This window comes from Enterococcus sp. 12C11_DIV0727, from assembly GCF_002148425.2.
Lineage (GTDB): Bacteria > Bacillota > Bacilli > Lactobacillales > Enterococcaceae > Enterococcus_L > Enterococcus_L lemimoniae.
Genome location: NZ_CP147248.1, coordinates 1335583 through 1393253 on the forward strand (window position 1 = coordinate 1335583; position 57671 = coordinate 1393253).

General features: G+C 35.7%; 58 protein-coding genes, 1 pseudogene and 1 other annotated feature (2 of these 60 only partly in view). Of the genes and pseudogenes, 11 read left to right on the plus strand and 48 right to left on the minus strand.

From position 1 onward, the window contains the following. The 4 genes in view from A5866_RS06380 to A5866_RS06395 are tightly spaced (at most 19 nt apart) and all read right to left on the minus strand, a layout consistent with a single transcriptional unit that may run on beyond the window. On the minus strand, nt 1-1040 hold the 5' portion of the coding sequence (locus tag A5866_RS06380; protein ID WP_086278790.1) for a glycoside hydrolase family 1 protein. 385 nt of this gene lie to the left of the window's left edge; only the first 1040 of its 1425 coding nucleotides appear in the window; the start codon lies at nt 1038-1040; the stop codon falls past the left edge of the window. An 18-nt stretch (nt 1041-1058) separates the two neighbouring features. Continuing rightward, nucleotides 1059-1403, minus strand: coding sequence for a PTS lactose/cellobiose transporter subunit IIA (locus A5866_RS06385; RefSeq protein WP_086278789.1), 345 nt, complete (start codon nt 1401-1403; stop codon nt 1059-1061). Nucleotides 1404-1406: 3 nt separating this feature from the next. Then, on the minus strand, nt 1407-2660 hold the full coding sequence (locus tag A5866_RS06390; RefSeq protein WP_086278788.1) for a PTS sugar transporter subunit IIC: 1254 nt from the start codon (nt 2658-2660) through the stop codon (nt 1407-1409). A gap of 19 nt (nt 2661-2679) precedes the next feature. Beyond that, entirely contained in the window at nt 2680-3003 is a 324-nt protein-coding gene (locus tag A5866_RS06395) for a PTS sugar transporter subunit IIB (RefSeq protein WP_086444046.1), read from the minus strand. A 596-nt stretch (nt 3004-3599) separates the two neighbouring features. On the opposite strand from A5866_RS06395, the gene A5866_RS06400 reads away from it, so the two are divergent. After that, nucleotides 3600-5498: a BglG family transcription antiterminator gene (locus A5866_RS06400; protein WP_086444045.1), complete on the plus strand. Its 1899-nt coding sequence runs from the start codon at nt 3600-3602 to the stop codon at nt 5496-5498. A 90-nt stretch (nt 5499-5588) separates the two neighbouring features. Here A5866_RS06400 and A5866_RS06405 read toward each other — a convergent pair whose 3' ends face one another. The 5 genes from A5866_RS06405 to rplK all read right to left on the minus strand — a co-directional run bounded on the left by A5866_RS06405 (nt 5589) and on the right by rplK (nt 8605). Next, nucleotides 5589-5831: a GlsB/YeaQ/YmgE family stress response membrane protein gene (locus A5866_RS06405; RefSeq protein ID WP_176271410.1), complete on the minus strand. Its 243-nt coding sequence runs from the start codon at nt 5829-5831 to the stop codon at nt 5589-5591. 299 nt (nt 5832-6130) lie between these two features. Next, a complete protein-coding gene (rplL, locus tag A5866_RS06410) occupies nt 6131-6496 on the minus strand; it encodes a 50S ribosomal protein L7/L12 (RefSeq protein WP_086278784.1) in 366 nt (121 codons plus the stop codon). Nucleotides 6497-6556: 60 nt separating this feature from the next. Beyond that, nucleotides 6557-7057 carry a 50S ribosomal protein L10 gene (gene rplJ / locus A5866_RS06415; protein WP_086278783.1) on the minus strand — a complete coding sequence of 167 codons (501 nt, stop codon included), beginning with the start codon at nt 7055-7057 and terminating at the stop codon, nt 6557-6559. 128 nt (nt 7058-7185) lie between these two features. Then, nucleotides 7186-7313 (minus strand) — a sequence feature (ribosomal protein L10 leader region). Nucleotides 7314-7381: 68 nt separating this feature from the next. After that, nucleotides 7382-8071, minus strand: a complete 690-nt coding sequence (gene rplA / locus A5866_RS06420) for a 50S ribosomal protein L1 (RefSeq protein ID WP_086278782.1) — start codon at nt 8069-8071, stop codon at nt 7382-7384. Nucleotides 8072-8182: 111 nt separating this feature from the next. Then, the gene (gene rplK, locus A5866_RS06425; protein WP_010765779.1) at nt 8183-8605 is read right to left on the minus strand and encodes a 50S ribosomal protein L11; all 423 of its coding nucleotides are present in this window, start codon (nt 8603-8605) and stop codon (nt 8183-8185) included. 302 nt (nt 8606-8907) lie between these two features. On the opposite strand from rplK, the gene sdaAB reads away from it, so the two are divergent. After that, nucleotides 8908-9576 (plus strand): L-serine ammonia-lyase, iron-sulfur-dependent subunit beta, encoded by a 669-nt coding sequence (sdaAB, locus tag A5866_RS06430; RefSeq protein ID WP_086444044.1) that lies wholly within the window; start codon nt 8908-8910, stop codon nt 9574-9576. Between the two features lie 25 nt (nt 9577-9601). Beyond that, nucleotides 9602-10489 (plus strand): L-serine ammonia-lyase, iron-sulfur-dependent, subunit alpha, encoded by an 888-nt coding sequence (sdaAA, locus tag A5866_RS06435; RefSeq protein ID WP_086444043.1) that lies wholly within the window; start codon nt 9602-9604, stop codon nt 10487-10489. Nucleotides 10490-10537: 48 nt separating this feature from the next. Here the strand turns inward: sdaAA and A5866_RS06440 are convergent, their stop codons facing one another. The 11 genes from A5866_RS06440 to rpmG all read right to left on the minus strand — a co-directional run bounded on the left by A5866_RS06440 (nt 10538) and on the right by rpmG (nt 19080). Then, entirely contained in the window at nt 10538-10984 is a 447-nt protein-coding gene (locus A5866_RS06440; protein WP_086444042.1) for a carboxymuconolactone decarboxylase family protein, read from the minus strand. A gap of 73 nt (nt 10985-11057) precedes the next feature. Continuing rightward, complete coding sequence (locus tag A5866_RS06445) at nt 11058-11918, minus strand: sigma-70 family RNA polymerase sigma factor (RefSeq protein WP_086278778.1); 861 nt, start codon at nt 11916-11918, stop codon at nt 11058-11060. A gap of 149 nt (nt 11919-12067) precedes the next feature. Beyond that, nucleotides 12068-12967 (minus strand): ribokinase, encoded by a 900-nt coding sequence (gene rbsK / locus A5866_RS06450; protein ID WP_086278777.1) that lies wholly within the window; start codon nt 12965-12967, stop codon nt 12068-12070. 16 nt (nt 12968-12983) lie between these two features. Beyond that, nucleotides 12984-13451 carry a GNAT family N-acetyltransferase gene (locus A5866_RS06455; protein WP_086444041.1) on the minus strand — a complete coding sequence of 156 codons (468 nt, stop codon included), beginning with the start codon at nt 13449-13451 and terminating at the stop codon, nt 12984-12986. A gap of 45 nt (nt 13452-13496) precedes the next feature. After that, nucleotides 13497-14870, minus strand: a complete 1374-nt coding sequence (dcuC, locus tag A5866_RS06460; RefSeq protein WP_086444040.1) for a C4-dicarboxylate transporter DcuC — start codon at nt 14868-14870, stop codon at nt 13497-13499. A gap of 15 nt (nt 14871-14885) precedes the next feature. Then, nucleotides 14886-15806, minus strand: a complete 921-nt coding sequence (gene rihC / locus A5866_RS06465) for a ribonucleoside hydrolase RihC (RefSeq protein ID WP_086444039.1) — start codon at nt 15804-15806, stop codon at nt 14886-14888. A 144-nt stretch (nt 15807-15950) separates the two neighbouring features. Further along, on the minus strand, nt 15951-16967 hold the full coding sequence (locus A5866_RS06470) for a LacI family DNA-binding transcriptional regulator (protein ID WP_086278773.1): 1017 nt from the start codon (nt 16965-16967) through the stop codon (nt 15951-15953). 76 nt (nt 16968-17043) lie between these two features. After that, the gene (locus A5866_RS06475; RefSeq protein WP_086444038.1) at nt 17044-17910 is read right to left on the minus strand and encodes an alpha/beta fold hydrolase; all 867 of its coding nucleotides are present in this window, start codon (nt 17908-17910) and stop codon (nt 17044-17046) included. Nucleotides 17911-18022: 112 nt separating this feature from the next. Continuing rightward, nucleotides 18023-18565 carry a transcription termination/antitermination protein NusG gene (gene nusG / locus A5866_RS06480; protein WP_010773265.1) on the minus strand — a complete coding sequence of 181 codons (543 nt, stop codon included), beginning with the start codon at nt 18563-18565 and terminating at the stop codon, nt 18023-18025. Between the two features lie 174 nt (nt 18566-18739). Then, nucleotides 18740-18910: a preprotein translocase subunit SecE gene (gene secE, locus A5866_RS06485; RefSeq protein WP_086278771.1), complete on the minus strand. Its 171-nt coding sequence runs from the start codon at nt 18908-18910 to the stop codon at nt 18740-18742. Nucleotides 18911-18927: 17 nt separating this feature from the next. Next, complete coding sequence (gene rpmG / locus A5866_RS06490; RefSeq protein ID WP_010760564.1) at nt 18928-19080, minus strand: 50S ribosomal protein L33; 153 nt, start codon at nt 19078-19080, stop codon at nt 18928-18930. A gap of 148 nt (nt 19081-19228) precedes the next feature. Between rpmG and cbpA the strand changes: the two genes are divergently transcribed. Then, a complete protein-coding gene (cbpA, locus tag A5866_RS06495; RefSeq protein ID WP_086278770.1) occupies nt 19229-19873 on the plus strand; it encodes a cyclic di-AMP binding protein CbpA in 645 nt (214 codons plus the stop codon). Between the two features lie 42 nt (nt 19874-19915). On the opposite strand, the gene murB is transcribed toward cbpA, so the two are convergent. The 4 genes from murB to A5866_RS06515 form a co-directional block, all read right to left on the minus strand. After that, on the minus strand, nt 19916-20815 hold the full coding sequence (gene murB, locus A5866_RS06500) for a UDP-N-acetylmuramate dehydrogenase (RefSeq protein ID WP_086444037.1): 900 nt from the start codon (nt 20813-20815) through the stop codon (nt 19916-19918). 71 nt (nt 20816-20886) lie between these two features. Beyond that, a complete protein-coding gene (locus A5866_RS06505; RefSeq protein WP_086444036.1) occupies nt 20887-21801 on the minus strand; it encodes a Gfo/Idh/MocA family protein in 915 nt (304 codons plus the stop codon). A 46-nt stretch (nt 21802-21847) separates the two neighbouring features. Beyond that, nucleotides 21848-22156: a hypothetical protein gene (locus tag A5866_RS06510; protein ID WP_254907530.1), complete on the minus strand. Its 309-nt coding sequence runs from the start codon at nt 22154-22156 to the stop codon at nt 21848-21850. 143 nt (nt 22157-22299) lie between these two features. Continuing rightward, nucleotides 22300-23049, minus strand: coding sequence for a hypothetical protein (locus A5866_RS06515; protein ID WP_254907529.1), 750 nt, complete (start codon nt 23047-23049; stop codon nt 22300-22302). A 128-nt stretch (nt 23050-23177) separates the two neighbouring features. On the opposite strand from A5866_RS06515, the pseudogene A5866_RS06520 reads away from it, so the two are divergent. Then, a pseudogene (locus A5866_RS06520) lies at nt 23178-23539 on the plus strand (IS5/IS1182 family transposase); the annotation flags it as partial. Nucleotides 23540-24050: 511 nt separating this feature from the next. Here A5866_RS06520 and A5866_RS06525 read toward each other — a convergent pair. The 5 genes from A5866_RS06525 to A5866_RS06545 form a co-directional block, all read right to left on the minus strand. Beyond that, the gene (locus A5866_RS06525) at nt 24051-24344 is read right to left on the minus strand and encodes a barstar family protein (RefSeq protein ID WP_086444035.1); all 294 of its coding nucleotides are present in this window, start codon (nt 24342-24344) and stop codon (nt 24051-24053) included. Between the two features lie 21 nt (nt 24345-24365). Continuing rightward, nucleotides 24366-25481, minus strand: a complete 1116-nt coding sequence (locus A5866_RS06530; protein WP_217871541.1) for a ribonuclease domain-containing protein — start codon at nt 25479-25481, stop codon at nt 24366-24368. Between the two features lie 99 nt (nt 25482-25580). Further along, on the minus strand, nt 25581-25877 hold the full coding sequence (locus A5866_RS06535) for a T7SS effector LXG polymorphic toxin (protein WP_086444034.1): 297 nt from the start codon (nt 25875-25877) through the stop codon (nt 25581-25583). Continuing rightward, nucleotides 25855-26220 carry a hypothetical protein gene (locus A5866_RS06540; RefSeq protein ID WP_086444033.1) on the minus strand — a complete coding sequence of 122 codons (366 nt, stop codon included), beginning with the start codon at nt 26218-26220 and terminating at the stop codon, nt 25855-25857. The genes A5866_RS06535 and A5866_RS06540 overlap by 23 nt, the downstream gene beginning before the upstream one ends. 49 nt (nt 26221-26269) lie before the next feature. Beyond that, nucleotides 26270-26542 (minus strand): TIGR04197 family type VII secretion effector, encoded by a 273-nt coding sequence (locus A5866_RS06545; RefSeq protein ID WP_176332541.1) that lies wholly within the window; start codon nt 26540-26542, stop codon nt 26270-26272. 1131 nt (nt 26543-27673) lie between these two features. Between A5866_RS06545 and A5866_RS06550 the strand changes: the two genes are divergently transcribed. From A5866_RS06550 to A5866_RS06565, 4 genes are all read left to right on the plus strand, one after another. After that, the gene (locus A5866_RS06550) at nt 27674-27967 is read left to right on the plus strand and encodes a hypothetical protein (RefSeq protein ID WP_086444031.1); all 294 of its coding nucleotides are present in this window, start codon (nt 27674-27676) and stop codon (nt 27965-27967) included. A 133-nt stretch (nt 27968-28100) separates the two neighbouring features. After that, a complete protein-coding gene (locus A5866_RS06555) occupies nt 28101-29222 on the plus strand; it encodes a hypothetical protein (RefSeq protein ID WP_339099755.1) in 1122 nt (373 codons plus the stop codon). A gap of 71 nt (nt 29223-29293) precedes the next feature. Continuing rightward, entirely contained in the window at nt 29294-30052 is a 759-nt protein-coding gene (locus tag A5866_RS06560) for an exodeoxyribonuclease III (RefSeq protein ID WP_086444030.1), read from the plus strand. A 126-nt stretch (nt 30053-30178) separates the two neighbouring features. Then, nucleotides 30179-30712, plus strand: a complete 534-nt coding sequence (locus A5866_RS06565; protein ID WP_086278765.1) for a 3'-5' exonuclease — start codon at nt 30179-30181, stop codon at nt 30710-30712. A gap of 45 nt (nt 30713-30757) precedes the next feature. Here the strand turns inward: A5866_RS06565 and A5866_RS06570 are convergent, their stop codons facing one another. Together A5866_RS06570 and ahpC are read right to left on the minus strand one after the other, a co-directional pair. After that, nucleotides 30758-32440 carry an FAD-dependent oxidoreductase gene (locus A5866_RS06570; RefSeq protein WP_086444029.1) on the minus strand — a complete coding sequence of 561 codons (1683 nt, stop codon included), beginning with the start codon at nt 32438-32440 and terminating at the stop codon, nt 30758-30760. Between the two features lie 97 nt (nt 32441-32537). After that, nucleotides 32538-33101, minus strand: a complete 564-nt coding sequence (gene ahpC / locus A5866_RS06575; RefSeq protein WP_010773275.1) for an alkyl hydroperoxide reductase subunit C — start codon at nt 33099-33101, stop codon at nt 32538-32540. 384 nt (nt 33102-33485) lie between these two features. Here ahpC and A5866_RS06580 point away from each other — a divergent pair, with 384 nt between their 5' ends. Further along, entirely contained in the window at nt 33486-34178 is a 693-nt protein-coding gene (locus A5866_RS06580) for an aspartate/glutamate racemase family protein (RefSeq protein WP_086444028.1), read from the plus strand. A gap of 104 nt (nt 34179-34282) precedes the next feature. Here A5866_RS06580 and A5866_RS06585 read toward each other — a convergent pair whose 3' ends face one another. From A5866_RS06585 to A5866_RS06665, 17 genes are all read right to left on the minus strand, one after another. Continuing rightward, a complete protein-coding gene (locus A5866_RS06585; protein WP_086444027.1) occupies nt 34283-35128 on the minus strand; it encodes an alpha/beta hydrolase in 846 nt (281 codons plus the stop codon). An 83-nt stretch (nt 35129-35211) separates the two neighbouring features. After that, on the minus strand, nt 35212-35838 hold the full coding sequence (locus A5866_RS06590; RefSeq protein WP_086444026.1) for an endonuclease III domain-containing protein: 627 nt from the start codon (nt 35836-35838) through the stop codon (nt 35212-35214). Nucleotides 35839-36310: 472 nt separating this feature from the next. Beyond that, nucleotides 36311-36991: an O-methyltransferase gene (locus A5866_RS06595; RefSeq protein ID WP_086278760.1), complete on the minus strand. Its 681-nt coding sequence runs from the start codon at nt 36989-36991 to the stop codon at nt 36311-36313. A gap of 210 nt (nt 36992-37201) precedes the next feature. Beyond that, nucleotides 37202-38080, minus strand: coding sequence for a phytoene/squalene synthase family protein (locus tag A5866_RS06600; RefSeq protein WP_086444025.1), 879 nt, complete (start codon nt 38078-38080; stop codon nt 37202-37204). Next, the gene (locus A5866_RS06605) at nt 38061-39557 is read right to left on the minus strand and encodes a phytoene desaturase family protein (protein WP_086444024.1); all 1497 of its coding nucleotides are present in this window, start codon (nt 39555-39557) and stop codon (nt 38061-38063) included. Before A5866_RS06605 ends, A5866_RS06600 begins: the two co-directional genes overlap by 20 nt. 202 nt (nt 39558-39759) lie before the next feature. Continuing rightward, the gene (locus tag A5866_RS06610) at nt 39760-40764 is read right to left on the minus strand and encodes a lipoate--protein ligase (protein WP_086444023.1); all 1005 of its coding nucleotides are present in this window, start codon (nt 40762-40764) and stop codon (nt 39760-39762) included. Between the two features lie 13 nt (nt 40765-40777). Beyond that, nucleotides 40778-41518, minus strand: coding sequence for an MBL fold metallo-hydrolase (locus A5866_RS06615; RefSeq protein WP_086445504.1), 741 nt, complete (start codon nt 41516-41518; stop codon nt 40778-40780). A gap of 128 nt (nt 41519-41646) precedes the next feature. Continuing rightward, on the minus strand, nt 41647-42444 hold the full coding sequence (locus tag A5866_RS06620) for a DUF975 family protein (protein WP_086444022.1): 798 nt from the start codon (nt 42442-42444) through the stop codon (nt 41647-41649). A 19-nt stretch (nt 42445-42463) separates the two neighbouring features. Continuing rightward, nucleotides 42464-43546, minus strand: coding sequence for a M42 family metallopeptidase (locus A5866_RS06625; RefSeq protein WP_086444021.1), 1083 nt, complete (start codon nt 43544-43546; stop codon nt 42464-42466). A gap of 621 nt (nt 43547-44167) precedes the next feature. After that, nucleotides 44168-48502 carry a SpaA isopeptide-forming pilin-related protein gene (locus A5866_RS06630; RefSeq protein ID WP_086444020.1) on the minus strand — a complete coding sequence of 1445 codons (4335 nt, stop codon included), beginning with the start codon at nt 48500-48502 and terminating at the stop codon, nt 44168-44170. Between the two features lie 165 nt (nt 48503-48667). Continuing rightward, on the minus strand, nt 48668-49936 hold the full coding sequence (dltD, locus tag A5866_RS06635) for a D-alanyl-lipoteichoic acid biosynthesis protein DltD (RefSeq protein ID WP_176332537.1): 1269 nt from the start codon (nt 49934-49936) through the stop codon (nt 48668-48670). Then, a complete protein-coding gene (gene dltC / locus A5866_RS06640; RefSeq protein WP_086278753.1) occupies nt 49936-50172 on the minus strand; it encodes a D-alanine--poly(phosphoribitol) ligase subunit DltC in 237 nt (78 codons plus the stop codon). Before dltC ends, dltD begins: the two co-directional genes overlap by 1 nt. 69 nt (nt 50173-50241) lie before the next feature. After that, nucleotides 50242-51447, minus strand: a complete 1206-nt coding sequence (gene dltB / locus A5866_RS06645) for a D-alanyl-lipoteichoic acid biosynthesis protein DltB (protein ID WP_086278752.1) — start codon at nt 51445-51447, stop codon at nt 50242-50244. Further along, nucleotides 51444-52958, minus strand: coding sequence for a D-alanine--poly(phosphoribitol) ligase subunit DltA (gene dltA / locus A5866_RS06650; protein ID WP_086444019.1), 1515 nt, complete (start codon nt 52956-52958; stop codon nt 51444-51446). The genes dltB and dltA overlap by 4 nt, the downstream gene beginning before the upstream one ends. 14 nt (nt 52959-52972) lie before the next feature. Further along, a complete protein-coding gene (locus A5866_RS06655; protein WP_086278750.1) occupies nt 52973-53122 on the minus strand; it encodes a teichoic acid D-Ala incorporation-associated protein DltX in 150 nt (49 codons plus the stop codon). A 264-nt stretch (nt 53123-53386) separates the two neighbouring features. Then, nucleotides 53387-55474 carry an ABC transporter permease gene (locus tag A5866_RS06660; protein WP_086444018.1) on the minus strand — a complete coding sequence of 696 codons (2088 nt, stop codon included), beginning with the start codon at nt 55472-55474 and terminating at the stop codon, nt 53387-53389. After that, nucleotides 55464-56231, minus strand: a complete 768-nt coding sequence (locus tag A5866_RS06665) for an ABC transporter ATP-binding protein (RefSeq protein WP_086278747.1) — start codon at nt 56229-56231, stop codon at nt 55464-55466. The genes A5866_RS06660 and A5866_RS06665 overlap by 11 nt, the downstream gene beginning before the upstream one ends. Before the next feature lie 310 nt (nt 56232-56541). On the opposite strand from A5866_RS06665, the gene nrdD reads away from it, so the two are divergent. Then, nucleotides 56542-57671, plus strand: the 5' portion of a protein-coding gene (gene nrdD, locus A5866_RS06670; protein WP_086444017.1) for an anaerobic ribonucleoside-triphosphate reductase. Its footprint extends 1063 nt past the window's final position; only the first 1130 of its 2193 coding nucleotides appear in the window; it begins with the start codon at nt 56542-56544; the stop codon falls past the right edge of the window.

Consider the following 57671-nt stretch of genomic DNA (forward strand, 5'->3'; position numbering starts at 1 on the left):
CACCCCCAAGGATTTGCAGGAAGTGATTTATTTCGATAAGGCTCATCGTGTTTAGCATCGCAAATTTGAGTATAGTAATAAGAAAATGATAGATAATCGGCTGTATTTTTTAAAATTGTTTCATCTTCTTCAGCAAATTCAAGCTTAATGCCATGTTCTTCAAAATAACGAAACGCATAACCTGGATAATATCCTCGTAGTAATACATCGGCAAAGAAATACTGCATTTGGTTGATTTTCAAGGTTGCTAGCACATCTTCTGGATTACAAGTAGCCGCATATTCTGGCCCGCCACAAAGCATCATTCCAACTTGATAATTTTCATCGACCTGATGAGCGTATTCAGTAGCCAAAGCTGTTGCTACTATCATATGATGAACGCCCTGATATTTCGCTTGCTGCAGATTTTCCACTTGATCCTCTGCGATACCTAAATGGTTGAACGATTCATGACCGATCAAATTGATTTGATTGATGACAATCCAATATTTTACTTTGCCTTGATAGCGGTCAAAAATAACTTTACAATAGCGAACAAAGAAATCAACTACTTCTCTTGAATACCAACCTTGATAATTCAATGTAAGGTTCAGTGGCATTTCATAATGAGAAAGAGTGATCATCGGTTCCATCCCATTAGCAATAATTTCATCAATCAATTTATCATAAAAAAGTAGCCCTGCTTCATTTGGTTCCAGTTCATCACCATTTGGGAAAATCCGTGACCAATCGATTGATGTTCTAAATAACTTTAGCCCCATCTCTCCTAGTAACTTTAAATCTGCTGGATACGTTTCTTTAAAATTGATCCCCCATCTTTTCGGGAAAATCCCTGTTTTACTATGAAGAGCTTCTTCAATATAGGTTGTAGAAATCTCAGCATTCGATCTTTTTTCTAGTGGTAGATCCGCTCTAAATTCATTGATATCCGCAACGCTTGTGCCTTTGCCTTCATATTCATAAGCGCCTTCACATTGATTAGCTGCAACAGCTCCGCCCCATAAAAAATCTTTTGGAAATCCAGTTGGTACCTGATACATAGCTTTGGCCTCTTTTCTTTATTTTTTTTCAAGTAATGATAAGCGTTCATCAATTTGTTTCGCTATTTTAATCAAGTGATTAGCCATGTTGATTTCACTATAAATCGTCATTAAAGTATCCTGAGCATGTGTAAACAATAGTGAATGCTCATGTACATTGACTTCTTCACTCATTTCACTTTGAATTGCCTCTGTCTGAACTTTATGTGCCGCTGTTATATTGGTTTTAGCAACTTTCATTTCTTCAGCTGCTGTTTCAAAATCGTTTTTCTCAGTTGCAATAAGGGCATTTTTACAATTAACTCTAGCATCTCCAGCAAATAAAATAATTTTCATGGCTTGTTGTGACAATAAATCGTCCATCTATTAAGCCTCCTTCAACGTTTGATTTTCTGCTTTGGTTTCTTGATCATCGTATGCTTTGAAAAATGGATACCAAATAACCGTAGATATCGCAAAAATGACCAGCATTAAAATAATTCCAGTGATTGTCCCGGTCGTAAACCACGTAGCAAATGGAAATGGACAATACCATAATTCAAATTGAACTTTAGGAATTGGCGCAAAGGGAATGACTTTTGTAAAAATATAAATCACTATTGGCAAAACAATTCCCTGTAGCCACATTGGAATCATCAATAACGGATTCCACGCAACTGCTCCAAAAATCACGGGTTCATTAATATTAAAAATTGATGGCACAATACAAGCTTTCCCTAATGCACTGATTTTCTTAGAGCGAGCCCGCATCATCATTAGCACCAGCGGCATCGTACAACCAATCCCTCCAATCCATAGATAAGCTGAGTATAAAGTACTGCTTGTCACCAAATTTAAGGTTTCAACAGAAGCCGTACCATTTTGAACAAGGGCAATATTTTCTGCAATCGCTTTTAGTAAAACGGGCTGTACCACAGGCGTTAGTACCCAAGTAGAAATCCCCATAGAATAAAGGAAGCAAATCAAGAACATCATTCCCACAAAACCTCCAGGTGATTCCATAAAACTAGATAGCGGCATGAAAATACTTAAAACAATATTATATAAATCCACTTTCATGATCAACACAACGACCCAGCCAAAAAGAATAATAATGCCGATCGGTAACATTGAATCAAACCAAGCTCTAACAAAATCTGGAATCACAGATTCTTCTTTAAAGAACGTAAATTTCCCTAAAGTTACTAAAACAAATCCAGCAATCAAGCCCGCAACAATTGCCACAAACATCCCGCCAGCACCTAGTGCATCATGTCCAAAACCGACCACACCATCTTTTTCGATTTGTGGTGAAATAATCATCAAGAACAGCACTAAACCGCTCATTCCAGCTACAATTCTTTGTTTGCGCAATCTTTTTTTCTCCATTAAGTTAAAAGGGATCAAGAAAGCCACAAACAATGAAATTTTGCCCATCGTCCAGCCAAAAGGCACCCAAAAACTTGGTAGAGCTGGAAAATATTCATTCAAAATAGCCAACATTGAAAAAATCGACCCTAAGAAAATAAAAGGCAACGTCTGCATGATTGAATCTTTAATACTGACAATCCAAGGATTATTGTTTACTTTGTTCATTTTAGGTGAGAAACTATTTTCCAACCAAAAGATCAACTTATTCATATTTACGTCTCCTTTTTCTTCACTGTTCGTCTTCTTTTAACGAACTTAGCAAGTGTTCAACTGCAGCATCCCCATCTAGCGTTGCATAGTATTCTTTTTTCATCAAAATCACTTTAACTGGAAATCCGTGAATAATCTCATCAATTTCATCAATGATATATTCAAGATGCGGTCCAACCATCAAAGCATCGATCTCCTCAATATAATTCTCGATCTCCGATTCACTTCTTGCAACAATACTCATGTCTAAATTTTTTACTTTGGCCGCCTTGCGCATATTGGCTGCCATAAACCCACTACTGGCACCTGACCCACAGACTAATAATACGTTTAAATCACTCATGTTTTCTCCTCCTAATTTAAAAGCATAGCGGGCTCGTCCAGTCTCGACTGAAAAATAGGAAAATCTGTTTGTGACGCTTTTTGTCACAGGCAGATTTTCTCTTTTTTCCGAGACCTTCAATCCTTAGAGCTTTAGCTCTTAGGAATTGATGAGATCGAAGTAGAGCGTAGTGACTAGCCCGCATAGCTAGATAACATATGGTAACAACGTTCCACTTCACTTCAACTTGTACTTTTCAACATTTTAATAACAGAAGGACGCAACGTTCCTTTCAGTCACCTTGTACCAAGTCTTTTCGTGCGACGAGTAATCGCAGGAGCATTCAACATCAACTCAGTTCTTCGTTGTGTTTCTTGGCATGTTTCAAAGTAAAAGCGTAGCAGGCTCGTTCAACTCCGACTGGAAAAAAGAAGCTACCGCTTTTTTCGAATAAAGCAAAATCAGCTTGTTACTATATTCTTATCATCTATGATTTACACTTCTCTATCAAATATGATTTTTTCCTCGTCTTCTCAGTTTAGCGGAAACAACTGTACTTGATTTGTTATTTAAAAGCACGAATAATAGAGGATATAAAAAAGAGAGGAGCAGACATTGTGTCCTTAAACAAGAAAGAAACGGCCCTAGTAAAGCTATTAATCCAACATCACAATTGGTTATCTGCAACTTATCTAGCAGAAGCGTTATCTACATCAACACGAACGATTCGCAATTATGTATCGCGAATCAATCAAAGTGCGAAGCTTGAAATGATCCAATCTTCTAGGCAAGGTTATAAAATCGATAATACACTTAGAATCGAAGATTTTATTTCTCGAACTGAGCAAGATCTAAATACGCCTATTGAGCGTATAAATTACTTGATGAACCTATTGATCAAGCATAAAAATGTCGATTACTTTGATGTAGCAGAAATATTATTTGTCAGCATTCCAACTATTGAAAAAGATACCCTCCGCTTACGTAAAAAAATGTCTAAATATCATTTGAAAATCATCAAACATGGGCATTTTCTAAGTATGGAAGGTGATGAATCAAACTTTAGAAAACTGGCTGGCGATATGTTACAAGATGAAGCTTTACAAAACTTTCAATCTTTGGACCATATTCAGACAATCTTTCCAGAGATTTCTATTGAGACGATCCAAAAAATCGTGATCGACCGCTTAAGTAGCCAGCACCTTTATATTAATGGTTATGCAATCAACAGTTTATTACTACACATTGCCATCGCTATCAATCGTCAGCTCCATCATCAACGCTTTGAGACAGATCTTATTCCTGAACTATTTACGAAGGATCAACTTGAATATTTACTTGCTACTCAGATTGGAAAAGATCTCGATCAAGCTTTTGCTGTCGAAATGGACCTTTATGAAATCAACAATCTAACTCTCTTATTAATGACTAAAATCTCTCCAGCTAACGACGCCTTTTTGAAAAATTACATGGAAACTTCAGTTTATACATTTATTTCAACTATGATGGAAACCGTTGCAGAAAAATATTTTATTACACATATCTCAGATGAATTAGTTTTGAACTTAGCGATCCACGTTTCCAACTTGATCTCACGAGCAAAAAACGGAAAACAAGTTCGGAATCCATTATCTGAAGAAATCAAACAATCTTATGCTTTCATTTATGAAGTAGCTGTTTTTATAGCTAAACAAATTCAAAAACATATCAATATTCCAATTTCAGATGATGAAATCACGTTTATTGCGCTTCATATTGGTTCTTATTTTGAGGAAAAATTCGAGACTGAGAATAAATTAAGTTGTGTGATTTATACACCGGAATACTATGATATGCACCAACGTTTGATTTATAAAATTAGTGATACATTCAAATCTAGTTTAAATATTTTAGGAACTTTTTATCGATTGGACACTGAAAGTTTAGCAAAAATAAAGCAAGCAGATTTAACTCTAGCAACTATTGAATTGAAGGAGCTGACGCATGTCGTCCAAATTTCACCATTTTTCTCAGGAAAAGATACTGAAAAAATCCAACAATCCATCCAAATAGTGAAACAGGAGAAATTACTGAACGCATTAAAAGAAAGCATTCAAACTTACTTAACACCTGAACGATTTCAACGAAATATTTATTTAAAAAATCCTACTGAATATATTGATTATTTGGGTACTCAATTGGTTGAACATAACTTTATAGATACTCACTTTATTGAATTAATCAATGAGCGCGAAAAAATGTCAGCCACTTCATTCAATAATTCAGTAGCTTTACCTCATGCGATTGAAATGAGTGCAAATAAAACGGGGATCTCGATTATTTTAAACGATCAACCTGTCAAATGGGGAACCCACTACGTGCAAGTCATCATCATGATCGTTATGAATCAGAATGATATGAAAAAATTTAGGCAATTATTTGATTTTATGATTGATACATTTTCAAATCAGAAAAAATTGGAAAACCTTTTAAAGGTTGAAGATTATGAAGAGTTTATTGATGAATTGTTCAATTAATTATTATTTAAATAGGCCCCTTAAAGAATTTAGTAAATAAGAAAACCGCCAGGAGAATTTGATCTCATAGCGGTTTTCTACTTGTGCAGCTTACTTTTTACCTACAAAAAAGGAAACGACTGCAACTAAAATTACAGCACCGATAATTGATGGAAATAATGCCATACCGGCAACTTGTGGTCCCCAACTTCCTAGAAGTGATTGACCGATTGATGAACCGACAAGACCCGCAATAATATTGAAAATCCAGCCCATCGATTTACCTTTACTTGTGATTGCCCCGGCAATTGCACCGATAACACCACCTACGATTAAAACCCATAACCAATGCATAATGTGCCCCCCTTATTTTTAAAAGTGTAGCGACCTTGCGAAACTAGATAACATCTAGGGCAACGAACACGTACTTTTAAATAGAATAACTATAAAAATGATTACTTTGTTATGTTAACAGATTATCGACTTTCTTGCGAAAGAAATGCATTTTACATTTGCTTTATATCATTTTTTTATCACTTTATCTTCATTCCTTCTATTCTTTTCTTCACTACTATACTTTTTTATATTATTTTATAATACAAAAAAAGCTAGAATCCAAATGGATTCTAGCTTGAAATTTAATCTTAAAAAGATTATTTTACTGTTACTGAAGCGCCAACTTCTTCTAAAGCAGCTTTTAAAGCTTCTGCTTCATCTTTAGAAACGCCTTCTTTAACTGGTGCAGGAGCGCCATCAACTACAGCTTTAGCTTCTTTCAAGCCAAGACCAGTTGCTTCACGAACTGCTTTGATAACTTTAACTTTTTGATCTCCAGCTGCAGTTAATTCTACAGTGAATTCAGTTTGTTCTTCGCCAGCTGCTGCTGCAGGGCCTGCAGCTGCTACAGGAGCTGCTGCAGATACGTCAAATTTTTCTTCAATAGCTTTTACTAAGTCGTTTAATTCTAAAATAGTTGCGCCTTCTAATTCTGCAACAATGTTTTCAATGTTCAATGCCATTATGGTTTCCTCCGTTTTAATAATTCATTATTTTTAGTTTAATTTATTGCTAAGCTGCAATTATGCAACTTCTTCTTCTTTTTCTGCCACTGCTTTGACAGCGTAAGCCACTTGTCTGACTGGCGCTTGTAATACAGATAATAGCATAGAAAGTAGTCCATCGCGACTTGGAAGTTTTGCTAAAGATGTCATTTCTTCTACTGAAGATACTTTACCTTCAATAATGCCACCTTTGATTTCCAATGCTTTGGCAGTACTTGCAAATTCGTCGATGATTTTAGCAGGTGCTACTACATCGTCGTTACTGAAAGCGACTGCTGTAGGGCCTGTAAATACTTCGTCCATACCTTCTAATCCAGCTTTTTTAGCTGCACGTGAAAGAATAGAGTTTTTGATAACTTTCATTTCAACATTTGCATCACGCAATTGTTTACGTAAGTTTGTCACTTCTTCTACAGTTAAACCACGGTAGTCAACAATGACTACAGAAGCTGCTGCTTGGAACTTAGCTGTTGCTTCTTCGACTAAGGTTTCTTTTTTAGCGATTGCTGCTTCACTCATTTATTTTCACCTCCTGATGATTGATGGGTAGAGCTTGGGTTATCATAAGTTAGTTAGAAGCTTCTAAAGAAACTTCGCTCACTTTGTTCGCCAAGTATTGTTTTACATCGTCTTTTTTTCAAAAAGTCGTGTAAAACAACAAAACTCCATGCCACCGTTGACATAGAGGGACGTAATTGTATGTATCAACAATTGTCCTCGGTAGGAAATTAAGACTTGCGTCACCTACTGTCTTCGGTACAGTTAATTATTAACCTCACTCACTTTACCATACGGAAAGTGAGTGAGTCAAGAATAAATTTAAAATTCATTCAACTTTTCTAATTAGAAAGAAGCTTGGTCAACGTGGATTCCAGGTCCAAATGTTGTTGTTACTGAAATGTTTTTAATATATTGACCTTTTGCTGCTGATGGTTTAGCTTTCAACAATACATCGTTGATTGTATTGAAGTTTTCTAGTAATTTTTCATTATCAAATGAAACTTTACCGATTGGTACGTGGATGTTTCCAGCTTTGTCAACACGGTAAGTTACTTTACCAGCTTTTACTTCGTTAACAGCTTTTGTTACGTCCATTGTTACAGTACCAGTTTTAGGGTTAGGCATAAGACCTTTAGGACCTAAGACACGACCTAATTTACCAACTTCAGCCATCATGTCTGGAGTTGCTACAACTACGTCAAAGCCAAACCAGCCACCTTGGATTTTTTGAACCATGTCAGCATCGCCTACGTAATCAGCGCCAGCAGCTTCCGCTTCTTTCGCTTTTTCGCCTTTAGCGAAAACTAAAACGCTTTGTGTTTTACCAGTTCCGTTAGGTAATACTACTGCACCACGGATTTGTTGGTCTGCTTTTTTAGGGTCTACATTTAAACGGTAAGCAACTTCAACAGTTGCGTCAAATTTTGCAATATTTGTTTCTTTAGCCAAAGCGATTGCTTCTGCTACAGGGTAAACTTTTGTTGCTTCAACTTTTTTTAATGCATCTTGCATTTTTTTGCTTTTTTTAGCCATTTTGTTTCCTCCTTGATTGTGGTTATAACGGTCGAACCTCCCACGTAATTCATATCTTTGAATATGAAATAAACTGAGAAGCTACTTCTTTGGGTTCTATTAGAATAAAAATTATCCTACAGTGATTCCCATGCTTCTTGCAGTTCCTTCAACCATGCGCATAGCCGCTTCAACGTCTGCTGCGTTTAGGTCTGCCATTTTAAGTTCAGCGATTTCTTTCACTTGATCTTTAGTAACGTTCGCTACTTTTGTTTTGTTTGGCTCACCAGAACCTTTTTCGATTTTTGCAGCTTTTTTCAATAATACTGCAGCTGGTGGTGTTTTTGTAATAAATGTAAATGAACGATCTTCATATACAGAGATTACAACTGGAATGATCAAACCAGCTTGATCAGCTGTACGAGCGTTGAATTCTTTAGTGAATCCCATAATGTTGATACCCGCTTGACCTAGTGCTGGACCTACTGGTGGAGCTGGTGTTGCTTTACCTGCAGGAATTTGCAATTTAACTAATTTTTCTACTTTTTTTGCCACGAGACATACCTCCTTGAGTCCGTGATGTGGTTAATTGGAGATGAAGATTTCTCCTCCCACGTTATTCTTTGACGAATCAAAGAAAACCTGTATGCAAAAATGCACACTTAAATAGTATACTCTGCTTCTGATTAAATTTCAATACCCTTTCACTCTTTTTATCCTTTGTTTTTGCAATTGAAATGAGAAGAAGATAAGTTTTTCTCGCATTTTTATTACGCTTCTAGTTTCTTCGCCATAATTATGATAGACTTTCGTTAGAAAAATCCCGATTTTAAATCAAAGGACAGGTGAAATAAACAATGGAAAATTTACGTTATAGAAGTGTTTTTGACATTATCGGTCCCGTTATGATTGGACCAAGTAGTTCTCATACTGCTGGAGCTGCCCGAATTGGTAAGATTGTCCGTAGCATTTTTGGTGAACAACCAGAAACAGTAGATATTTATTTGTATGAATCATTTGCAAAAACCTATCGAGGTCACGGTACAGACATCGCCTTAGTTGGTGGTCTTCTCGATATGGAGCCTGATGATGAGCGCCTTGCTGATTCCTTAAAAATCGCCCATGAACGGGATATGGAAGTTTTATTTGTGCCTCTTAAAGAAAAGGCTGAGCATCCAAATTCAGTCAAATTGCTGGTTTCTAAGGGAGATCGAAAACTTTCTGTCACTGGAATCTCAATTGGTGGCGGAAATATTCAAATTTCGGAGCTAAACGGTTTTAAGCTTTCATTGACGATGGGAACCCCAACCTTTATTATCGTGCATCAAGATGTCCCAGGAATGATCGCCAAGGTCACTAATCTGCTCTCTGATACAGATATCAATATTGGTACTATGACTGTGACCCGTGAATCAAAAGGGGAAAAAGCCATCATGATCATCGAGATCGATCATGCGGATATTGGTGATATCACGATGAAGTTAGTACAGATCCCTCATATTTATAGTGTAAATTATTTTGATTAATTTAAATTAAAGGAGCAAACTAGTTATGTTTCTATCTATAAAAGAATTAGTGCAACAAGCGGAAAATTTTTCATCAGTTGCTGAATTGATGATCACAACTGAGATTGAAAATCATGGTCATAGCCGAGAACGAATCATTGAAACCATGGAACGAAATCTGGCTGTTATGAAGCAATCGATCGAAGAAGGTGTGGATGGCGTAACTTCGGTCACGGGTATTACTGGTGGCGATGCCGTGCGTATGAATGACTATATTCAAGCAGGAAACTTTTTAAGCGGTGAAACAATTTTAACGGCGGTCAGAAATGCCGTTGCAGTCAATGAAGTCAATGCAAACATGGGCTTGATCTGTGCAACACCCACTGCTGGAAGTGCTGGAGTCGTCCCTGGTGTGTTGATGGCAGCAATTGAAAAGCTACAGCTGACGCATGAACAGCAATTAGATTTCTTGTTTACAGCCGGCGCTTTTGGTCTGGTCATTGCAAATAATTCCTCAATCAGTGGGGCTGAAGGCGGCTGCCAAGCCGAAGTAGGTTCAGCTAGTGCTATGGCAAGTGCTGCTTTAGTTTGTGCAGCTGGTGGTACTGCTGGGCAAGCAGCTCAAGCAATTGCGATTACTTTAAAAAATATGATGGGGTTGATTTGTGATCCTGTAGCAGGACTTGTTGAAGTTCCCTGTGTAAAACGAAATGCATTAGGATCATCGCAAGCTTTTATTTCAGCAGACATGGCATTGGCTGGTATCCGTAGTGTGATACCACCAGATGAAGTTGTCGCTGCAATGTATCAAGTTGGTCGTCAAATGCCACAGATTTTTAAAGAAACAGCTGAAGGTGGCTTAGCCGTAACACCCACTGCTCAACGATTAGCAAAAGAAATCTTGGATAATCAAACTGAGAATACAACAAAATAATAAGAAAAACAGCCGCTAAAACGTCAGCATTTTAGCAGCTGTTCTTTTTTAATCCATTTTTGGTTGTAATAATGTAGTGATGCCAATTCGATTATACAGATTGATCGTCCCAATCAATACCAACAATTCTCCAATTTCTTTTTCATTGTAATATTGTTGTAGCTCTTGATAGGTCTTATCACTTACACCACCTTGATGGATCAGCGTGATTTCCTTCGTAAAAGCTAGAACTGCACGTTCTTCTGCTGTATAAAAAACGGCTTCTTCCCAGGCCACTAATCCAATGACTCTTTGTAATGTCTCCCCTTTTGCTAAGGCATCTTTTGAATGCATATCAATACAAAAGACACAGCCGTTTAATTGAGAAGCATAGATTTTAATCAGTTCCTGTAAGCTTTCACTGATACTGCCAGTTTTTCCAATTTGATCTAGTTCAGCAATTTTTTGATAAGCTGCACTATTTTCTTTTGGTAATAAAAATCTTGTTTTGCTCATTTTATGATCCCCTTTGATCTATATTTGTTGTTACACTTATAAGACCAATCAGCAGTATAAAACGTGACAGCATTTATAAAATATTTTTCAACTTATCAGGATTGTTAATAATAAAAATATGCTGGATCTTCGTTTTTTCTTGGTTTAGTCCTAAAAATAAGATACTTTTCAATTGGTTTTGCTCTTTAATAAAGAGACAAGGTTGTTGATAAATCTCACCGATAACACGTTCATCACCAAAAAAATCGTGTGGCATAACACCTTTTAAAAAAGTAAGGATCCGAGTTGCTTTGATCAAAGTTCTTAGTGGTGCACGACGTTTTTGCCCACCATCAATCGACATTTTCGCTTCAGTGGTTAAATAACCCAACAACGGTGCTAAATCCCCACTTTCGATACTGAAGTTGAACAGATCAATAAATTTTTGGTTTTCAGCTTGGCTGGTATTGTCCACAGAAATATCGTTATCCTTAACTGCATTCTTAGCTCGACTTAATAGCTTGCGACTATTTTCATCTGTAATATCCAACAATTCTCCAATTTCCTTATGAGAATAGGTAAACACTTCTTTCATCAGAAAAACCACACGTTCTTGCGGAGTCAATTGTTCTAAAATAACTAATAAAGCGTAGGTGATTTTTTCTTTGCCAATCAAAGGATCTTCTGAATATTCTATTTCTGGTTCCGGAATCCATGGTCCGTAATAATCCACACGCTGAACTTGGGCAGAATTCAGGTAATTGATTGAGCGATTAACAACTAGCTTGGATAAAAAAGCTTTAGGATTTTTTATCAACGTAAAATCCTGTTCCAACCACTTCAACTGAACTTCTTGTAAAATATCTTCTGCTTCTTCTTTCGAGTGACAGATTTGATAAGCAATTGAATAGAGTAAAATGTTGAATTTTTCAAAAATCAAAATAGCTTCATCCATTATTAGGCTTCCTCATTTCAAGTAATCATTGTTTTGTTCATACAACTAGTACCTTATTATAGTTGGTATTATGATTCAATACAATGTTGAACGAAATGCTAAAAAACCATCTCCTTCAGTAGTGAAAGAAATGGTAGTTTTAGTTGTTCTTAAAATGCTTCAATTTCAGCTAATGTCGGCATTCCAGTTTGGGCGCCCAATTTAGTGATTGAGAGAGTGGCACCTTTGCCAGAGAGTTTAATTGCCTCTGGAATTGCCATACCTTTGGCTAGACAGGCAGCTAAAATCCCATTAAAAGTATCCCCAGCCCCCGTTGTATCCACAATCGCAACTTTTTCTGCTGGAATAGTCACAACGTTACTCTCAGTTGTATAGGAAATTCCAGCACCGCCACGAGTGACAATCAGTTGTGTATGATTCGCTTGTGACCAGTTCAACATTTCCTGTTCAAATTGATTAGCATGCGCGATCGAATGTCCTAATAAACCTTCAAATTCTGTTTCATTTGGCGTAATAATATCCACAAACGGTAGCATTTCAACAACTTTTTCATTATACGGAGCAGGATTTAAAATCGTGATTGCTCCTTTGTCTTTGGCATACTTCAAACCATTTTGCACAGTCGTTATTGGAATTTCCAACTGTGTTAAAAGGACATCTTGCTCATTTACTTTTTTGTTTAATTCATTCGTGACATCAGTCAAAAGCATATTAGCACCTGGCAAAACAACAATTGCATTGTCTTCTTTTAACTTGAAAATCGATGCTACGCCTGTAAATATGTTTTTTTCAACCGTTACTGCATTCACATCGATGTGCTCTTTTTCTAAGTGCTTGTACACCTTTGAACCAAATGTATCGTCACCGATTTTCCCAATCAAGGAAACCTCAGCTCCTACTCTGGAAGCTGCAACTGCTTGATTAGCGCCTTTGCCACCAACATAATAATCAATGGTCTCTCCTAGCAGTGTTTCTCCAACCTTTGGTAACCGATCTGTTTCCATGACCATATCCATATTGATACTGCCTAAAACTATAACTTTTTTCATCGCGGACTCTCCTTACTTATATTTTCTTCAAATACTTATAGAAAGAACCCAGATGCTCTCTTTCAACTTCAGTGTATGCTGAAATTTTTTCAAAACCATGCTTTCTAAAAAAAGGCTGCATGTTGAGATTGGAGTGATTTGTACTTGAATAAATATGTTTCCCATTTTTTTCTTTTATACTATTTATTATATCATTCAGTAAGTTTGATGCATAACCATTAGATAAATAGTTAGGATCGGTGGCAATACGTCTTAAAATATAGGTATCTTGATCCAAAATATCTACGGTAGCCACCGCCACTATCTGACCATCATCAACTAGTTTATACAAACATTGCGCAGCGATATCCTGTTGAACGATTTGTTCATTAGGATAATCGTTCGTCCACTGGTAAACCTCTGTTTGATGCATATATTGTTTTGCCGCTTCATACAAATCATTGATTTCTAGATAGTCGATTGCTTCAGCTAACATTATTTTCATTTAGACTCATCTCCGAAAAAGGCAGTTCAGCTCCTACAATTCACATTAATACGGTAGTAACAGAATCGATAATACAATCACAGAAATGATGCCGATAATGGTAGGCACACTAGTCCTTTTTAAAATACGAACTGGACTTACTCCAACAGTTGAAGCGACGATCATCACAACTGCTGCTACCGGTGAAATTGTTCTTGCTAAGTTTGCAATCATTTGCATTGGTAAAGAAATCAAAATTCCGTCAATTCCCGCTTTAGCTGCAATATCAGGAATCAATTCGATTACTGCATAAAACATCGCTAAACCGCCACCGCTTAAAATACCAAACAACGTAGTGGCACCGCTAAAGATCAATGTTGTGACCAAGCCAGCGGAAGCTGATGATTCCACCGATGCCATCAAATTGTCAATAATTCCTAAAGACTGCACAGCAGTTGTAAATAATGAACCACCAACCACTAACATAACAACTTGACTAAACCCTTGTCCCATCCCTTTAAACATTTCCGCAGCAGAATCTTGAATGCTCTTATAAGAACGATGTCTAATCGTTTCAAACGCAACGGCAATGAAAAACGAAATGAATGTCAAAACAAAAATATCCATTTGAATCCCTTTAACAAACATACTTGTGATTCCAACGACTAAAATTAAAATCAGTGGTAGTAATGGTAACAACGCATAAATTTTCGGTGTATCAGACTCTTCTTGTTCAGCTAGTCCATCATTTTCGATTGCAACAAAAGCTGAAGCTCCCTCTTTTTTATCACAATATTTTTGCCAGAAATAATGAGCAACAGCCATAATCAATAACGTAGGAATTGAAATTTTTGCATTCCAAGCAACGTAGGTCAATAAATCATAATCCAGTGTTTGTGCTGCAATCACATTATCTGCTCCAAGTGGTGTCGGCATGATTGTTGCTGTCATTGCGATTACACCTGCAGCAGTCAATGAGGAAATCCCCATACTAGCTAACATTGGATACAATATCGCCATCAAAATAATCGCTAAACTAGATGCGCTTGGTACTACTAAGGACATTAAATTACCAACTAAAAATACAAGAGGAACAAACAACGCTTTTGATTTGATTTTTTGTAGCGGCTTCACTAAAATATTGACCGCCACTTGATTGGCTCCGATCACGTTCATATAACCAGAGTAACCAAATAAAATCATGATCACGATTCCGGCTGAGCTAACTTGAGCAATGATCGTATCTTTAAATTTTAAAAAGATATCAAAGAAGGCTAAACCAGTTCCTTCACCCGCTGGATACAATGGATGACCTAATAAAACAGCAAACAATAACAAAATCAATGCTCCACTGATTAAACTCAAAGCAGGATGATAGTTTTTGATAATCAAATAGGCAACAAGAGCTAAAACAACTAATACTAATAGTGACTCAATCATAGTATGTCTCCCTTTTTAATTTATTTTTTCTAAATTTGAAACAACCCATTTTTGAAATGCTGGAATGTCAATATCTAAACAGACTGTTGCATTTGTTGTATCATGATATTTCATTTTCAAGTCGGCAACTGTAGCACCAGCGGCTGGACCTTCTAAAGCGATTTCAACAAAGGTTTCTTGAACAGTAAATAAGGTAGGATCAGTTAAATAGGCAATGGCGCAAACGTCGTGCATTTTTAATCCTGTCTGTAAACTCCCACCGCGATAATGCTGGAACAGTGAGTAAAACATATTGCCAACTTTGCCAAATTCTTTGATTTTTTCAGTTTCATTTTTTGTTAACACTGCTGTACTTGTAACGTCTAGACCAACCATCACGATCGGGATATCTGATTGAAAAACGATTTGAGCAGCATGGGGATCTACGTATGTGTTAAATTCTGCACTTGTATTGGTATTTCCTCTAGATAATGAACCGCCCATCATAACGATTTCTTTGATACTTTGTTTCGTTTCTGGATACATACTTAGTAGTAATGCGATATTGGTTAAAGCTGCGATAGGAACCAACGTGATCGGTTCTGCACTAGAAAGAATGCATTCTCTCATGGCCTCTACTGCATGGATATCAAGCGCATTTACTGTAGCTTGTGGGAAATCATAGCCATCCATCCCACTTTCACCATGAATTTCAGCAGAATCTTCAAGTTGAATCAACAAGGGTTTATCACACCCTTTAGCAACAGGCACTTGTTTTCCAAAAAATGTTACTAATTTCAATGTGTTCTCAGTTGTTTTGTGTACGTTTACATTTCCAGCAACGGTTGTAAGCAACTTAACGTCTAATTCTGGGTGATTAAGAGCGATTGATAACGCTACTGCGTCGTCTATTCCTGGGTCTGTGTCAATAATGATTGGTCGTTTTTCTTTCACCATAAAGCCTTCCTCCTTCTTAGGTTAAGCGCATTACCAAATTGGTATAAAAAAATACCTTTTCAATAATCAAAAAAGCATTTTCTAGATTAATCGCTTAACCTATCTGTCTATTATGATAGCGTTTTATTTTTGGTTAGTCAACTACTATTTTATTTTTTTAACACTTTCACCTTTAAATAGGCTTGGTTTCAAAATAATCGTCTCAGTTCTTTTCTTGTGTTTTGTCAGCCGCTCTTTCAATAGAGTAACTGCTTGTTCTGTTAACGCAAAGATATTTTGCTCTACTGTTGCTAAGGAAAGGCCTAAAATATCTGCCATTTCTAAGCGGTCATAGCCAATGATCGAAAGATCTTCTGGGATTGCTTTACCACTGACTAAGGCTTGCTTCAATACACCAAAGGCAACCATATCATTAGCTGTAAGCACAGCCGTCACATCTGACAATAAAAACAGTTCTTGGGCTTTTTCCATACCATATTTAAAGCGATAGCCTGTTTCAATAATATACTCTTCCCTCACTTCTAAACCATAACTTTGGAGTGCTTCTCGATAGCCTTCAATACGATCAAGTGTACTGGGAACTTTAAAATCTCCTGTCATAAAGGCAATATTTTGATGACCATTTTCAAGAAGATATTCCGTTGCAAGCTTACCGCCTGCTAGGCTGTCAAAATAAACTTGATTGATCCCAGTGAAAGAGACATGCCTATCTACTAAAATAAATGGCGCATCGATCTCTTTCAAGAATCGTTCTTGTTCCTCTTTGGATGAAAAAGACTCATTTGATAAAGCAATGATCAATCCGTCAACGCCGCGATTTAACAACATTTGTATCAAATTTTTTTCTACGGCAAAATCATCATTTGAATTGACGATAATCGTTAAATAACCCAATGCTCTAAATTGTTCTTCTAATTGTTTACATAGCTTAGAAAAGAACGGATTTTCAATATCTGGAATAACAACGCCTATGGTTTGAGAAGCATTTTTTGCTAGACTTTGCGCAGCTATATTCGGAACATAGTTCAATTCCTTAGCAATTGTTTTGATTTCTTGTTTCTTTTTTTCAGAAATTCTAGAAGGCTTATCATTTAAAACTAAAGAAACCGCAGCTTCAGATACATTCGCCATTTTTGCAATATCTTTCATTCTAACTTTCATGACTCTCTCCTTTTCAATCCAGCCAAGGTAAAAGCAGATTCCGTTAAGAGCCGCTTTTATCTGACCGTTCTATTTCTTAGTTCCACAAAAAATCTGTAACAAGCTGATCAACTTCTGTATTTTCATGTAATTGGCTGTGCTGCGCTGATTTTCCGTAAAAAATCTTCTCTTCTACTTGATTGCCATGTGCCTTGAACAATGAAACAACACTTAAAGCATCTGCTACCGGAACAGCTTCATCACTTAAACTACCATCTTGCACATCTCCTGCGATGATCAATACGTCCATTGCAACGGGTACTTTATCGATGCCACTGACATAATCAGCGTATCTTTCACTTTGGATTGCCGGCCCATTCGTGATGACTGCTTCAAGTGTCTCTCCATTTGATAATTCCACAAAGTTATTAAATGGCGCTGCTATCCCAACAAATTTATTGATTTTAGGTAGACTCGGGTCATCACCATAAGTCGATAAAAATCGTAAAGAACTGGCTCCTCCCATAGAATGTCCCACAAGATTGACTTGCGTTACCTTATAAGTCTCCCGAAGATAGCTTAAACAATTTTTGATCCACTCAGCCTGATTCCATTCATTATTTTTATTGTCTTCAAACAGAACTTGAATGCTGGGATTATCTTTTTTACCCGTTAGTTTCCCTTTTGCTTGAATGGAACCTTTAGCACTAACAGTCAAGACCAGCTCCTTTTTCGTACGATCATTCTTTTCTATCCGTTTGATCATACGGCCAAAGGAATTATTACCACCGCTATATCCATGAATAAATAATGTTGGAACAGCTGTTTTTTGAAGGGTTTCACTTGTTGTTGAATTTTTATGATCTTGTTGATTTTCATTTTGAGCTGCTTTTTTATCAGTACAGCCAACAAACACTAGCAAGAGACAGACAATTACGAATAAATAATGCTGCTTTTTCTTCATTTTACCACCTTTTCAAGCTTCGCTATAGTATAAGAGAGCAGGTCAAAACTAGTGTTTAGTTTTGCTCCACTCTCTATCTGCCAAAACAAACATGTCTTAGCGTTCTATTTTTTTAGATTGAATCTACTTGCTCAAAGTCTAATTCTGTACTTGTTTCACGACCGAACATATCGATATTCACTTTTAATTTTTGACGTTCTTCATCAACCTCAGTTACTTCACCTTCAAGACCAGAAAAGGCCCCTTCGATGATGCGGACTGTATCACCTAGTGCAACATCCAAATCAGATTGACGTGTGCTCATACCAATCGAACGCAAGATATGATTGATTTCTTCTTGTAATAAAGGAGCTGGTTTACTTCCGGCACCATGTGAGCCGACAAACCCAGTAACACCTGGTGTATTACGGACTACATACCAAGAATCATCTGTCATCGTCATTTCTACCAAAACATAACCTGGGAAAGTTTTATGAACGATCTCTTTTGATTTACCATTTTTGACTTCTGTTTCAGTTTCTTCTGGAACGACGACGCGGAAAATAAAATCTCCCATGCCCATGCTTTGTGCACGTGATTCAATGTTTGCTTTTACTTTGTTTTCATAGCCAGAGTACGTATGTAATACATACCAATTCTTTTCAAATGATTCCATTTCTGATTCGGCTCCTTTGGTTTATTAGTTGGTTGAAATAATACTTCAAGAGTAACAAGTTGAATCTTGCCACTCATTTGATTTTTTTCATGTGAAAATAAAAAAACCTCAGTTCCCCGAAGTTTTTCCTCACTTGTAATTATAGCACTATCTGTACTTAAATACTAGTTTGAATTACTTAAGAATCCAACCAAATGCTGTTTGGATCACTGTATCCATTACAAAGAATAATGCAGCAAAAATGATTGATGTTTCGATAACAACCAACGTATCCTTGCGTAATTGTTTTTTAGATGGCCAAGTCACTTGCTTCATCTCATCTTTAACACTACGTAAAAATTTCATTTGAACTCCTCCTATATCTATTTCGTCTCTTTATGTAACGTGTATTTTTGACAGTATTTACAGAATTTTTTGATTTCTAACCGTTCTCCACGTTTTCCTTCACTGACGGCTTTAGAATAGTTTCTGGAGCCACAATCTGAACAAGCAAGTGCTGATTTTTTTGTTGCCATTGTTCAACCTCCTCTATTCACAAATTTACTCAACAACAGTATCATTCTTTCAGTAAAATGTCAATGGATACTCAATAAACTATGGTTTTCTTACAAATTATGTTATCATTACTTTGTTAGATGAATTTAACCTACGGGAGGTCAAACTATGTTATTAAAATCCGTTGTTATAAAAAAGAAAAATCTTACAACAGTCAATGAATCTTGTACTTTGGAAGAAGCATTAACCATCCTTGAAGATTCAGGTTATCGTTGTGTGCCGATCTTAGATGAATCGGAAAAGATTTTTAGAGGAAATATCTATAAAATGCACATCTACCGCCATAAAGCAAACGGTGGAGATATGACTTTACCAGTGACTTATTTATTAAAAAATGCAACTAAATTTATTTTTGTCAACACATCCTTTTTCAAAGTTTTCTTTACAATCAAAGAATTACCTTACATTGCTGTGTTAGATGAAAACAACTATTTTTATGGCATTTTAACGCACAGTACGTTATTGAATATTCTCGCTCAATCTTGGAATATTGAACGTGGTAGTTACGTTTTAACAATCGCTACAACAGGTAAACAAGGCGATCTAGCTGCCATGACGAAAATCATTGCAAAGCATAGCAGTATTGCCAGCTGTATTACTCTGGATATCGGTGAAGACGAGTTTATCCGCCGTACCTTGATTACTTTACCTGCAGAAACGTCTGAAGAGACCTGTGCAGTAATTGTTGAGAATTTAGAGCGTAAGAATCTTAAGGTCGTTGAGATCGAAGATTTGCAAGCAAGTGCTGAATAATAATAAAAAGAAGCCTTTTAATGAAAGGCTTCTTTTTTATTATCATTCTTCACCAATAATTCGGACTTCTGTTTCCAAGACAACATCAAATTTTTCTTTGATCACTTGTTGGATATGCGCAATCAATTCTACATAATCAGTCGCTGTAGCGTGATCGATATTCACGATAAAGCCAGCGTGCTTTTCTGAAATTTGAGCACCGCCCCACTTCAATCCTTGTAGCCCAGCATCCTGAATTAATTTTCCAGTAAAATGTCCTTCCGGACGTTTAAAGACGCTACCACAAGAAGGGTACTCTAATGGTTGTTTCGACTCTCTAAGTTCAGTCAACTCTTCCATTTGACTCTTGATTACATTGGGCTCACCTTTTTCTAAAGAAAAAGTTGCTTCTAAAACAATACAGTGCATTTTTTGAATTGTACTGTGACGATATGAAAAGTGCATCTCTTCATTCTTCAATGTTTTGATGGTTCCATCTTCTAACAAAACATCTACACTTGTGAAAACATCTTTGATTTCCCCACCATAAGCTCCAGCGTTCATATAGACTGCTCCACCAATACTCCCTGGAATACCACAAGCAAATTCAAAACCAGTCAAATCATGCTCTAATGCAACATACGTTGTATCAATCAATTTTGCTCCAGCTTCAACAATGATTTGGTTTTCTTGAACTGTAATTTGTTTCATGTTCTCTAACATGATCACCATACCGCGAATACCGCCATCACGAACAATCAAATTGCTCGCATTCCCTAAAACAAGCCAAGGAATATCGTGTCCACGGCAATATTCAACTAAGGTCGTTACTTCAGCTTGGGATTTTGGAAAAGCCAAAACATCTACAGGTCCACCCGTTTTAGTAAAAGTAAAATTCATCAAAGGTTCATCAAATAGTAAAGTTATCTCGGTTAAGTCATTCATCATTTCAATTTTATTCATCGAAAGTCGTTCCTTTCTTTCAAACATCCTATTTATTCTAGCATGTCAAAGAGAAACTTTCTAGTCTGAGTCTATAAAATATGTTCTTGATGCTTGCGCAACATTTGCGCACAAAGCTCATGACTAGTAAAGATTTTTTCTTGTTTTAACTGTGTCCCATCATTTGTTTGAACAGCTGTGATAAATTCCACCACCATTTGCTCAAAGCCTCGTTTCTCTAAAGTCGTTGCCCAATCACCAAATTTTTTTAGTTGGGTTCCAAATTGATTTTGGAACGTGAAATCAGTCAGATTCTCTAAAACAAAGGTTCCATCTGGACTAGTTAACTGATAGGTCTCAGTGTTTGCGCCAGCGTAAAGGTTCATAGAAGCAATCGCTGTTGTTGTTGCTGTTTCAACTTGGAGAAACGCTCTTTTTAACAGATTATTTTCCTCGATGATTTTTGTTTGGACATGTCGAATATCATCATCGAGTAGATAGACAAGTGTATCAGCAACATGTAAAAATAAATCATAGATCACAAAATTAACTGTAGACTCTGAAGCTATTCGATTTTTTTGGATCAATAGCATATTTTTATTTTCAACAGCCTTTAATTCTGCTACAAATGGTGCAAAGCGACGATTAAAACCGACCATTAAAAGTAGTTTTTTTTCTGCTGCTAGTGTTTGAATTTCTTTGACTTCAGCTAAGTTTTCACTTAGAGGTTTATCGACAAAAACATGGATACCAGCTTCAAGTAATTGTTTGACAAGTTGCCCGTGAACGTTGGTTGCAGCATGAACAAAGCAAGCAGATATTCCAGCTTGAATCAATTCTTCTGTAGAAGACACTATTTCATTGAATCCGTATTTTTCACTGATTTCTTTGCGGGTTTGTTCATTTCTGGTAGATAAAATAAAGGTTGCTTGATCTCTTAGTTGCGAATATACAGGTAAGTAGGCTTTTTGTGCGATATTTCCAAGACCGATAACACCGATTTTCATAAGAATCCTCCTCGTTCAATACATTATTTTTTATTACAATCTTTAATTAATTTTTTTCCATTAAACCACTAGATACCATTTTTACTGCCAATAAAATTGCAGCTGTCACTAAAATAATTGGACTGAGGTTTAGTGGGAAAAACAGCATCATAAATATCCCAACTGGCAATGGTGACTTTATAATTGCGATAGCAACAATCAATAAGCGGTCTGTTTGAGGGAATAACTGCAATACAGCAAACCCTTGAATGATCGCTGAAAAGACAATTGGGAAGATATCGCCTCCAATCCAGCCTGTATTGAGACATATTTGCAAGAACAATAATTTAAGCAACGCAATCAGTGTCAATACCAAAAACGAAGCTTGGCTCCCTACAAATGGTGCAAGTGACAGTGATAGTTGCCCTGAAAAAAGTAAATTGGGGACAAAAACACCAATTAAAAAGATTGAGATCGATCCTATTAATGCTTTACGAACCGGAAACTCATGCCAAAAATCTAAGTGTTTTTTAAGAATTCAGTCAAAAGACTATAGCCTTTCCCAAACAACAACCCAAATACAACTAATGGTAGGCCTATCCATAACTCTGACCAAATCCAATGAGACTCACCCATTTTAGAAATAAAAGAGGGTTGCCCTGTCATTTTCATTAATAGGAAAAAAGAAATTAAACCATTCGCGATAAACAATAAATAAAAAATCTTTTTTTTCAACTTCTGATGTTCACTTATAGCTCTTTTTTCATCATAAGTCAGTAAATGTTTGCTAGGATTCAACAAGCGTGCTGCACGATTTTGCACAGATAATCCTTTCAACTCGTCATAGTGAAAGTAATAATAACGCAGTTTATCTGCTTGCCAGACCGACAAATAAATCACTGCACTTAATAAGCCCGCTTCTGGTCCTACCCCCGCACCAAAAACTAATACGATTAGTGCAATTAGCAAGCTATGGAACACACTACTATAATCCAGTGTTTTATTTTGCTTTAATTCTGTCATTGAATCATGAACAGTATGAGGTAAATTTCCCCATTTTTTTCGGAAAATTCCTAACAGACAGCCACCAACGACTGTAATTCCTAAAATATAAAAAATTCGGAAGTGATTATCCGGTGCAACCAAGTCCCAAAGCAATTCAGAGCCTAGCCCTTCCAGTCTTAGAAAAATAAAGGAAATCATCCCAATTATGCTACTTAGTACAATACCATAAATCAACAAGCTCAATTCTTTTACATTTAGCTTCATAAATTCTTTCATTCCATACTAGAAAATCATTGATATTTTCGGTTCTTTCCTATAACTTTATCATAAATCTAAATACCTGAACACATTTATGATGATTCGTGATTAGAAACAGAAACTTGTCAATCTACACAAAAAATCCATTTTTGGATCACTTTTTAGACTAGCACAAAGAACTGCCAGAATATATTGTGGCAGATGCAGGTTATGGTATTTAAGAAAATTATATGTATATCACCGATACTCTACACAAAACACCTTTAATCACATATAATCGCTATTATAAAGAAAGCAAAAAGAAACAAAAGAAAATCCGCTTAAGCTTAAAATTTTCTCTATTTTGAAGAACAACAAGATGAGTAGAGTAAATTTGTCCAGCCAAACGCCCAGTGTCCTTCAAACTATACAGCCAAAGAAAAGGGATCGGAAGCGCCAAATTTTAGTTAATAATTCATGGTATTATTTCAAAGCAGAATGTAAAAAGAAGCGTTTATTTGTTCTAGAATTTCTCTCAACTTTAAGTACTTTAGCTCCACTAACGTTCATCTGCGCATTTCTTACCGCAGCCCCTGTCAATCCAAGCGCCCACAGGGCATCCTAAACACCCGACTCTTGAATATTTCCCCAAAAAATCTTGACCATGAGACAAGCCACTCAGCCCTAATACCTTCTACTTATCACCACCAAAGTAAGCTCGTCCACTTTTCTGGAAATCGTTGACCCGTTTGGTCATTTCTGCTGGACTTAATTCTAACACATCTAATATTGTCCTGTTTATAAAAAAGACAGTACTAGCAATTTTGCACTAGCACCGTTTAAATATTTTATTTTTTTAGTACAGTAAATACAGCCATCTCTTTGTTAGCGTTCGCATATTGAGTAGCCAGTTATAATTTACTTGTCACGAATTTACTATTCGACGCCATGAATTAACTTCAAAAAGTTAGACCAAAAAATCTAACTTTTTGAAGTTATTATACCACTCAAATAATACAGCACCTTTTTTATTTATACTTTATTTCAGATTTCATCATAGGGTATTTTTTATTAAAGTTGTGAAGCATTTCTTTTAAAGAATTTGCTTCATCTGGAATAGACTTTTCTAAATCTGACCAATGTTCAAATATTATTTTTTCTGGTAATTCAACTAAACCAGTTATAGTATCCCAAAAAGCATCCCAGTTTTCGCCATAATAATCAGGAAAATCAAGCTTTTCCTTTAATAAAACCTGTAAATTCTCTTTAGTTGATACATTTTTTAAATCTATAATAACTTCCTTTGTTGTTGAATCGCACATATTTTCTCACTCCTATAATTTCTAATAATTACCAATAAAATGCATTGTTTTATAGTGGTCTGTTGTTATATAGAGCAAACCATCATTTGAGTAAAGTAATCTTGTTCCAGGTTGTTTAGCTCGTGACATGTCTCCTATCAAACCTACATCTGCTTCACGCCAAACTCTCCCAGGAACTTCTGGCAAAATTTTAGTACTATTTTGATAAACATCCCCTCCGATTTGTCCTCCTGAAACATAATTTTCTAGGGCTTTCCCTGGCCTCCATCCCTTTTCAATTGCTAAATCTTTCGATACAAAATTATCTGGCAATCTACCAGTTTCTCTTAAACTATCAACGAGGGGATTAGCTTTTTCAGTAGTTCCTAAAACATCTTTGTATTTTTCATGTAATGCCACATTTTTGGGGCTATTTGCTCCATTTCCCGTACCATTCGCCCCACTAACTTTCTTATCATAAATCTGCGCATTCCTCACCGCAGCTCCCGTCAACCCAAGCGCCCACATCGCATCCCACAAACCTGATTCTTGCATTTTTCCCATAAAATCTTGTCCATGTGCTAAAGCACCAAAGCCTGGCATTCCTACTTTATCACCACTAAAATAATCTCGTCCACTTTTCTGGAAATCATTGACTCGTTTTGTCATCTCTGTCGGACTTAATTCTAACACATCTAAGCCGTATTTTTTGATTAATTTCTTTAAATCTGCTGATAAATCGTCCTCATTCAATGCATAACGATAACCATTTTTCTCAATCATGTAGCTATCTGTTCCAAATCTATCATCAAAGACACGGATAATCTTACAACCATCTAATAGTTGTTTATCTCGTCTTTCAACTCGATCATTCCAATTCTTATTTACATCCTTGATCCAAGCAGTATCTTTTAAAGAAAATCCTTTACCATTCCAACTTCCAGCGCCAACATTTCCTGAACCGTCAACGCCTAGCGCCTGCATCCCTTTTGTCATTAATTCTTCTGAACTTTTCAGCCCATCGAAATAGCTCGGAGACTTATCACAAAATGCCAAAAATTTACGTAATTTTTCTTCTATTTTTGCTTTCTTCGCTTGATTTCGGGTAATTCCTGCGTCCATATTATTGATCGCAGCTTGGAAAATCATGCCCATCAATTTTGAGCTGTCTTCTGATAATCCTCGTTTCGCTTGAGCAAAGCTATCTTTTGAAGATTGAAAGCCTTGAATTAATCTATCTGCTTCGTTGATTTGATCTTATAATTCTTCTGAATCTAAATCTTCACTACCGCATTGCGACGTGTATCCCTCTAGATATTGCTCATTTGCTTGAACTGTTGCTTCGCTGTGGAGGATAACCGCCTTACATAAAGCTGGATACGTGCTTGAAATATAGTTTTTTATACTATCCATTCCTTGCCCGCTCATGCCAACAACTAATAGAATACCTTGGGTGGCACTTGAGACAGATTCCAGTGCTTGACTATAGGTTTTACCAAACGCTTCGATTTGTTCTGTTTGGGTTTGAACTTCACCAATCACCATTTTGACCATGGGCATCTTCCTCCTCTCTGAGCGCTTGTAGTTCTGCTTCATACAAGGTTTCGGAATGCTCCTCTAGTTGTCTTTTGTTCTTGGCTAACGTTTCTTGTCCGTCAGTCATTTCCTCAAAAAATCGACGTTCTTCGATTCGGGCATCTTCAATGATTTCTTCAAAAAAAGACCCTTCTTCTTGTCGGTAAAAATAAGCCATCACTCGTTCATTATGATGACGTTCACTTGCATATAATTGGCCGCAATTTTCCATTTTTCGCTCTAATAACATCGTTATTTCCGTGTTTTCTTCTTGTCTTTCTTCATTTTCTATTCGTCTTTTTAGAATCTCTTCCTCTTTCATTGTTTCCTCCTCGTATAAAAACTGGGTACGCTCGTTCATCTAAAACCTGTTATAAAGGTGATTTAAACAATTGTTGAACTTGTGTATCCGCTCGTTTAAAAGCCACAACTGCACTTTGGATATTGGCAGTATCACGGTTTAACAGTTGTTGAATGGTTGAGGAAGAGCTTTTTAGTTTTTCAAAAGTACTGTTTGCTAAACTATTTCCTGGCACCGTTGTCCCAGAAGAAAAAGTCACGTTTTGGGAGATTGTTAATTTATCATTGGCTTGACCAATCTTGGTTGCCTGATTTTGAATTTCTCCAGCATTAATATCAATCACTTTCTCATACTCCTTTATATTTTTTTCAGCCCTAATATTTAGTATATCTTAATAAAAAACGGAAGTAAATCACATATTTCTAGCTATCTCTAACATGAATTTCTTTATCAAACAAAAAAATTGCAAGTCAATGACTTCCAATTTGGAAAATAAAAATATTTTTTCTGTTATTTTATCTTATATATAAGGAAATGATTTTTCGTGTTATTTAATGGCGTTTAAGAGGAAAATTTGGTTGCGTGTTCGCCTTCTTTTCATATATACTTAGGAGGTAGAATAGAACAAAGAAAACAGCCCATCTGTAAACGAGCTGTTCAAATCAGAATATAAAATAAATTGGCACTTCATTATTTGGCGACAACCAAATAATTGAAGCCTTGTAAAGACAGAGCAAACTGCCCAAACAAGTTGCCAATAGTGCTAGCAACATGTACTAGCTTCTTTCTTGTACCTAAAGTTTACCTATTTTGCCATAGGTTTGTTAACTTTTGGGCTATTTCAGAAGAAGTGGTAGATGATTTTTAGAGACTATTGTTGACGATATTGGGAAATTTCCTGATATCGTTTTTTCTATTCTACAAATTCAAGTAAAGGAGGTTCACTTCAAATTAAAACAAAAAAGGCACTTCATCATTTGGCGACAACCAACTGATGAAGCCTTGCATAGACAGAGCAAACTATCTATACAAGTTGCCAAATGCTAGCACAAAGTCCTAGCATTCTTTATTGTACCTAATTTTACTGGAATTTTCTAGTCTGTCTGAAAACTTTTTGTTAAAATCATGTACTTTATAAAGTCTGCATACTTTTTCTAGATAATTGATGGCGGTATTGGTAGTTTTAGGATGATAAAAAGTCGTTAAGTTTTGAGCAACTGGACTAAAAAGGAATCAATGCACTTTTCGGATTGAGGCATTTTTAGGACGTTGTTGAAAAAGTGACTTTTTCTCACTGACTGCGCCAATAGCGTTTTTTGTTTTATCCCAAAAAAGGCGATAGAAATTCTACCAGACTGACAATGAGCATTCACAAGTCATTTCTACCGCTAATTTAATAAGTTGCCTAAGTCAATGCATACATTAGGAAGCGCTGAAGTACGAAATTCAGTGCTTAAAAAAGGAGAGAACCGTTATGAAAAACGAGTTACATAATCTAAAAGCAATCCCTTATCAAGACATTACTGATTTACAAGATTTACTAGATCATTTTGACTCTTGGCAAGAACCTCTTGCCATATTAGATCATTTCTTCCAATTCCGAACAGGTCCGATAAACAAGAAAAAAGTCATCAAAGAATATTATGCTTGTGGTCATTTGTTCCACGCTTTTTTCACAGAATTTATCCGTTTGGTGGAAGCTGAACAAATCAAAATTCATAAATTAGATTGTGAAAGAAAAGTAACCACCCATTTTATGAACAAGTAAAAACGAGGAGATGTCTCATTATTGACATCTCCTCTTCGCCTAATTCTATAAATAACTTTCACTATAATTAAAATGACCTTATTATCAAAAAGTAACTTATTTCTTATTATATAGTTTAATGGTATAATTGTTAATGGAGGTGTTTATTATTCCCAGAAAAGAAAAAAGATTGAAAACTACTCAAAAACAAAGGAACGGCCGAATTATGCTATTTATATCTATTATTCCGGCTATTCTTTCTATAATTACCATCACAGAAAAAGTAATTATTCCATTTCTAGGTACTATAGAAGTCACTCAGAATAAGACTGAACCAGTCTATAATCCTGAATCGTTAAATAACTCATATGTCATAGCAAAACCAACGGATATTCAAGAATCAAATGATTCTTATTTCTTTCTTACGAATGTATCTACTCTACAAAATAGTACCTCAAAAAATTTAATAGTTTCTGATGCAACTATTGAAATAGACGACATTCAGCCGATAAAAGAAGCTGACTTAGAAGTTAGTTACGGTTTGGAGGATAATAAATTAATAATTTTTATTATCAACAACGGTTTAGAAAATTCGAAAGATTCAGAGTTCGAGCTGTTAGTTACATTAGAAGATATTGACCAAGTGCAAAACAAATTATCAGCTAAAGATGTCGAAAACTTATTCTTGACTAAAACAAAAAGAAAGGATTCACTATATTCTGGTGATATTTTAAAATCTTTTGAATTGAACCTTTCAGATGAACTACATAAACTATTTGAAAATAACGAAAAATATCATGCTATTAAATTTGAAATAACTGAGTTAGTATCTAATAAAAAATTTGAAATACATCCCATCTACTATAATAGATCAGCTAAAAGTTTTACATTTGGTGGTATGGGTGCAGGTGGTCGAGATAAAACAGCTGTTCTTTTACTAGATATCAACAATGCATCTAATAAATATTCTGTACCTGTAAATAAAAAGATTGCTGCTAATTCCACCGAACAGATTAATTTATTTATAGTGCCAAATCAGAGCAGTAAAATTATTTATTCTGTTAAATACTCTACTAGTAATTCAAAGTGTACAAAAGCGACTAAAAAGATTGAGTCTACAATAACAGTGCCCTTATACAACACAAGTTATTCACCAAATGGTCCTTTTTTCAAATCATTAATTCAAAATCAAATAACCCGTTACCAACACAATACTAATTCTAATCTACAAAAAGAAATAGGTTATGACTACAAAAAAGTTTTAGATAGCCATTAATAATAAACCTTATGTTAAACTAAGATAGACGAAAATAATAAGTAACCTATATTTAGATGGGAGTTATGAAAATGAAATGTATCTCATGGAATGTTAACGGCTTACGTGCTGTTGTTAAGAAAAATTTTATGGAAGTATTTAATGAACTAGATGCAGATTTTTTCTGCTTACAAGAAACCAAATTACAAGAAGGACAAATTGATTTAGACTTACCTGGCTACTATCAATATTGGAACTATGCTGAGAAAAAGGGCTACTCTGGTACTGCAATATTTGCTAAAGAAGAAGCGATTAGTGTTCGATATGGTATGGATCTTGAGGAACATGATCAAGAAGGTCGTCTGATCACATTAGAATATCCTAACTTCTTTATAATCACCTGTTATACGCCTAATTCACAAAATGAACTAAAGCGTTTAGATTACCGCATGACTTGGGAAGACGCTTTTCGTGCGTATTTAAACGAATTAAGTAAAGAAAAACCAGTGATTCTATGTGGTGACCTAAATGTTGCCCATCAAAATATTGATTTAAAAAACTGGAAAACGAATCAAAAAAATGCGGGGTTCACACCAGAAGAACGGGCGAAGTTTACTGAATTGTTGGATAGTGGTTTTATTGATACCTATCGCCATTTTTATCCTGATCAAGAAGGCGTTTATTCTTGGTGGAGCTATCGTTTTAATGCTCGGAAGAATAATGCTGGATGGAGAATCGATTATTTTGTCGTTTCTGATGTTTTGAAAGAGGCTTTAACCAGTGCGAAGATCCATACTGAGATTACTGGTAGTGATCATTGTCCAGTTGAGCTTGATTTAACGATTGCTTAACGAGAGGATGCTTCTCTCGTTTTTCATTTAATTTCTGTTAATATTTTAGAATTAGGCTTACTATCTGCCATTTATTTTGATATACTGCATGTATGAATTAATTTAGAACTGAAAGGGATAATGAACATGAATTTTTATTCCATAGACTTTGAAACAGCTAGTTATGCCAAGCATAGCGCTTGTTCTGTCGCATTAGTAAAGGTAGAAAATAATAAAATTGTTGATGAATATTATTCTCTAATTAAACCAGAAACAGATTTTTTCTGGAAAAATATTCAGATCCATGGTATCAAGCCAGAAGATGTCGTTGATGCACCAAAGTTTCCTGATGTTTGGCGTCAAATCCAATCTTGTTTCAAATCAAATAGTTTAGTGGTTGCTCATAACGCTCCCTTTGACTGTGGTGTTTTAGCAGGTTGTTTGGATTATTATGGCATCGCTCAGCCGAATTACCTTTCGTTATGTACAGTGAAAACTAGCCGTAAATTATTTCCAGAACTACCTAACCACAAGTTAAATACAGTTTGTGAAAATCTAAATATCCAATTAGAGAATCACCATGATGCTTTGGAAGATAGTCGGGCATGTGCTGAAATTTTATTGTATCAAGAAAAACATTTTGGAGTAGAACCTTTAAAAAAACTAGTTACGATAAAATAAAAAAAGCCGAATCAAGAACAAAATGTTCAGTTGATTCGGCTTTTTTTATTTCTCTAAAATTTCAACAATTTCATCCATATTTTTAGAACCAAAGACAATTTTCTGATCATCAATGATCATCGCAGGAACGCTCATGATTTTCTTTTCTGTTTTCAGTTCTGGGAAAACACCGATATCGATCATTTCAGCTTCAACATTATGATTGATTGAAGCAATCCGTTGACAGGCCGCTACCACATCTGGGCAATAGTGACAGGTCAATGATACGAAAATCTGCACTTTCTTTTTAGGTAATGCTTTGATTTTATTTACGATAGGCTCTTCTATTGGCTGTCCAGCGCTTCCCACATTGTAGACCGCTAAAACAATTGAATTGACTTCATGACCACTCGGAATTCCGCTAAACTTGATTCCAGTGTATTCACCTTGATTATTTAAGACAACTACACTTGGTAATTTATCAATACCATATTTTGCTTCTACGTCTGTACCTTTTTCAACGGTTTCCAATAAAATCTTATCACTCAATGACGCAAACTCAGTTAGAAAAGAGTTCAACTCTAGTGATTTTTCTTCACTGCTATCCATGACTTGTAATAACGTAACATTCTTCGTTAATTTACCAAAAATACCACCTAATTGTTCTCTCATTGCGTCAGGGAACCAAGTGTTATTGCCGCTTGTCGCTTTAGCAGGTTTCTTCTCTGCTTTTGGTTGAGCTTCTTTATTTTCAGCATGTTGCATCGCTAAACGTTTTTCCATACGCTCATTGACGATTGGCAAACCAGCTTTTGTTTTTTCTTCTGTGATATATTTTTGTGCATTCGTCGCGGCAATTGCGCCATCAGCTACAGCTGTAACGATTTGACGTAGTTCTTTGATTCGTAAGTCCCCGGCTGCATATACCCCAGGTACATTGGTTTCCATATTTTCATTCGTAGGGACATAGCCTCCATCTAGCTCGACTTTTCCTTCAAAAATTTCTGTACTTGGTTTATTCCCTGCAAAAACGAACATACCAAAAGTGCTATCTGCTGGGGCTTCGTATGTTGTTTCTTCTCCTGTTTCATTATTAACAAAAACAGCTTTACGAACAAAGTCATCGCCAGTGATTTCCTTGACTTCTGTATTGTAAACAATTTTGATGTCTGGATGTTGTTTAGCCGCTTCAGCAGTTAGTTTGGCACAGGTAAAATCAGGCTCACGAATGATCATTGTCACTGATTTTCCGTAACGAGTTAAATAAACAGCTTCTTCTGCCGCTGCATATCCGCCGCCAAGTACAAAAATATCTAGTCCTTGGAAGAATTCACCATCACAGGTTGAACAGTACGCAATACCTCGCCCTGTAAACTCTATTTCACCAGGGAAACCAATTTTACGTGCAGAAGCTCCTGTTGCAATGATCACAGCATAAGCTTGATAGGTTTTTGTTGCTGACTTTACTGTTTTCACTGTTTGGCTTAAATCTACATCAATGATTTCATCCGTTGTAAATTCAACCCCAAAGTCTAGCGCTTGTAATCGCATATCTTCCATTAATTCAGGTCCAGTTGTCGCTCTGATTGCTGGATAGTTCACGATTTCAGAAGTTGTTGTTACTTGTCCACCAATTTTGTCTTTTTCAATAATCAATGTATCTAACATCGCACGACCTGCATAAATCCCAGCTGATAAAGCCGCTGAACCGCCGCCAATTACGATCAAATCATAAATTTCTTGACTCATCTCTGTTCTCCTTTTAGGTAATTCATTGTTTTTTTAACGTTAAATTTTAAGAAAGACTCCCCAAAAAAGGAAGTCTTACCATTGTCTATTTTAAGATTTAGATTTTACCAACTAAGTCTAAACTTGGTGCAATTGTTTCTTCACCAGGTTTCCAGTTTGCAGGACAAACTTTATCACCATGTTTAGCTACAAATTGCGATGCTTCTAATTTACGAACTAATTCTTCCGCATTACGACCGATCCCCATATCATTGATCTCGTAAGATTTGATTTCGCCTTCTGGGCTAACGATAAATGTACCACGGTAAGCTTGACCCAAGTCTTCATTTAAAACGCCAAAGAAACGAGCAATTTTTCCATTTGGATCAGCTAACATTGGGTATTTGATCTTACCGATCGTATCTGTCGCATCAGCCCATGCTTTATGAACAAAGTGGCTATCTTCAGATACAGAATAAACTTCACAATTCAACTCTTTTAAGTGATCATAGTGATCTTGCATGTCCCCAAGTTCTGTTGGACAAACAAATGAAAAGTCAGCTGGATAGAAGAAGAAAATACTCCATTTACCTAATACATCTGCTGTTGATACTTTGATGAACTCTCCATCTTGGTATGCGTCGCATTCAAAGTCTAATAGTTTTGTGTTGATTAAATTCATTTAATTATTCCTCCTAAAATTTACAAGCGTTATGGGCTCGCTTAATCTCGATTAAAAAATATGAACGCGATACTTTCTTGCTTATTCATATTTTATCTTTTTTCTGAGCGTCTAACCCATACAACTAGATATTTTTTCTACACTCTTAGCGTATCAATTTAAAATTATTCTGTCAATAGAATAATTACAGTTTAGTTATTTTATTTTTGCCATTTTCGTCTTCTCTTTGAGAAAATAGCTCTTTCATTCTCAATAACAACAGCTATTTTCATTTAAAGACCCTTTAACAAAAACGACACAATGTAATAAATGCAATTCAAACAAGCATTCTTATTGTCAATTTGGTATACTTAACAAAAAAACTATAGATAGAAGGAAACGAATATGAAAACAATCGGATTATTAGGTGGGATGAGTTGGGAAAGTTCTGCTGACTATTATCGACTGATCAATGAAACGATCAAAAGCGAACTAGGTGGATTGCATTCTGCTAAATGTATTTTATTCAGTGTAGATTTTCAAGAAATCGAAACCTATCAATTTTCAAACCAGTGGGACAAAAGTGCCGACTTATTAACAGATGCATGTCTTTCTTTAGAAAAAGCTGGAGCGGATTATATTGTTATTTGCACGAATACCATGCACAAAGTAGCTGATGCGGTCCAACAAAAAATCGGTATCCCGATTCTTCATATTGCTAAAGTAACTGCGGATACATTAAAACAGAACAACATTAAAAAAGTCGGCTTACTAGGAACAAAATTTACAATGGAAGAAGATTTTTATAAACAAATAATTGAAGAAAATGGTATCGATGTGATCATTCCAGATCAAGCGGAGCGTCAACAGGTCAGTACAATTATCTATGAAGGGCTCTGTTTAGGGAAAATATCAGCTGCCTCTAAAGAATTTTACTTAAAGGTTGTCGATAAATTAAATCAACAAGGAGCCGAAGGCGTTATTTTAGGCTGTACCGAAATCGGTATGCTGATCAATCACAATGATACAACAGTGCCTCTTTTTGATACGACTAAAATCCACGCTGTTCAAGCTGCTTTGCAGTCTTTAGACAGATAATTAGAAACAGCAAAATAAACGTCAGTTCTATTTGTATCTATCCGAATAAAGAGGTAATCAAAAAGCTTTTCCAAGAAATCAGCTTTTTGATTGCCTCTTTTTTATTACCAGAAAAATTCTTTTATTATGCTGATAACTTCTTGATTTTCAACTAGTTCACTATGACTAGTTGCCTCACCATGAATCAATCTCTCTTGATAGGCAGCTACTTGCTCTTGATAAATATACCGTCCAGAAAACACACTTTGTACAAAAACTGTATTATCAGAAGCTGTATCATCAACTTCTCCAGCAATATTTAGCATTTCGATCGTATCAGGAATATTCTCCAGATCCTTTAGATAACTATTGAGCAGTTCACTGTGTTCTTTTACTTGAGTAAATGAGGTTACAGCTTCATTGTATTTAGTTGATGTGTCATTATAGGGCGTACCTAAGGTGATTAGTTTAGTCAGTTTAGGATCGGACATTTGCTGAAATTCTTCAAGATAAGAAGTAATCACTAGCCCGCCATTTGAATGTCCAAAATAATTATAGGTTGCAAATGAATACTTTTGTTGTATATAGTTCAACGCCAATTGGTACCATTTTCCTTGAATAGGAAGCGTCTTATCGCTACTGTCTTCAAAAGCAATCACAATCATAGGATGTTCTGTCGCACTTGTCAGTTTGCCTTTAGACGTCACGGTTCCATCTGTAGCGACAGTCACCTTTAGTACCTCCGCTTTTGAATCCAATTTTTTGATCAGTCCATTGAAACGATTGACCGTTCCATTGGTTCCTGGAACAAAAATTGTTGGCGTTTGAATCTCTAAAGGACCGCTGTTGGGGCTAAATTTATCGGCAAATGCCGTTAGACTTTTTTGAAATAAAAGAAAGAACATTAGAACAACACCTACAATCAAAAGTATTTTAGACAGTCTACTTTTTATGTTTTGATTATTTTTCATGACGTTTCCCTCCTCTGATAAAGAAAGTCTACGCCCTGAAACTTAAATGAAGATTAAACACAAAAACAACTACGAAGTTCAGCCTAAGAAATTAAAAAAGTTTCATCCATCTTTTTATCTTTATTAAAATGCTTTCCATGAACATCAATTGCTGCATGCCATTCTTTACATAACTCATGTGAAATAGATTCTGTTAGGTAAATAAACTCTTTCCGCATTTCTTCATATGTTTTATAAGGACCAAACCCTAAACGATTAAACAAACGAATAGCATATTGATCCGCAATAAACACATTTCGTTCAAATATATAAAGTAACATTGCATCTGCTGTTTCTGAGCCAACACCTTTAATCGTCAAAAGCTCTTTTCTTAGCTCCTCAGTCGAATAGGCCTGAAATTTATCCAGAGCACTACCATGTCCCACAAACCAATTGATCAGTTCTTTGATGTAATGACTCTTTTGCTTGAAAAAACCAGCAGGACGAATCAATTTTTGTAGCGTTCCCAAGTCGATTTCTTGAAGTTTTTCCACAGTTAAATGAGGTTTTAAGTTTCCTAATGCTTGATGAGCATTCTTTTCCGTCGTTTGCTGAATCAGAATCATTGAGACCCAATCAGAAATTCGATTTTCATCTTCCCACCAGTACTGAAACCCATAATGAGCGACTAAATTATTCAATACCAGTAACTTCTTTTTATCACTTTTCAGCTTTATTCACTCCTTAAATTAAGAGGTTGGGACAGAAACATTTAGGTCCGAGAACCAAGTAGGTACTGTGCAACAATGTTTATCTGCGAGGAGTCTTTGACGAGAAAGCATCAACTCGTATCTTGCCGTGTTTTACAGCAATAAGCCAGCATTTACGAAAATTGTCCTTCAAATTTTTTGAATGCTGACTTATTTCTGAAGCCTTCAACTCTTAGTGCTTTAGCACTTAGAGTTTGATGTGATCGAAGCGAAGCGTAGTGGCTGCTTCTACATCTACGGTTCTCATTTCACTCCGATCCTCGAAACATGGAGAACCGTCTGCTCCCAAACTCCTTGATTAAAAATAGGAAAATAAGAGCGTGGCGCTTTTTGTCATAAACTGATTTTATCATTTTTATAAAGGTCTACATAAATAATCATCTAAAAAAACTTAGATCAAAATAATTAAATCCTGACCCAAGCTAGATACTATCTATTCTGTTAGTTCTTTTTCTTTCGTGATCATGATTACACCATCACCAAGTGGCAGTAAGGTTGAAGTCAAATCTGGATGTGTCATGACTGTATCCAAAAATTGATTCAGCTTACGATGGATGGTTCTTTGGCTCCGAGGAATATCTTCAATTGGGTCTAAAATCGTGCCTGCTTGAAAGACATCATCCACCATCAGCACACCGCCAACGCGTAATAAGCGTAAGCATTCTGGTAAAAATTCGATATATTTAGATTTTGCACTGTCCATAAAAATAAAGTCATATGGTCCTGTTAAGGTGGGTAAAACTTCTGCCGCTTGTCCTTCTAATAAAGTTACTTTATCCGTTAGACCTAAACGTTCATAGGTTACTTTCGCTTTTCTGATCATTACATCAAATCGATCGATTGTCGTGACATGTCCGTCTTCCCCAACATATTGCGCCATAAGGCTAGAAGAAAAGCCGATTGCTGTCCCTATTTCTAAAATGTTCTTGGGTTTGACTTGATCTAAGAAAAATTGTAAGAACACTACTGTTTCATGGGGAATGATCGGTACTCCCGCTTCGTGTGCTTCTTCTTCGATTACGCCAAGTTCACCTTGGATTTTTTTTTGTTTATTTCGCATAAATTCAACAAGTTCTGGTTTCACAACTGGTCGATGCATCATTTCGTTGCGCACGTTATTCATCCTTCCAAAAATCAATCATTTCTAGTTTTCACTACTAGTAATATAGCAGAAATCATTTTCGGTTAATAGCCTTTTTTAGCTGTTTTGATAAAATAGTTGCGTTCATGTCTTTTAACAACAATTCATTCTTTTTAATCTTCTACGATTTTACTAGACTTAAACTAAAAACAATTATAAAACATTTAAAGAGTGTCCATTATCCTACAATGTTTTCAAATAGTTTTTTGCTTTTTGGTACAATTCAAGTTGCTGACTTTTCTTCACGAAGTTTCTCTTATTAAAACATTGATAGTTGCTTTGCCTAACTGAATTTAAAATTTCTTTATAAAAATAGATAGATAGTAACAGCGCTTCTTGACAATCTTTGTGGATAGTATGCAGCATTGTTTGTGCTTTTGAGTATAGTTGCTCAGCTCTTGTTGCCTCGTATTCCCATAATTCTATAAAAGAATCATTGATGATGCCTTTTTCCAACGAATTAAGTGAAACATCAAATCTTTCCATGATTTCCTTTGGAAGATAGATTCGCTGATTATTGAAGTCTTCTCCGATGTCTCTTAAAATATTCGTGATTTGCATAGCTTCACCTAATTGGATTGCTTGGCTTCTTATTTCATCAGGACAATCAGAAAGAATTGGCAACAACATCAATCCGACTGATCCTGCGACATAGTAAGAATATTCTTCTAATTCAGTCTGTGTTTCAGGTTGTTGAAACGCCCAATCCATCTCTTGCCCCAATAACATATCATAAAAAGACTGTTGATTCATTTCATACGTTTCGAATACTGGCACTAAAGCTCTCCAAAAATAACGATCTGGAATTTCCCCTGCTAAAAAGTCATCTAATTCACGTTTTAATTTGTTTAAACGATCCACATCACCGTATACATCAATGCTATCATCTGCTTCACGACAAAAAGAATAAATGGCAAAAATACTTAGTGCTTTTTGCTTTGGAAGTTTAGAGAAGGCTTTATAAAAACTTTTTGAATGATTACGAATCGTTTGCTCACATAAAGCGAAATCTGATTCATACATTGAAAATATTTTCGTTAAGTCATTTTTTCTTTTTATCATCTTTCAGCAACTCCTCTGCAGCTAACTTAGCACTTGTTAAAACAATTGGAACTCCCGCCCCTGGATGTGTACTACTACCGCAAAAATATAGGTTATCTGCATAATCGAATTTATTGTGAGGACGATAATAGTTACTTTGTTTTAAGGTCGGTTTCAACCCGAATGTTGCGCCATTATAAGCATTAAAATTTTGCTTAAACTCCTTAGGTGTATAGAGAGATTCATAAACAATATGTTCTTCTATATCAGAGAAAATAGTTTCTTCTTTGACTAGATCGAGAACATTTTGTCGAAATGCATTCGTAGTTGTATCGTTCCAATCCACTCCCTGTGAAAGTTCAGGAACAGGCACTAAGATATAAACTCCTTCATGCCCTTCTGGTGCTAAACTTCCATCAATTGAAGACGGAACATAAATATAAAATGAAGGGTCATCTGGCAATTTTCCATCTTCAAAAATATCATTAATATTTTTCTCAAAATCTTCAGCAAATCGAATCATGTGAAGTGAATCCACAGGATATTTTTTATCCAAACCAAGATAAAGAATGAAACACGAGCAGGAATAATCCAACTTATCGATTTTTTTATCGGTATATTTTCCTCTAGTCTTTTCATCTGGTAACAATGACTTCATTGCATAAGGAAAATCAGCATTACACACGACGTAATCACTCGGGATAACGCCTTCTTCTGTCCTAATTCCTGTAGCTTGTTTATTTTCTATTATGATTTCTTTCACAGGTGTATTAAGGTGAATCGTACCACCAAGCTCTTCAAAAGCCTTTGCCATTCCTGTAGCAAGGGTATACATCCCACCTTCAATAAACCAAATGCCGTAAATTAGTTCAATCATAGGAATAATTGTATAAAGAGAAGGACCATTATAAGGAGAAACCCCTATATAAAGAGTTTGAAAAGCTAATGCTTTTCGTAACCTTTCATCTTTTACAAATTTTGAAATAGAACTATAGGCATCATTAAATGTGTGCAATCTAAACCCATCAATCAATGATCTCGGATTATAAAAATCCCAAAAAGAACGAAATGATTTCATGATGAAGGCCTTTTTCGCTATTTGATACCGTTTATAAATACTTGCTAAATATTCTAGGTATCCTTGCATATCCTGATCTGAAATACCTTCTAAAAGTGACGTCAAAGACACTAGATCCGAGGACATGTTGAACGTTTCTTCATTTGGAAAGTTCAATGATAACATTGGATCAACTTTTTTCATCGGTATATATTGATCTGGGTCTTTCCCACATTGTTCAAAAACTTCACGATAAATTTCAGGCATCATCACGATGGTCGGACCTACATCAAAGGTAAATCCTTTTTCTTTTATTTGATACATTTTCCCACCGACTTGTTCATTTTTCTCGTACAAATGAACATTATACCCTTCATGTTGCAGACGAATAGCTACTGCTAATCCTGCAGCTCCTGCACCAATCACTATAATTTTTTTCATTATTATACACCACCAACTCATTTTTTTAAGTATATCTTTATCAATTGATAAAGTACATTATTTTGATTTTTTAGGAAAAAATAAAATAAAACGTTTTCTCCTAGCTACTTAAAATCTGAGTAAATGAGATAAAAATGAAAAGTGTACATTACTAGTTTTTTATCTAAACACAAGTAATGTACACTTCTCACTATTTTTTCGTTTAATACAATAAACCAACCAAATCTTCTTTTTCAATATTACCAAAATATTTTTTAATGTCGATTTGATCGACCGCTGCTTCGATTGCTGATTTCTCGTATTTTGTACCAGTCAAAATTTCTTCTACATCTTTGATTTCACCTAATCCAAAGAAGTCACCAAAAATCTTGATTTCTTTGATTTCACCGTCTTCCACATTCATTTGTGCATCGATTGAACCGATTGGGAAACGTTGATGGCGTTCTAAATTAAAGGCAGGTGATTTGCCGTAGTTCCAATCCCAATTAAGATAATATTCATCGGATATTTTGTTGATTTTTTGCCAATCTTCATCTGTTAGTTCATAGGTCTTCACTTGATCAACAGAGTCTACGCCAAAAATTTTCAACAAGATATCTTCACGAAATTCTTCTGTGGTCATTCCTTGTTTATCCGCTGGCAAAAATGGTTTAATATTCGTTACTCGTGAACGAACGGATTTGATTCCTTTAGATTCTATTTTATCTTTACGAACTTTTAATGTATTAACAACTTCGTCGATATCGCTGTCAAACATTAGGGTACCATGAGCAAACATTCTACCCGCTGTTGCATACATCGCATTGCCTGAGAATTTCATTCCATCTATCACTAAATCATTTCGACCTTTTAATTCTGCACCAGATACGCCCAATTCATGCAACGCTTGAATGATTGGTTGTGTGACCTTGGCAAAATCGCGAAATGAGTTGCCATCGTCAGGCATAATAAAACTAAAGTTTAAATTACCATGATCGTGGTACACAGCACCACCACCACTTAAACGACGCACCACATGTATACCGTGTTCATCAACATACTCTTTATTGATCTCTTCGATTGTGTTTTGGTTACGCCCAATAATGATCGATGGATCATTGATATAAAATAAGAGAATTGGTTCATCTAACGATTTTTCTTTTAATAAATAAGTTTCGATTGCTAAGTTGATTCTTGGGTCATTGTTTTCATTTGGTACAAAAATCACAGTGCATCACTCCTTAAATTTCGATAACTAAGTTTCTCTTGGCTAACCCTACAGTTACTTGATTGCCTGCTGCTTCTTCTGCTTGTTGTTTTAACTCTTCTAGTGAACCATGTTGAGGCAAATGAGTCAAGATTAGCTTTTTGACATTAGCCGCTTTGGCGATTTCACCTGATTCCTTTGAGGTAAAGTGCGCGTGATGTTTTTCATTTCCTTCAAATAAATAGGTATCTGCCAGAAAAACATCTGCATCCTTAGCGAAATCAACAAAACTTTCCAAATAGCCTGAATCACCTGTGAATACAAAAATTTTACCTGTTTTTTCTTCAACAAAACGCATTGCATAACAAGGAACAGGATGGATTGTTTTCATAAAGGTCACTAGGAATGGTCCGAGTTTTAACTCTTCTGCTTCAAAATAAGGGACAGCTTCGGAGATACCAGGCAGATTCAATGCCTCAAAATGAACTGGATCATCTGTATGTCCATATATTGGTAAGACAGGTGTTGGCTCCATGACTGGATACAGTTGACGATAATACTGTAGCACCCCTAAATCAGCAATATGATCATAATGATAATGAGACAAGATCACGGCATCCAATGTTAAGGGATCAAGATGTTCTTCTAAATTGACTAATGTTGTGCTACCAGCATCTAACAATAACTGAAATCCATCAGATTCTAGTAAGTAAGAACTCGTTCCTTGCCCTTGATATGGATAGGCTCCTAAACAACCTAACACGGTTATTTTCAACTTCATCGACCTCCTTGATTGTTATTCACTTAATGGTAACATAAAAAAGAAGAACCCAGACAATTATTTGTACTTGTACAATAAAAAAACAGAACAATCTACTGAAAAATCACTCTGCTTTTTTACTTCTATTCTATTACTACTGATGCACCTTTTTCTTCACGTGCTGTATCATAAAAACTGGCAACGGCCACATCATGGTAAGGGATTACCCATAACAAACCAATTCCGAAAACCAATGCCCCTACGATAAACCAGCCAATAAATGAAATTTGCAAAAACAAATATTGTCCAAAGCGTCCTTTCATCAAGAAAAGTGCGTATTTTAGGGCATCTCCTACTGATAGTTCAGGATCATCAAGTTTTACCCATACTGCAAATTGAAACACGCCACTAACAAAAACACCGACTAAAATCATTAAAAATGCAACTATCAGTAATAATAATGCTAACAGAACATCTCCACCCATTTGCGTTTGAAATTGATCGACAGACACCCTATTAAACATTAATCCAAAATACAAAGCAGTTCCATAAGATAAAAGTACCGGTAACAATACCACTAAATTTAAGACTAATTCAACAAGATATTGAATCAAGTTGATCAATAACATTGGCAGGTACAACTTCCCCTGAAAAATAGTCGTTAGCATGCCTGCTTGAACTCTTTTGCCACGTAGAACTTGTAAAGCGCAATAGTAAGTGCCATAAGTAATTGCAAAAAATAGAAAGTTATTTAGTAAAAAAGACATCATATTAGTACTTGCACTGTCTTTTGGTAGATTTGCTACACTCCCTACCACCGAGCTAATCATAAAGCGGATAAATACAGCTAAAAATGTAATCCACGCCATGGTTCCCCATTGATTTTTTAGAGCTGTTCGAGCTTGTTCTCGATGCATTGTATTTGTTATTTGACTTCTCATTTAAACAATCACCTCTTTTTTAATAGCTGCGAAGCTTTTCTACCATTTCCTTATCTAATCGCTTCACAACTTCTGTCACCAATTTAACCGTATTTAAATAATCATCTTCATGGATCATTGACGTATGAGAATGTAGATAACGAACTGGCACTGTGATTGCTAGTGACGGAACACCATTGCGCGTCAAATGCATTCTACCTGCATCCGTTCCACCACCTGTAATCACAGTATATTGAAACGGAATATTATTCTCTTCGGCAACTTGGATTACGAAATCACGTAGTTTTTTATGCGGAATCATTGAAGCATCAAAAATCAGGATTTGTGGCCCTTTCCCTAATTCAGAATCTGCTTCTTTAGGCGTCATACCAGGAGTATCTCCAGCGGTTCCCGTATCTAGTGCAAATGCAATATCTGGATCAACAAGATGTGTACTTGTTTGAGCACCACGCAAACCAACTTCTTCTTGTACGTCACTTCCTGCAAATAAAATATTAGGATGCCCTTCCGTTGCCAAATTTTCTAAAACTCTTAGCGAAACAGCTGTACCAATACGGTTATCCCATGCTTTAGCTAGCATAAATTTCGTATCATTCATTCGGCGATATTCAATGTAAGGCGTGATCATATCACCAGGTTTGATGCCCCATTCAGCTACTTGTTTATCACTAGATGCACCGATATCAATAAACATCTCCGCAACATCATATGGTTGCTTTCTAGCTTCTGCAGTCAAGACATGAGGCGGTTTTGATCCAATTACACCATGATACAAATCACCTTTACCTGTTTTGATTTGTACCTGTTGAGCTAGCATAACTTGACCCCACCAACCACCAAGTGTTTGAAATTTAATAAAGCCTTTTTCTGTAATTTGAGTAACCATAAACCCAACTTCATCTAAATGTCCTGAAAAATAGATTTTTGGTCCTTCCTTATCGCCAACCCGTTTCGCGATAACACTACCCAAACCATCATACATAATTTTATCCGCAAAAGGTTCCGCATACTGCTTAAAGACTTCCCTAACTTCCCCTTCATTACCAGGAACGCCCTTTGCATTCGTTAGGTCTATCAATAACTGTTCTTCATTCTTTTCCAAAATATTCCCTCCTAAATATAAAAGTGTAACAGGCTCGTTAAAACTCGTAAAAAAATAGGAAAAGATAGTTGTGACGCTTCTTGTCACAAATAGCTTTTATCTTTTTTTATAGAGTTTAGCCCGTGCAGCTAAATAACATATGGTAACAACGTTCCGCTTCACCTTGTACTTTTCAACATCTTAATAACTGTTGGAAGCAACGTTCCTTTCAGTCACCTTGTACCATTCAACATCAACTCATTTCTTCATTGTGTTTCTTGGCATGTTTCAAAGCAAAAGCTTAGCCGGCTCGTTCAGCTCTGACAGGAAAATAGGAAAAATAGATTGCGGTGCTTTTTACCACAAACTATTTTTATCTTTTTCCCGAAGACCTTCAATCTTTGGAGCTTTAGCTCATAGGAGTTGATGAGATCGGAGCAGAGCGTAGTGCTAGCCCATGTAACTAAATAAAACACGATAACAACACTTCATCCCTGCAATTATCATTATTGCTATTATATCATTTCTTTTCATCAATGGAAAAACTAATGATACCTGATCCATTTTTAAACCGAAAGCGATAGAAACATCCTCTGTGTGGACATTTTCTATCGCTTTCTTATCTCTTAAGAAACGTTTACTTTAATCTAGTTGTTTTTTTCTATAGTAATAAATAACGCAATAACCAAGCAGACTAATAAGTAAGCTATTTCCTAAGACGCTGTACCAATATCCTGTTTGTTCATTTGTTCTTGGTAATTTTGTCTTAGCAAGTAACGTTGTTTTTGTTGTCTTACCTTCAATTTTTGTTCCATCTATTTCTTTTGGTATCGTTGGGTCAACAATCGGCGGCACTGATACTTGTTCATATACATAAACGATTGTTTGAGGTGTCTCAGTAAACATAACTTCATCTGTACTTAAAAGTTGATCTAGATTAACTCTTAGTCGAGAGGTTGATTGTTGTTGTTCTTTGAAACGATAGCCTTTGATTTCTTTTGGCTGAACCTTTTGTTTCGTCCCAACTTTTCCGTTTATCACATCATCATTCGCAATTTCTTTGCCATTAGTATCTATATGATGGAATTTAATTTCTCCAACTAGAGGCGCATTTTCTATCGTCGTTTTATGATTCAAGTGCTCTGGACTAATTTCAATAGTTTCTCCAATTTCTTTCAATAGATAGCCAACAGGTGCTTTGGTTTCAACAAGTGTATACGTTGCTTGTGGCAAGTCTTTGAAATCTGCGATTCCATCTTCATTGGTGGTCTTGGTAATTTTCTTATCTGGATCAGCTTGGGAAATTAGTGTAAATTCTGCACCGCTAAGTGCTTGCTTTGTTTCCAGATCGATTTTGTTTACGCGTATTGATCCTAGTAGTAATTGGTTGACTTTGTTTGTTGTAGCCTTTATTTCAGATTCGATTTGTTCTTTTGTTAATTCCAACGAAACTGGTGTTGAATCTAATTGATAACCTACTGGTGCTTTTGTCTCTATAAATGAATAGGTTCCCGCACTCATTTCAGAAACTAAGATTAAACCTTCGTCATTCGAGGTAAATACTTTCGCTTCTCCTTGATTGGCTACCCAATTCGGTTCACCTTGTTCATTTTCTTGATAAAATGTTGTCTGATCTTGCTCACTATGGGATAAAATGAATTCTGCTCCTGGTAGAGCGTGTCCAGCAGGATCGACTTTCTTCAATTCTATGTCACCAGTTGTAATGATTGGTTCATTTTCAACGGTCGTGACATAACCTGGATCATTTATTTCATCATCAGATTTAGTAGATAATAGTACACCTTTTTGATACTTTTCAGATAGCTTATAACCATCCGGTGCAGTTATTTCTTTGATCAAATATTCACCCTCAGCCACTGACTGAAAGGCAGCATTTCCGTCTTGATCTGACGTAGCTTTCAACCCTAGCGATTGTTGACTCTCTTTATCAAACAGTTCAAAAACTGCACCTGATAATGGTTGCTGCGTGCGTGCGTCGACTTTCTTCAATAGAATCTGTCCTACACCTTTTCCAGAACCAGAACCACTGGTCACAGTATGATTGACCGTTGCCCAATCAGATTTAATTGCCTTGTCATTAGTAAAAACTGCTATATTACGAACATTTGCTGATTTGGTCGTAACCGTTTGGTATTCTACAGTAACGCCTCTTGTTTCTTTCTTAAACGTGATTTTAAAGTAATTCGTATCATAATTTTTAAGTGCTGAACCTGCTGGACTTTGATCTTGGTCATAAGTAAAGGTAATCTCATAGTCTTCACCTAATTTTAAGACGTTATTCGTCAATTGATCTCTCACTACAAAAGCATCAGTCCCAATTACAAAATTAGTATTTTCTGCTTTTGATAAGTCAGCTAATGTAAATGTATCTTCTAACACTAAGTTTTTATAGGGACGATTAGCTGGCATAATATTAGATCTGATAATCCAACTCGCCAGTTTATTGTCAACCGTTGATACACGCCCACTTTTGTAGGTATTAATGCCTAAAGCAACGAGTAGTTCTGCTTTTAAATCATGTGGGTAGTTGCCCTCATCACTAATTTTAGCCGTATTCGTAAAATTAGTATAGTAATCAGAAATGGGTGCTGTACTTGGTGCTGTTTTGTATCTTAGCGCTACTTTTTTATTCCCGATTGCGGAAAATTCAAGATGAATTTGACTATCCTTAATTTCCATAACAGTTGGATAACGGTCATCTCCTGGCTGAATTTTTTCTCCAGTAATGACGGTTTCTTTGCCATTTTCATTGACAATCTTATCTAACGCCAAGATTTCAATTGAATTTTTATCTAATTTTTGAATTGATTCAATGTCATCATCTAAAATTAAATTTTTATATTTATGACGTTCTTCATTGATCCCGATCGTCCAAGTGAGTATCCCATCATTGCTGTTATAGCTAACATTTTTCTTGCCGCCTTCCATTAAGAAACTTGGGATATTGAATGTTGCAGAAGCTTCCATTGGAATATTCCCATTACCGGCAAGTGACACCTTATTGCTTAATTCGTCTCCTACTTTGATATCTGTGTTGTCGAATTTACTTGTATAAGTCAAAACATATTTATTCGTTGTAACGCCTTGATGGACACCTAACATATCTATGGTAAAACCAGAACTAGTTTTATTGATTGTATAATCTTGTCCAACAACTAAAGAATGCTTGGTTTTATCATCACCTTTGGCATAATAGTAAAAGTCAGCAGATCCGTCAACCAGCTCTTTCACTCTTTCTCCAAATTGATCGATCATTTGATTAAATTGCATACCCCAGTGTTTATTATTGACGATGATCGACCAATCCACTGTTCCTGATGTCATATCTAAGGAATCTTCTTCTAAAATTTTAGAAATATTTGATGGTGCTAAATTGACCTTTGCATCATCACTTCCTAATGAATCAGATACCTTGTTTTCTATTTCACGCGGGCTAGGATTTTGAATGGCTGTTTCATAGACAAAACGATAAGCTGCTGTTGGTGTAGGACTTTGATTATTAGTATAAATATAATCAGTCGTGTACTGTCCAAATCCACTGGTATCCCAATGATTACTTGGTGCCAGACCGCCTAAACTGATCGAGCCAGTACCATAAACATAAAGATTATAGATTTTTAGATTTGAAACCGTTAGATCATTTGGAACTTCATCCGTTAAAATATCTGTGAGTTTAGTTCCTAATGCTAATTCAGTGCTATCTAAATTGTAATCGATCGTCCAAACAATCGTATTTGTTTTCACATTATATTCGCCTTTTTTGGTCATATGAGGATTATGATTGTATTGGAAATAAACATAGTTTGAAAGTGACGTACCGTAGATCGTCGCTTCGGTTCCCATATAATAGAGTTCTTCATTGGCAATCGACTCTTCTTTGATAACAGATTCATACGTCATGATTACTGCTTTGTTCGTCTCTTTAGCTAAAATCACTTCTAAATCAGTATTATTTTGTTGAAGCGTATAATCTTCGCTTCCTAATAAGGTAGGTTCACCAATTAAACTGCCGCCCATAGAAACGTCTTGTGCAAAAACTTTCACATTTTTTACAGTGACGTAAGCTGATGCATTTTCAATTGCGCTTGAGCCATTTCTACTAATTTTTGACTTTACGACTATTTTCTCATTTGGCTGAATCGTTTGTCGATTGATATTTGTTTTGATTTCAGTTGAAACGATATCAGTATTAAAATTTTTATTTTTTTTCAGGCTAATACTTCCTTCACCTGATAGCTTAAATAATAGCTCATATTTTTTTTCTTGGTTATTTACTAACGAGAAGGTAATGGTTTTAAGTAAATCACTATCATCGCTGTATGGAATAAAACTAGTTTCAATGTCGATTTGATATTTTCCATTGACTACTGTTTCATTAAATATAATAGTAAGCTTTCCAGTCGTATCTAGAGTCCAACTTCCAACGGTCTCTAATCTTCCTGATATGTTGTTTGAGATTGCAATATCTGCTGGTAGTTGATATTCATAAGTTCCAGCCTGAATTGTTTGATTTTCTGTTCCAACCTGAAGGGACAACTTTAATGGTGCTTGTCTTTGTGGTCGATTGGTTGTTGTATCGTATTCTACGCCTTTAGGATCAGTTAAAGTAACATTCGTTATTAAATTCTCAGTTTGTTGTACTTTTGCTTGCTTTGACTCCAATTTTACTTCACTAGTTGAAGTTTCGACTGATTTTTCTGGTACTTCCGTTGAAGCAACAACTGATTCTTCAATCTGCTTATCCACTGTATCCTCTGTCGAAGTCTCATTTATAACAGCGCTTTCTGAACTTTCTGAAGAAATTCCTGTGTTCAATGTTTCACTTGTTGACGTACTTGTCGAAATCTCCGAAGTGTTTTCAGATAAAAATGTTTCAGCAAAACTAACAACAGGAATCAAAGAATTAGCAATCATTAATAGTAACACCATTACTATCCAAAATTTCTGTCTTTTCATCATTTCCCTCTTTTCATTTTATTAAAAAAACATATAACTATTAGTATTTTACCATATATTTTTCATTTTAATAGATGAAATCACAATATTCCATAATATAATTGTAAAATAAAAAGCATAATTGTTTTAAAAAAACAATCATACTTTTATTTTTATTTTTATTTCTTATTTCAAGTCAGCTGGTGCTTTTTGTTGCCAATCTTTTGAATAAAAGGATCCATCAAGATGATAACTTGGCACCTTAGTTGAACTTGTTTCCAAAAATGGTTGAATTCGCTGATCAGCTGCTAGCCAACCACGCCAACCTAAATGGATTGTATCAGCCATAAAGTACTGGGTATCACAATCTTTGGTAAAATCTGCAATATTATTAAATCCTTGCGTTGTTAATTGGTATTTCACCTTTTTAGCAAAACCTTGCAGCATCTCTTGAGAGAGTCCTGTAAAATCGGTCCAATGTTTATTCACTGGTGGAATAATAAACAAGACCTCGGCATTGTCTTGTGCCAATTGACTAAGGACCAATTGCAAGTCAGAAAACTCAGGAGAAAAACGATAATCCCAATTCGTTTGTGAATTTTCCAAGGATTTCAATTTCTTTTTCACTCGTTTATCATAAAATGGATTAGATATTTCAAACGGATTGTTATTAGTCGATTTTTGACCAATTTCAGTCGCTAATTGATCTAAGGCACTTACATTATACGTTGTCGGCAAACGCTTCTCAGCTTTTCTAATCGCCTTATCTTTATTAACCATCCCGATTTTCCCAAACAATTCATCTTCACGAGAAAACATGTTAAGCATTAGATTGATATACTGCTTATCTGAACTACTTGGCAGTTCTCCAGAGATAATCGCTTTTAAAGCACGATCTAACCGTTTATCTTCTTTTACCTTTGGGAAATCCATTAAACGTTCGGCAAGATACCGATCGTCATCTGTTACTTTTTCTAAGTCACTAACCCATTGATAGGTTTGCAATTCAGAGTAATAGGCATTGAAATAGTCATTGGTCACGCCATCTTTAACAAACCACTGTGGGGAAATAATAAAAACGACTTTTTTATGCGCAAGATTTTTCCCCATCGACTGCATCATTAATGCTTGTGTTAACGATTGAGTACCTGGTGCTCCTAATAAAAACGGGCGGTAATTTCGATCGTATTTCTCGGCTAAAACAGTTGGATGAAATGGACTGATTCGACTCAGTTCAGATGAGCCAAAAAATGGAACGTATTCCTTTGAACCGATTGCTTTATTTTTGATCGCATTCCCTCTTAATACATTTGTTGCCATAGATGTAGAGGCATCTGCTAAAACACGTTTGCTATCTAAATCTATTTTAAATGGTGCAAAGAAGAAAGCGATAAGTAGAACCGCAGAAATCAAGATCGGTCCAAAGATGGCAAAGATTTTTTTCTTCATACTCATTATTGTAGTGCTTTCACTTGTTCAATAACTTTATTTGGTGTGTTCCATAAATCGCGGTCAAATTCTGAAACAGGTACCTGTACACTAAGTTGGCCTTCAAGTTCAACTAATAATTGAACTGTTGCTAGCGAATCCATCAATCCTTCTTCAAATAAATCTACATCTCTATTTTCTTTGACTTCATCTGTCCCTGCAATTTCTTCTAAAATATCTAAAACTGTTTCTTCTAAGTTCATATGTCATTCTCCTCTATCTTGTACAGTTTTCAGCTGTAGGTTATTTTATTTTTTAGCAATAACTATTTTTTATTTAAAGAACAATGTATCTAAAAATCCTGAAAAAATCAAGAAACTAAAACAAACGGCATTAAACGTTAAGAAAACCGCCAAAGCATGCGTAAATTTATTAGATGGAATTTTTTCTTTATTTTTTTTCTTAAAACGTAGCCAAGCATCGGTCAAACAAATCAGAGCAGCATGATAGAATCCATACGCTAGGTAATACCATGTTAAGCCATGCCACACACCCATCAGTAAGAATAACGCAAAGTAACCAACATTTGAAGCGACGATCCGACTCTTAAACACTTTTTTCTTGATCAAAGTAAACATTAATCGCATATAAATATAATCACGGAACCAGAAAGACAATGTCATATGCCAACGATTCCAAAATTCCTTGATGTTCCAACTTAAGAAAGGCTTATTAAAGTTGACTGGCGTATCATAGCCCATCAAATAGCTTGTTCCAACTGCAAACAAACTATAACCAGCAAAGTCAAAGAATAGGTACATACTATATATATACATGTAAGCTACAAGCTCCCAAGAAAAGCCACCCGTTTTCACAGCCATCTTAGCCACAACAGGCATCAACACTTGACCAAAATAATAGCCAATAATAAATTTATATAAAAAACCCAAAAAGAAATTATGGATCCCTTTTCCTAGAAAGTCGACATATTTTTCTGGTGCTGGCGGATTCTCTACATCTTTTTCAAAACGACGATAACGATCGATTGGTCCAGACGAAATCGTTGGAAAGAATAACAGGAATTCGATATATCGAAAAATATTATATTCTTTAATCGAACCATCGCGCATTTCCATGATGATTTGTACAGACTTGAAGGTCAAGTAGGAAATTCCTAAAAAGCCCAATAAGGAGGCATGTCCTGAAACAAAAGGAACAACTTTAACTAAAACCAATGGTAAAATAGCCAAAAATACAGCAAGGTAAAAAACTTGACTAGCATTTTTCTTTTGACGGTAATGAAAATAAAACCAAACTAAAATCGTCTGCCAGATAACATAACCGATCAAAGCTACACCTTGTTTCCAATCCTCCCCACCAAAGCTCATGTATAAGAACAATAATGTAACTAAAACTTGATACCAAGCCCAACGCTTCCCTTTGATCAATAAAGTAAGGATCATTGGTAGCAGAGCAATCAATAGATAAATAAAATAAATCGGATTCGCATAAGGAATCATGTGAGGAAAGTCGATCATGTTGCATTCACCTCATTCATCAACCCTTTACGGTCGATCTTTCCATTCGCTGTCAACGGCAATTGTTCAACATAGATAAATTTTTGAGGAATCATATAATCCATCACCGATAAACTGAGTTCTTCTTTAATTGCTTTCGTTAATTTAAATTCTTTTTCAAAATCATGAGGATTCGCTACCACAAAGGCTACTAACTGTTGAACCTTATGATTTTGGTATTTCGGTACAACAGCAGCCTGTTTAACATAAGAAACACCAGCCAAATGATGATCAATATCTTCAAGCTCGATTCGATAGCCATGAAGTTTTACTTGAAAATCAATTCGACCATCATAAAGCAGCATACCGTCGACGAGCTTACCAGCATCTCCTGTGCGATACGCTGGTTGACCATTGTACTCAAAGAAGGCGGCAGCTGTTTTTTCTGGATTATGCAGATAGCCTTTAGAAACACTTGGTCCGGCAATTACGATTTCTCCCACTTCTCCAGTTGAAACCTCCTGATCATTCGTCATGATGTAAACTGTTGTGTCGTCTTTTACACGGCCGATTGGTACACGACTATATTCATCCAAAAGCGCTTGGGTGACTTCTACACCAGATATAGCGACAGTTGCTTCTGTCGGACCGTATGTATTAAAAATACGTGCTTGAGGGAAACGGTCTACTAATTTTTGTGCCGTTGCTTTAGGCAGTTCTTCACCACAAAATAGAAAAACCTTTAAGCTATCAACATGCTCTCCGTCAAAGGTCCGTTCCATCAAACAAATATCCATAAAGGATGGTGTTGAAACCCAAACTTCAATGTCTAATGTCGGTAATAACGTAAATAGTTGTTTAAAATCATTAATAACCTCTTTGGCCATCGGTGTTAATGAACCCCCTGAGGTCAAAGCTGGATATAAATCCATCACTGACAAGTCAAATGAATATGGGGCTTGAGATAAAAAGCGCATGCCTTCAGTGATCTCAAAGTCTGTCAATTCCCAATTAACAAAACTTAAAAGATTATTATGACTGATTTGAACCCCTTTTGGTAAACCTGTTGTTCCAGAGGTAAAAATAATATAGTAGGTTTCTGACCCAACAACTGGTTCCAAACTACTTACAGTCTCTAATTCTGAGCAGATGTTGTTAAGTTTATCTATTGAAATAATTTCAGCATCCGTTTCAATATCTGGCCAATCCTTAACTGCAAAAATCATTGCCGGATCAGCAACTTCTAGAATCATCTCAACTCGTTCTTCTGGCGTATGGGCCTCGATTGGTATATAAGCGTGACCAGCTTTGGATGCACCTAAAAAACAAGCTAGCATTTCAAATTCTAATTCGCCATAAACCACGACTGGACGACCTCGGCCTATGTTCTTTTGCAAATATCTAGCAATTGCATCTGAGTCTTGCTTCAACTCACCATAAGTATACGTTCGATTGGTTTCAATATAAACGGGACGGTTTGGCTCCTTCATCCCCCAACGATCGATTGCTTCAATAATATTTAAAATCGTCATGAAGTATTTCCTCCCTAAAACTCGTTATAAATAAATGTACCGCCGTCAATATTTTTATAATGATATAAATAAATCAACATTAAGAGAATCCCAAAATAAAACACGGTCTTTCCAATAAATTTCCCCCAGTATTGCACATTAGGTTGGTTAAAAAATGCTTTCATTCTATTTTAAGCCTCCAAATTTTTTCCAAATTCATAATTTTTGTACTGTTATTGTAATCAAAATCACTAATAAAAGAAACAAAATTTGCAAATAAAGTACACTTTGCTGCTAACAGTTTTGTCACTTCCAACAAAAAGAGGGCAGAACAAAAGGATAAAGGTTTTGTTCTCCCCACTTTCATGCATAAGAACTAACTGTTTTCAACACTTTTTTTAGTTTCCTCATTTTTAGAGCGATAACTACTTACTTAAAAAAATATTAAGTTATTGTCGATATTTCCCATGGATAATACGAGAATAGATTGCTGATGTTAAAAAATAATACGCTAGATAGATCAAGATCAATAGTCCACATGACAGATAAGCCAACCAATAGCCTGAACTGGAAATAAATTTACTAAATACGTAAATCGCAAATGTTGCATGCAATACTCCAATAATCATTGGTGGAAAGAAGATAATACTGTTTTGCTGGTAAACAAGTTTTGTGATTTCTTTTTTAGGAATCCCAATATTCTTTAATAAATCATAATTTTCTTTCTCTTTTTCAGCTTCTGAAAATTGCTGTAACATCAAGATGCTCCCCGTAATGATCAACGCCAACACACCTAAAAACATCGCTACGTAGATGAATAATCCCATTGCTCTTCTGTTATACCTCAATTCTGAAAAGCGATTTGTGTAATTTAACTGCCAATATTCCTGTTCATCATCCTCAGAATACTCTTTAGATTGCTCATTTTCTGCCTTCTGACTTGTTTTAGCTGTATAACCTAGCAACTGATTATCGACCCATTGATATTTATAGTATACAGGAGCGATCCACTTAGGTTTTACCTTCTCAGATATCTTATTGACCAACTCTTCTTCATCATTCGTATGAACATTAAAAGCATTTAATGTATAGGAGATTCCTGAATTTATCTCCTTGAACTGCTCATCCGATACAACCACTGTGGGGAAACTATACCTCAATAAATCCTGTCCCAAAAAATCCGCGCGTACATCTGAAACATGAAGCTTGATTCCATCTGACAATGTAAAATCAGAACCATAGCGGATAAATCCGCCTAAAATATTTTGAATACTATCCAAAATGACGATGTCTTGCTTATTATGTAGCTCAATTTTTTTTAAATATGGATTTATTTTTTGAAATTCTCGATAGTTTGAAAGTGCTAAGATGTTTATTGGGCTTATGTTATTTTCCTCAGTGTCCTGTCCAATTTTAAGATGAAATCGACTACCCGTCAACTTATAATTCAATTTGACGAGAGAATCTATTTTTGTATCCGTTTTATTTTCGATTACTTGCGCTACTTTCTCAAAATCATCTTGTGCAACAATAAAATCTGTTGGTGCTGTAATATTTACAGAGTTCATCCCAATTGTATAAAAAGAGGCCGCACCACCGATCATCCCTAAGGCAATTGCAATAAAAATTGTCACAAACGATAACGTATTGCCGCTTCTTCTAACATGTTTCTTGGTATTACCTAAGGCTAACATGTTTAAATTTCGATAATAGTTGAACTTATCTTTTCCAAATAGATAGACAACTAAGTTCATTGTATAGTTAAAAAATAAATACGTTCCTACCATACAAATCAACATAATCGCTACTGGTGCAATCAAGAACCCTGCAAAACCAAACACTAATTTCATCAAAAAGGTTGCAAAACGGATCACATTATACGATAAAATATAGCCTGTCAGGATAAACACGATCCCTAAAACACCTAAGCCAATCTCAAGAACAGACAAGTTATTTGAATTGGCCGCTCTTTTCTTTGTTTTACTAAGTAAATCTGAGACTTGATAACGATAAATCAGCCAACTACTTCGAAATGATACTGCCAATAACATAAAAACAAAAACAATCCCTGTTTGTATCATGGATGGAATTGACGCATAGAACAGACTTTCTACTTGCAAAAACATGGCTTTGGCCAAAATCATTGAAAATAATTTAGAAAAAATAACGCCAAGAATCAGACCAGTAACTAATGATATAGCACCCAAAATCAACGTTTCAATAAAAAACAGAAAAGATATTTGTTCTTTGCGCATGCCAATTAAGTGATACAGACCGATTTCTTTTCCTCTTTTTAAAAGAAAAAAGTGGTTCGCAGCAAACATGAATCCTAAAATCATGACTACGACTAAAATACCACCTAAATTCATCGCACTATCGATATGAATCTCTTGTCCAACTCTATTCGTTAGATTTCTATTATAGGTAATCGCATTAAAGCAATAATAGACAACAACAGCAAATGTCATACTAACAAAATAAACAAGGTAATTAAGAAATTGTCCTTTAAAATTTTTCCAAGACAAATTAAAAATCATTCGCTCGGCCACCTCCGCCAATCGTTGCCTGCATATCGATCACCCGATTGAAAAACTCTTTTCTAGAACCTTGACGAACTACCTCTGAAAAAAAGACACCATCTTTAATAAACAAAATCCGATTACAGTAACTTGCAGTATAAGGATCATGGGTAACCATCATGATCGTAGCATCGTCTTGTATATTCATATTCGTCATATATTGAAGTAGTTCTGCAGCTGATTTAGAATCCAAAGAGCCTGTTGGTTCATCTGCAAAAATAATTTTAGGTTTAGTGATCAGTGCGCGTGCTGCTGCTACTCGCTGTTTTTGTCCAACTGAGATTGCATTAGGAAAACTACTTAACAATTGGTCGATCCCTAAAATATCAGCAACATGAGCCAACCGTTGCTCCATTTCTGATAGAGGCATACGATCAACAGCCAATGGCAATAAAATATTATCTTTTACATTTAATGTATCCATTAAATTGAAATTTTGGAAAATAAACCCTAGTTTCTTACGTCGAAAATCGCTGATTTTACCATCGCGCATCTTCAATATATCTTGACCATCTATTCGAACCATTCCAGTCGTAGGCAATGCAATCGTGGAAATCGTATTGAGTAATGTCGACTTACCAGCACCACTAGGTCCCATGATCCCGACAAACTCTCCTTGTTCTACAGAAAAAGATATATTATTCAAAACTTGAACCTTATTGCTTCGGTACCCATATGATTTACTTAAATGATTTACTTCTAAAATTTTTGTCATAGATTTCGCTCCAGTTTATTCGTTATCCTTATTCTACCAATATTTTATCCAACTGAACATCGTTTCCTCTTACAATTAAGTAATAATAAAAAAAGATCCATCAATCATTTATTTTTCCAAGCCAAAACGTTGTGACAATTTCCACAAACCTTTTAGGGAGTTGTTTTCACAGTTTTTTTCATCCCCCACAAACACTATATGTAGTTATTAAAAGGCATTAAAAATTAAATTTCACACTATATATAGTTGAAAGATTCTATTGATTGTTTTATCATAAGGAAGAAATAAATCTATGAGGAGATGTGCAGTAATGATGGATATTAAGCAAGCTAATAATGAAGTGAGTTCTACTGGTTCAGCCTTACACACGATTAAAATCGTTAAAAGAGATGGTCGGCTAGTAGATTTTGATGATCGAAAAATTTATGATGCTTTGATCAAGGCTGAACAAAAAATTCGTGGTTCTTTAGACCCGCTTGCACATGAACGCATTCAAGAAATCGTTGAAAGAATCGATCAAGAAATTTCAGATCGTTTTGCAGAAGATGTCAAAATTTATGAAATCCAAAATATCGTTGAACATATTTTACTAGCAAGAAATGAATATGAATTGGCAGAAGAATATATCAACTACCGCACTCGTCGAGATTTTGAACGGAGTAAAGCTACAGATATCAATTTCACAATCAGTAAATTAATCAACAAAGACCAATCAGTCGTTAACGAGAATGCCAATAAAGATAGTGATGTTTTCAACACGCAACGCGATTTAACGGCTGGGATCGTCGGTAAGTCGATTGGACTTAAAATGTTGCCTCCTCATGTTGCCAATGCACATCAAAAAGGTGATATCCACTATCACGACTTAGACTACCATCCATATACACCGATGACCAACTGTTGTTTGATTGACTTCAAAGGGATGTTGAACGATGGATTCAAAATCGGTAATGCTGAAGTTGAGTCACCTAAATCGATCCAAACAGCAACTGCTCAAATCTCACAAATTATAGCCAATGTCGCCTCTAGTCAATATGGTGGTTGTTCTGCTGATCGTGTGGATGAACTATTAGCACCGTTTGCTGAATTAAATTATCAAAAACATTTAGTAGATGCTAAAGAATGGATCGATGGTGCTGATCGTCAAGATGCTTATGCTAAGAGTAAAACCCAAAAAGACATTTATGATGCCATGCAAAGCTTAGAGTATGAGATCAATACCTTATTCACTTCAAACGGACAGACTCCATTCACTTCTTTGGGATTTGGATTAGGTCTAAATTGGTTTGAACGCGAGATTCAAAAAGCGATTTTACAAATCCGTATCAAAGGTTTAGGTAGTGAACATAGAACAGCAATTTTTCCTAAATTGATTTTCACTTTAAAACGTGGTGTTAATTTAAACGAATCAGACCCAAACTATGATGTGAAACAACTTGC

Bases quoted from the DNA above. Each gene is read 5' to 3' on its own strand.
- rplJ (WP_086278783.1), bottom strand. From the start codon at position 7,057: ATGAGTGAAGCAGCAATCGCTAAAAAAGAAACCTTAGTCGAAGAAGCA.
- A5866_RS06565 (WP_086278765.1), top strand. From the start codon at position 30,179: ATGAATTTTTATTCCATAGACTTTGAAACAGCTAGTTATGCCAAGCAT.
- A5866_RS06535 (WP_086444034.1), bottom strand. From the start codon at position 25,877: ATGGTCAAAATGGTGATTGGTGAAGTTCAAACCCAAACAGAACAAATC.
- A5866_RS06600 (WP_086444025.1), bottom strand. From the start codon at position 38,080: ATGATAAAAAGAAAAAATGACTTAACGAAAATATTTTCAATGTATGAA.
- A5866_RS06445 (WP_086278778.1), bottom strand. From the start codon at position 11,918: ATGGATGAAGCTATTTTGATTTTTGAAAAATTCAACATTTTACTCTAT.
- rpmG (WP_010760564.1), bottom strand. From the start codon at position 19,080: ATGGCAACAAAAAAATCAGCACTTGCTTGTTCAGATTGTGGCTCCAGA.
- A5866_RS06405 (WP_176271410.1), bottom strand. From the start codon at position 5,831: ATGCATTGGTTATGGGTTTTAATCGTAGGTGGTGTTATCGGTGCAATT.
- A5866_RS06620 (WP_086444022.1), bottom strand. From the start codon at position 42,444: ATGAGAAGTCAAATAACAAATACAATGCATCGAGAACAAGCTCGAACA.
- A5866_RS06515 (WP_254907529.1), bottom strand. From the start codon at position 23,049: ATGAAGCTAAATGTAAAAGAATTGAGCTTGTTGATTTATGGTATTGTA.
- A5866_RS06580 (WP_086444028.1), top strand. From the start codon at position 33,486: ATGAAAACAATCGGATTATTAGGTGGGATGAGTTGGGAAAGTTCTGCT.
- A5866_RS06555 (WP_339099755.1), top strand. From the start codon at position 28,101: ATGGAGGTGTTTATTATTCCCAGAAAAGAAAAAAGATTGAAAACTACT.
- A5866_RS06390 (WP_086278788.1), bottom strand. From the start codon at position 2,660: ATGAATAAGTTGATCTTTTGGTTGGAAAATAGTTTCTCACCTAAAATG.
- A5866_RS06475 (WP_086444038.1), bottom strand. From the start codon at position 17,910: ATGAAGAAAAAGCAGCATTATTTATTCGTAATTGTCTGTCTCTTGCTA.
- A5866_RS06550 (WP_086444031.1), top strand. From the start codon at position 27,674: ATGAAAAACGAGTTACATAATCTAAAAGCAATCCCTTATCAAGACATT.
- dcuC (WP_086444040.1), bottom strand. From the start codon at position 14,870: ATGATTGAGTCACTATTAGTATTAGTTGTTTTAGCTCTTGTTGCCTAT.
- A5866_RS06395 (WP_086444046.1), bottom strand. From the start codon at position 3,003: ATGAGTGATTTAAACGTATTATTAGTCTGTGGGTCAGGTGCCAGTAGT.
- dltC (WP_086278753.1), bottom strand. From the start codon at position 50,172: ATGAACTTAGAAGAAACAGTTTTAGATATTTTAGAAGAAATTGCAGGG.
- A5866_RS06525 (WP_086444035.1), bottom strand. From the start codon at position 24,344: ATGTGCGATTCAACAACAAAGGAAGTTATTATAGATTTAAAAAATGTA.
- A5866_RS06665 (WP_086278747.1), bottom strand. From the start codon at position 56,231: ATGACAAAAATTTTAGAAGTAAATCATTTAAGTAAATCATATGGGTAC.
- A5866_RS06585 (WP_086444027.1), bottom strand. From the start codon at position 35,128: ATGAAAAATAATCAAAACATAAAAAGTAGACTGTCTAAAATACTTTTG.
- nusG (WP_010773265.1), bottom strand. From the start codon at position 18,565: ATGGAATCATTTGAAAAGAATTGGTATGTATTACATACGTACTCTGGC.
- sdaAB (WP_086444044.1), top strand. From the start codon at position 8,908: ATGGAAAATTTACGTTATAGAAGTGTTTTTGACATTATCGGTCCCGTT.
- dltB (WP_086278752.1), bottom strand. From the start codon at position 51,447: ATGATCGACTTTCCTCACATGATTCCTTATGCGAATCCGATTTATTTT.
- A5866_RS06440 (WP_086444042.1), bottom strand. From the start codon at position 10,984: ATGAGCAAAACAAGATTTTTATTACCAAAAGAAAATAGTGCAGCTTAT.
- A5866_RS06630 (WP_086444020.1), bottom strand. From the start codon at position 48,502: ATGAAAAGACAGAAATTTTGGATAGTAATGGTGTTACTATTAATGATT.
- rbsK (WP_086278777.1), bottom strand. From the start codon at position 12,967: ATGAAAAAAGTTATAGTTTTAGGCAGTATCAATATGGATATGGTCATG.
- A5866_RS06385 (WP_086278789.1), bottom strand. From the start codon at position 1,403: ATGGACGATTTATTGTCACAACAAGCCATGAAAATTATTTTATTTGCT.
- rplA (WP_086278782.1), bottom strand. From the start codon at position 8,071: ATGGCTAAAAAAAGCAAAAAAATGCAAGATGCATTAAAAAAAGTTGAA.
- A5866_RS06660 (WP_086444018.1), bottom strand. From the start codon at position 55,474: ATGATTTTTAATTTGTCTTGGAAAAATTTTAAAGGACAATTTCTTAAT.
- cbpA (WP_086278770.1), top strand. From the start codon at position 19,229: ATGTTATTAAAATCCGTTGTTATAAAAAAGAAAAATCTTACAACAGTC.
- ahpC (WP_010773275.1), bottom strand. From the start codon at position 33,101: ATGAATTTAATCAACACAAAACTATTAGACTTTGAATGCGACGCATAC.
- dltA (WP_086444019.1), bottom strand. From the start codon at position 52,958: ATGACGATTTTAAATATTATTGAAGCAATCGATCGTTGGGGGATGAAG.
- sdaAA (WP_086444043.1), top strand. From the start codon at position 9,602: ATGTTTCTATCTATAAAAGAATTAGTGCAACAAGCGGAAAATTTTTCA.
- A5866_RS06570 (WP_086444029.1), bottom strand. From the start codon at position 32,440: ATGAGTCAAGAAATTTATGATTTGATCGTAATTGGCGGCGGTTCAGCG.
- murB (WP_086444037.1), bottom strand. From the start codon at position 20,815: ATGAATAAAATTGAAATGATGAATGACTTAACCGAGATAACTTTACTA.
- dltD (WP_176332537.1), bottom strand. From the start codon at position 49,936: ATGAGTATGAAGAAAAAAATCTTTGCCATCTTTGGACCGATCTTGATT.
- rihC (WP_086444039.1), bottom strand. From the start codon at position 15,806: ATGGTGAAAGAAAAACGACCAATCATTATTGACACAGACCCAGGAATA.
- A5866_RS06605 (WP_086444024.1), bottom strand. From the start codon at position 39,557: ATGAAAAAAATTATAGTGATTGGTGCAGGAGCTGCAGGATTAGCAGTA.
- A5866_RS06560 (WP_086444030.1), top strand. From the start codon at position 29,294: ATGAAATGTATCTCATGGAATGTTAACGGCTTACGTGCTGTTGTTAAG.
- A5866_RS06540 (WP_086444033.1), bottom strand. From the start codon at position 26,220: ATGAAAGAGGAAGAGATTCTAAAAAGACGAATAGAAAATGAAGAAAGA.
- secE (WP_086278771.1), bottom strand. From the start codon at position 18,910: ATGAAATTTTTACGTAGTGTTAAAGATGAGATGAAGCAAGTGACTTGG.
- A5866_RS06470 (WP_086278773.1), bottom strand. From the start codon at position 16,967: ATGAAAGTTAGAATGAAAGATATTGCAAAAATGGCGAATGTATCTGAA.
- A5866_RS06455 (WP_086444041.1), bottom strand. From the start codon at position 13,451: ATGAAAATAATGTTAGCTGAAGCAATCGACTATCTAGAAATCAATGAT.
- A5866_RS06505 (WP_086444036.1), bottom strand. From the start codon at position 21,801: ATGAAAATCGGTGTTATCGGTCTTGGAAATATCGCACAAAAAGCCTAC.
- rplL (WP_086278784.1), bottom strand. From the start codon at position 6,496: ATGGCATTGAACATTGAAAACATTGTTGCAGAATTAGAAGGCGCAACT.
- A5866_RS06655 (WP_086278750.1), bottom strand. From the start codon at position 53,122: ATGAAAGCATTTTTTAACCAACCTAATGTGCAATACTGGGGGAAATTT.